General features: G+C 71.3%; 40 protein-coding genes, 1 rRNA gene and 1 pseudogene. 32 read left to right on the top strand and 10 right to left on the bottom strand.

The annotated features are described in order from the left end of the window. The first annotated feature begins 6 nt into the window (after positions 1-6). Positions 7-123: ribosomal RNA gene (gene rrf / locus E1288_RS37210) — 5S ribosomal RNA — on the top strand. Between the two features lie 202 nt (positions 124-325). Here the strand turns inward: rrf and E1288_RS49300 are convergent. Beyond that, entirely contained in the window at positions 326-1,837 is a 1,512-nt protein-coding gene (locus E1288_RS49300; protein ID WP_235884077.1) for a hypothetical protein, read from the bottom strand. Between the two features lie 39 nt (positions 1,838-1,876). Between E1288_RS49300 and E1288_RS37205 the strand changes: the two genes are divergently transcribed. The 16 genes from E1288_RS37205 (at position 1,877) to E1288_RS37130 (ending at position 17,212) form a co-directional block, all read left to right on the top strand. Next, entirely contained in the window at positions 1,877-2,611 is a 735-nt protein-coding gene (locus E1288_RS37205) for a hypothetical protein (RefSeq protein ID WP_235884076.1), read from the top strand. Continuing rightward, the gene (locus E1288_RS37200; protein WP_132493378.1) at positions 2,608-3,618 is read left to right on the top strand and encodes an HAD-IIA family hydrolase; all 1,011 of its coding nucleotides are present in this window, start codon (positions 2,608-2,610) and stop codon (positions 3,616-3,618) included. Before E1288_RS37205 ends, E1288_RS37200 begins: the two co-directional genes overlap by 4 nt. Before the next feature lie 96 nt (positions 3,619-3,714). Further along, positions 3,715-3,945: a hypothetical protein gene (locus E1288_RS37195; protein ID WP_207954763.1), complete on the top strand. Its 231-nt coding sequence runs from the start codon at positions 3,715-3,717 to the stop codon at positions 3,943-3,945. Positions 3,946-3,950: 5 nt separating this feature from the next. Beyond that, a complete protein-coding gene (locus E1288_RS37190; RefSeq protein ID WP_132493377.1) occupies positions 3,951-4,790 on the top strand; it encodes a TlyA family RNA methyltransferase in 840 nt (279 codons plus the stop codon). Between the two features lie 206 nt (positions 4,791-4,996). After that, on the top strand, positions 4,997-5,893 hold the full coding sequence (locus E1288_RS37185) for an NAD kinase (protein ID WP_132493376.1): 897 nt from the start codon (positions 4,997-4,999) through the stop codon (positions 5,891-5,893). 108 nt (positions 5,894-6,001) lie between these two features. Beyond that, positions 6,002-7,813 (top strand): DNA repair protein RecN, encoded by a 1,812-nt coding sequence (recN, locus tag E1288_RS37180; protein ID WP_132493382.1) that lies wholly within the window; start codon positions 6,002-6,004, stop codon positions 7,811-7,813. A 67-nt stretch (positions 7,814-7,880) separates the two neighbouring features. Beyond that, positions 7,881-9,065 carry a putative cytokinetic ring protein SteA gene (gene steA, locus E1288_RS37175; RefSeq protein ID WP_132493375.1) on the top strand — a complete coding sequence of 395 codons (1,185 nt, stop codon included), beginning with the start codon at positions 7,881-7,883 and terminating at the stop codon, positions 9,063-9,065. Next, on the top strand, positions 9,062-10,000 hold the full coding sequence (locus E1288_RS37170) for a copper transporter (RefSeq protein ID WP_132493374.1): 939 nt from the start codon (positions 9,062-9,064) through the stop codon (positions 9,998-10,000). Before steA ends, E1288_RS37170 begins: the two co-directional genes overlap by 4 nt. 232 nt (positions 10,001-10,232) lie before the next feature. Continuing rightward, the gene (locus E1288_RS37165) at positions 10,233-11,936 is read left to right on the top strand and encodes a CTP synthase (protein WP_408014299.1); all 1,704 of its coding nucleotides are present in this window, start codon (positions 10,233-10,235) and stop codon (positions 11,934-11,936) included. Positions 11,937-11,961: 25 nt separating this feature from the next. After that, entirely contained in the window at positions 11,962-12,609 is a 648-nt protein-coding gene (locus tag E1288_RS37160; RefSeq protein ID WP_132493372.1) for an NUDIX domain-containing protein, read from the top strand. Beyond that, positions 12,573-13,553 carry a site-specific tyrosine recombinase XerD gene (locus E1288_RS37155; RefSeq protein WP_408014298.1) on the top strand — a complete coding sequence of 327 codons (981 nt, stop codon included), beginning with the start codon at positions 12,573-12,575 and terminating at the stop codon, positions 13,551-13,553. Before E1288_RS37160 ends, E1288_RS37155 begins: the two co-directional genes overlap by 37 nt. Positions 13,554-13,716: 163 nt before the next feature. Further along, the gene (locus E1288_RS37150) at positions 13,717-14,658 is read left to right on the top strand and encodes a ParA family protein (protein ID WP_093277037.1); all 942 of its coding nucleotides are present in this window, start codon (positions 13,717-13,719) and stop codon (positions 14,656-14,658) included. Then, positions 14,655-14,993: a hypothetical protein gene (locus E1288_RS37145; RefSeq protein ID WP_132493370.1), complete on the top strand. Its 339-nt coding sequence runs from the start codon at positions 14,655-14,657 to the stop codon at positions 14,991-14,993. Before E1288_RS37150 ends, E1288_RS37145 begins: the two co-directional genes overlap by 4 nt. Continuing rightward, positions 14,990-15,841: a segregation and condensation protein A gene (locus E1288_RS37140; RefSeq protein ID WP_132493369.1), complete on the top strand. Its 852-nt coding sequence runs from the start codon at positions 14,990-14,992 to the stop codon at positions 15,839-15,841. The genes E1288_RS37145 and E1288_RS37140 overlap by 4 nt, the downstream gene beginning before the upstream one ends. Next, the gene (scpB, locus tag E1288_RS37135) at positions 15,838-16,458 is read left to right on the top strand and encodes an SMC-Scp complex subunit ScpB (protein ID WP_235884075.1); all 621 of its coding nucleotides are present in this window, start codon (positions 15,838-15,840) and stop codon (positions 16,456-16,458) included. The genes E1288_RS37140 and scpB overlap by 4 nt, the downstream gene beginning before the upstream one ends. Next, positions 16,448-17,212, top strand: coding sequence for a pseudouridine synthase (locus tag E1288_RS37130; protein WP_132493368.1), 765 nt, complete (start codon positions 16,448-16,450; stop codon positions 17,210-17,212). Before scpB ends, E1288_RS37130 begins: the two co-directional genes overlap by 11 nt. A gap of 140 nt (positions 17,213-17,352) precedes the next feature. Here the strand turns inward: E1288_RS37130 and E1288_RS37125 are convergent, their stop codons facing one another. Both E1288_RS37125 and E1288_RS37120 read right to left on the bottom strand, forming a co-directional pair. Next, a complete protein-coding gene (locus tag E1288_RS37125) occupies positions 17,353-18,528 on the bottom strand; it encodes a cation:proton antiporter (protein WP_132493367.1) in 1,176 nt (391 codons plus the stop codon). 120 nt (positions 18,529-18,648) lie between these two features. Next, a complete protein-coding gene (locus E1288_RS37120; protein ID WP_132493366.1) occupies positions 18,649-19,131 on the bottom strand; it encodes a cation:proton antiporter regulatory subunit in 483 nt (160 codons plus the stop codon). 146 nt (positions 19,132-19,277) lie between these two features. Between E1288_RS37120 and cmk the strand changes: the two genes are divergently transcribed. From cmk to E1288_RS37090, 6 genes are all read left to right on the top strand, one after another. Next, on the top strand, positions 19,278-20,009 hold the full coding sequence (gene cmk, locus E1288_RS37115; RefSeq protein ID WP_132493365.1) for a (d)CMP kinase: 732 nt from the start codon (positions 19,278-19,280) through the stop codon (positions 20,007-20,009). Next, positions 20,006-20,680, top strand: a complete 675-nt coding sequence (locus tag E1288_RS37110; RefSeq protein ID WP_132493364.1) for a lysophospholipid acyltransferase family protein — start codon at positions 20,006-20,008, stop codon at positions 20,678-20,680. Before cmk ends, E1288_RS37110 begins: the two co-directional genes overlap by 4 nt. Beyond that, a complete protein-coding gene (gene der, locus E1288_RS37105; protein WP_132493363.1) occupies positions 20,677-22,107 on the top strand; it encodes a ribosome biogenesis GTPase Der in 1,431 nt (476 codons plus the stop codon). Before E1288_RS37110 ends, der begins: the two co-directional genes overlap by 4 nt. Positions 22,108-22,196: 89 nt before the next feature. Beyond that, positions 22,197-22,868: a response regulator gene (locus E1288_RS37100; protein ID WP_132493381.1), complete on the top strand. Its 672-nt coding sequence runs from the start codon at positions 22,197-22,199 to the stop codon at positions 22,866-22,868. Further along, the gene (locus tag E1288_RS37095) at positions 22,865-23,953 is read left to right on the top strand and encodes a sensor histidine kinase (RefSeq protein WP_132493362.1); all 1,089 of its coding nucleotides are present in this window, start codon (positions 22,865-22,867) and stop codon (positions 23,951-23,953) included. Before E1288_RS37100 ends, E1288_RS37095 begins: the two co-directional genes overlap by 4 nt. Positions 23,954-24,008: 55 nt before the next feature. After that, positions 24,009-24,842: an aldo/keto reductase gene (locus E1288_RS37090; RefSeq protein WP_132493361.1), complete on the top strand. Its 834-nt coding sequence runs from the start codon at positions 24,009-24,011 to the stop codon at positions 24,840-24,842. Here the strand turns inward: E1288_RS37090 and E1288_RS37085 are convergent. Further along, entirely contained in the window at positions 24,839-26,902 is a 2,064-nt protein-coding gene (locus E1288_RS37085) for a S9 family peptidase (RefSeq protein WP_132493360.1), read from the bottom strand. The two genes, E1288_RS37090 and E1288_RS37085, sit on opposite strands and share 4 nt — an antisense overlap. 199 nt (positions 26,903-27,101) lie before the next feature. On the opposite strand from E1288_RS37085, the gene E1288_RS37080 reads away from it, so the two are divergent. The 3 genes and pseudogenes from E1288_RS37080 to E1288_RS50575 form a co-directional block, all read left to right on the top strand. Beyond that, the gene (locus tag E1288_RS37080) at positions 27,102-28,085 is read left to right on the top strand and encodes a glycosyltransferase family 2 protein (RefSeq protein ID WP_132493359.1); all 984 of its coding nucleotides are present in this window, start codon (positions 27,102-27,104) and stop codon (positions 28,083-28,085) included. Next, positions 28,085-30,568 (top strand): GtrA family protein, encoded by a 2,484-nt coding sequence (locus tag E1288_RS37075; RefSeq protein ID WP_132493358.1) that lies wholly within the window; start codon positions 28,085-28,087, stop codon positions 30,566-30,568. The genes E1288_RS37080 and E1288_RS37075 overlap by 1 nt, the downstream gene beginning before the upstream one ends. Next, positions 30,565-31,224: pseudogene (locus E1288_RS50575) on the top strand (PIG-L family deacetylase); the annotation flags it as partial. The gene E1288_RS37075 and the pseudogene E1288_RS50575, both read left to right, overlap by 4 nt. A gap of 291 nt (positions 31,225-31,515) precedes the next feature. On the opposite strand, the gene E1288_RS37065 reads toward E1288_RS50575, so the two are convergent. The 3 genes from E1288_RS37065 to E1288_RS37055 form a co-directional block, all read right to left on the bottom strand. After that, the gene (locus E1288_RS37065) at positions 31,516-32,247 is read right to left on the bottom strand and encodes a hypothetical protein (protein ID WP_132493357.1); all 732 of its coding nucleotides are present in this window, start codon (positions 32,245-32,247) and stop codon (positions 31,516-31,518) included. A 45-nt stretch (positions 32,248-32,292) separates the two neighbouring features. Continuing rightward, positions 32,293-33,657 (bottom strand): MFS transporter, encoded by a 1,365-nt coding sequence (locus E1288_RS37060; RefSeq protein ID WP_165968458.1) that lies wholly within the window; start codon positions 33,655-33,657, stop codon positions 32,293-32,295. Between the two features lie 154 nt (positions 33,658-33,811). Next, positions 33,812-34,600: a DeoR/GlpR family DNA-binding transcription regulator gene (locus E1288_RS37055; RefSeq protein WP_093277007.1), complete on the bottom strand. Its 789-nt coding sequence runs from the start codon at positions 34,598-34,600 to the stop codon at positions 33,812-33,814. A gap of 132 nt (positions 34,601-34,732) precedes the next feature. On the opposite strand from E1288_RS37055, the gene E1288_RS37050 reads away from it, so the two are divergent. Genes E1288_RS37050 through E1288_RS37025 form a run of 6 tightly spaced genes read left to right on the top strand, consistent with a single transcriptional unit; the run spans position 34,733 to position 40,934 of the window. Beyond that, positions 34,733-35,431, top strand: coding sequence for an HAD family hydrolase (locus E1288_RS37050; RefSeq protein ID WP_132493356.1), 699 nt, complete (start codon positions 34,733-34,735; stop codon positions 35,429-35,431). Between the two features lie 48 nt (positions 35,432-35,479). Further along, a complete protein-coding gene (locus tag E1288_RS37045; RefSeq protein ID WP_132493355.1) occupies positions 35,480-36,538 on the top strand; it encodes a 2-hydroxyacid dehydrogenase in 1,059 nt (352 codons plus the stop codon). Beyond that, complete coding sequence (locus E1288_RS37040; RefSeq protein ID WP_132493354.1) at positions 36,535-37,998, top strand: FGGY-family carbohydrate kinase; 1,464 nt, start codon at positions 36,535-36,537, stop codon at positions 37,996-37,998. The genes E1288_RS37045 and E1288_RS37040 overlap by 4 nt, the downstream gene beginning before the upstream one ends. Before the next feature lie 30 nt (positions 37,999-38,028). Beyond that, complete coding sequence (locus tag E1288_RS37035; protein WP_132493353.1) at positions 38,029-39,792, top strand: dihydroxyacetone kinase family protein; 1,764 nt, start codon at positions 38,029-38,031, stop codon at positions 39,790-39,792. Further along, positions 39,789-40,280, top strand: a complete 492-nt coding sequence (locus E1288_RS37030; protein WP_132493352.1) for a ribose-5-phosphate isomerase — start codon at positions 39,789-39,791, stop codon at positions 40,278-40,280. Before E1288_RS37035 ends, E1288_RS37030 begins: the two co-directional genes overlap by 4 nt. Before the next feature lie 12 nt (positions 40,281-40,292). Further along, the gene (locus E1288_RS37025; protein WP_132493351.1) at positions 40,293-40,934 is read left to right on the top strand and encodes a class II aldolase/adducin family protein; all 642 of its coding nucleotides are present in this window, start codon (positions 40,293-40,295) and stop codon (positions 40,932-40,934) included. Between the two features lie 49 nt (positions 40,935-40,983). Here the strand turns inward: E1288_RS37025 and E1288_RS37020 are convergent, their stop codons facing one another. Genes E1288_RS37020 through E1288_RS37010 form a run of 3 tightly spaced genes read right to left on the bottom strand, consistent with a single transcriptional unit; the run spans position 40,984 to position 43,972 of the window. Continuing rightward, on the bottom strand, positions 40,984-41,907 hold the full coding sequence (locus tag E1288_RS37020) for an RNA polymerase sigma-70 factor (protein ID WP_132493350.1): 924 nt from the start codon (positions 41,905-41,907) through the stop codon (positions 40,984-40,986). A gap of 29 nt (positions 41,908-41,936) precedes the next feature. Beyond that, a complete protein-coding gene (locus tag E1288_RS37015; protein ID WP_132493349.1) occupies positions 41,937-42,410 on the bottom strand; it encodes a carboxymuconolactone decarboxylase family protein in 474 nt (157 codons plus the stop codon). Between the two features lie 20 nt (positions 42,411-42,430). After that, complete coding sequence (locus tag E1288_RS37010; protein WP_235884074.1) at positions 42,431-43,972, bottom strand: HNH endonuclease signature motif containing protein; 1,542 nt, start codon at positions 43,970-43,972, stop codon at positions 42,431-42,433. Between the last annotated feature and the right edge of the window lie 234 nt (positions 43,973-44,206).

Raw genomic sequence — 44,206 nt, 5'->3', positions numbered from 1 at the left:
GGGGTTGTCGGTGGCGATGGCGGGGAGGGTCCGCCCGGTCCCATTCCGAACCCGGTAGCTAAGCTCCCCAGCGCTGATGGTACTGCACTCGATAGGGTGTGGGAGAGTAAGACACCGCCGACACATTATTTAAAGGGGCCGACCGGACCCGTCCTTGGGGACGGATCTCCGGTCGGCCCCTTCTTTTTGTCCGGGAGCCGTTGCTGCGCGCTGTTCGGGCGCCGCACGGTTCACACGAGTTGCCCCCGCTCACATCAGGGGTGCCACCCGCCGAGACCCGCCATCAGGTGGGACTACCCTGGTGGGAACTTCAGTATTTTCTGCTTCAGGAGGTTCGGTGTCCGGTTCCGACGACAGGAGCGGCGGTCCTCGCCGTGGGGCCGGTGCCGGCCGAGGCGGCCAGGGTGGCCGCGGAAACTTCGATCGGCGCGGTTCCCAAGGCGGTCCCCGCCGGGACCGCGACGGTGGCGGCCCGCGCCGCTTCGGCGACCGCGACAACCGCGGCTACCGCAATGATCGTGACGACCGGAACCGGGATGACCGGGGCGGCCGCGACAACTTCAGCGGCGGCCGCGACCGATTCCGCGGTCAGGGCGGGCGCCCAGGCGGTTCCCGCGACGATCGCGGTGGCTTCCGCCGCGACTCCGACAACCGTGACAACCGCTTCCGCCGCGACGACAGGCGTGACGACCGCGGTGGCTTCCGTCGTGACGACCGCGACGACCGGCCGCGCCGCTTCAACGAGCAGAACGGCCGAGACCGCGGCTTCGACCGCCGCGACGACCGCCCGCGTCGCGATGACCGCGGCGGTTTCCGCCGTGATGACCGTCGCGACGACAGGGGCGGTTTCCGGCGGGACGACCGCCGCGACGACCGAGGTCGCGATGACCGCGGCGGTTTCCGCCGTGATGACAAGCGTGATGACCGCGGCGGCTTCCGCCGTGACGATCGTCCGCGTCGTGATGACTTCCGCCGCGACGACCGGGGCCGCGACGACAGGGGACGCGACTTCCGGCGCGATGACCGCCGGGACGACCGCGGACAGGATGACCGCGGCCGCCGTGACTTCCGGCGGGACGATCGTCCGCGTCGCGACAACTTCCGCCGCGACGACCGAGGTCGCGATGACCGTGGCGGCTTCCGCCGCGACGACCGGGGCCGCGACGACCGCCCACGCCGTGACGACCGTGGAGGGTTCCGCAAGGATGACCGCGGTGGGTTCCGCAAGGATGACCGCCGTGACGATCGGGGCGGTTTCCGCCGCGACGATCGTCGCGACGACCGCGGCGGTGGCTTCCGTCGTGACGACCGGCCGGGGAAGCCCCGCTTCGACGACCGCCGCCGTGACGATCGGCCGCGTGATGACCGCCCGCGTGATGACCGCCCGCGTGACGACCGGCCCCGTGACGACCGGCCGCGCCGTGACGACCGGCCGCGCCGTGACGACCGTCGTGATGACCGCCGGCGGGACGACCGGCCGCGCCCGCAGGGCGACCGGTTCGACCGCGACCGCGGCGGACGCCCGGACCGGGACCGTCGTGGTGGGGACCACCGCGGCGGAGACCGCCGGAGCGGGCCGCGCGACGGTGGCCGCCAGGACCGGGGTGGCTTCCGGCACGACTCGCCGCGGGCTGAGTCGCGGGGCGAGGCCGCCGTCGAGTCGGCGCCGAGGCCGGAGGAGCCCCAGCTGCCCGAGGGTCTGGCGCCCGGTGATCTCGACATCGAGATCCGCCGCGAGCTGCTGACGCTGCCCAAGGGCCTGGCCGACAACGTCGCGCTGCACCTGATCGCCGCCGGCCAGCTGATCGACTCGGAGCCGGAGCGCGCCCTGGAGCACGCGCGGTATGCGCGTCAGCGGGCACCGCGCATTCCTTCGGTGCGCGAGGCCAACGGCCTCGCCGCCTACCTGACGGGCGAGTGGAACGAGGCGCTTTCGGAGCTGCGCGCCGCCCGGCGGATGGCCGGCGGTCCCGGGCACCTGGCGATCATGGCCGACTGCGAGCGCGCGATGGGGCGGCCGGAGCGCGCTGTGGAGCTCAGCCGCAGCGAGGAGGCCACCCAGCTCGACCAGGAGGACTCGGTCGAGCTGCGCATCGTCGCCGCGGGTGCGCGCCGGGACCTCGGTGAGATCGAAGCCTCGGTGGTCAGCCTGCAGATCGCGGAGCTGGACCCGAAGCTCCAGGAGCCGTGGAGCGCGCGCCTGTTCTACGCCTACGCCGACAACCTGGCGGCGGCCGGACGGGAGCGGGAAGCCTTCACCTGGTTCGTGCACGCGGCCAACGCCGACGACGAGGACGAGACCGACGCCCCCGACCGCCTCGAGGAACTCGCCGAGAAGCTGGGCGGCCCGGACGTGGTCGAGGAGCTCGTCACCGAGGCAGAGGCGGCCGAGATCGGCGACGACGATGACCTCGACGACGCTGCCGAGGTCGATGACGACCTCGACGAGCTCGACGAGGAGCTCGAAGAAGACGAAGAGGCCGATTCCGAAGCGGCCGTCGATGACGAGGCCGCCGCCGACGAAGCGGCGGATGACAAGGCTGCGGATGACAAGGCGGCCGAGCAGGACGCCGATGCCGGCAACGCAGGAGGGGGCGCGCGAGCGCAGTGAGCGGCACGCTTCTCGACGGCCATGATGTCGTGCTGTTCGACCTCGACGGCACGGTGTTCCGCGGCGGTGAACTCGTCCCCGGTGCGCTGGAGGCGATCCAGGAGGTGCACCGCCGCGGCGTCCCGGTCCGCTACGTGACCAACAACGCGTCCAAGCCGGACCAGGCCGTGGCCGACCACCTCGTCGGCCTCGGCCTGGATGCGGACCGGACCGAGGTGAGCACCAGCGCCCAGGCCGGTGCCGCGATGCTGGCCGAGAAGCTGCCGCCGGGGTCGAAGGTGCTGGTCGTCGGTTCGCCGGCGCTGGTGTCCGAGGTGGACAAGGCGGGGCTGGTGCCGGTCCGCGAGTTCACCGACGAGCCGGTCGCGGTCGTGCAGGGGCTGTACACCGAGATCGGTTACCGCGACCTCACCGAGGCGTGCCTGGCGATCCGCGCCGGCGCGCTGTGGGTCTCCTGCAACGGCGACCGCACGCTGCCGACCGAGCGCGGCCTGGCGCCCGGAAACGGTGCGCTCGTCGCGCTCGTGCAGGCGGCCACCGATCAGGAGCCGCTGGTGGCGGGCAAGCCCGAGCGGCCGCTGCTGGACCGGGCCGTCGCTTCCGCCGGGGCCGAGAAGCCGCTGATGGTCGGCGACCGGCTCGACACCGATATCGCGGGCGCGGTCAACGCCGCGATGCCGGTCTTGATGGTGCTGACCGGCGTCAGCACGGCGCGGGAGCTGCTGGAAGCCACCGCCGACATGCGGCCCGGCTACGTCGGCGCGGATCTCCGCGCCCTGAACCAGTCGGCCGACGAGGTCGCGATCGGCGCGCAGCCCGCGTGGCAGGTCCGCGTCGGCGGCGACTCGCTGGAACTGGCCGCGCAGGCCGGGGAGCAGCCGGGCGATGCGATTTCGGCGCTCCGCGCGCTCTGCGCCGCGTGGTGGGCGGCGTCGTCGGGGCCGGTCGCCGTGCGCGGAGCCGACGAGCGCGCGCAGGATGCGTTGAAGGAACTGGGTTTGGCCTGACCGGCGCATGTCGCGGCGGCGTCGTCGGAGCGTTCCGCTAGCGTGGACGCGTCGCCGCTACAGCCATCGCGGCGTGATCGATGGGAGCAGGAGCGGATGACCTCTCCGTGGCAGCAGGCGCCGAATCCCGCGATGCTGGCGCGCCCGGCCGACGACGGTCAGCCGGCGGTCGACGCCATCGCGGCGGCGGTGGCCCGTCTCGACGAGGTGCGGGAACTGCCGGTCGCCGAGCACGTCGAACGGTTCGAGGCGGTGCACGCCGCGCTCACCGATGCGCTGTCGAAGGCGGACAACCTCCTCTCCGGAACGAGTGCACACAGGAGCTGACGGTAGTGCCACGCAAGGCGCGGTTGGATGCCGAACTGGTTCGTCGCGGGCTTGCCCGATCCCGTGAACACGCCGCGGAACTGGTCACCGCCGGGCGGGTGAGCGTGCGCGGCATGGTGGCCCGCAAGGCCGCGACCGCGGTCGAGATCGATGCCCCGGTGTTGGTCGCCGAGGACTTCGACGACCCGGGCTGGGCGTCGCGCGGCGCGTACAAGCTGGTGGGGGCGCTGGAGGCGTTCGAGCCGGCCGGGCTGACGGTCGCCGGCCGCCGCTGCCTGGACGCCGGCGCGTCCACCGGCGGGTTCACCGATGTGCTGCTGCGCCGCGAAGCGCGCGAGGTGGTGGCCGTCGACGTCGGTTACGGGCAGCTGGTCTGGAAGCTGCAGACTGATGAGCGGGTGCGGATCCACGACCGGACGAACGTGCGGTCGCTGACCCCGGAGGACATCGGCGGCCAGGTGGACCTGGTGGTGGCCGACCTGTCGTTCATCTCGCTGAAGCTGGTGCTGCCGGCGCTGACAGCCTGCGCCACGCCGGAAGCCGATCTGGTGCCGATGATCAAACCGCAGTTCGAGGTGGGCAAGCAGCGGCTAGGCTCGGGTGGCGTGGTACGCGATCCCGAGCTGCGGGCGGAAGCGGTCCTCGAGGTCGTGCGGTTCGCCGCCGATCTGGGCCTCGGCCTGCGCGGTGTCGTGGCAAGTCCGTTGCCCGGTCCGTCGGGCAACGTCGAGTACTTCGCCTGGCTGCGGCCCGGCGCGAGCACCGATGCGGATGCGGCGGAGGCGCTCGTGTTGGACGCGGTCCGGCAGGGACCCCAGACTTCAGGCAAGAGCTCGCACCGTTGACTGATTGTTTCTAGAGTGGTTTGCGTGGCGGTGCGGGTGGCGGAACCTCAGGAGCCTTCTCGCTGTGGGATCCCCGACATCATGAATGCCAATTCACCACGTCGGGGCTGTCCTCGCGAGAAGACCCCTGAGAACCCGCGGCGGTGCAAGCTGAGTCCCACACCGCAAGCGGCTCCCGCCGCTTAGAAAAGCTTTAAGGAGTGGAGTTGACCCGAGAGGTGCTGCTGGTGGTGCACACCGGCAGGCAGCACAACATGCGCACCGCGGAGAAGGTCGCCGGTCAGCTCATCGACGCGGGCCTGTGCGTGCGGGTGCTCGCGGAGGAGGCCCCGGAGCTCAGCTCCGACTGCTACCTCCGGGTGGTCGAGCCCGGCCCGGAGGCGGCCGCGGGCACGGAACTCGTCCTGGTGCTGGGCGGTGACGGGACACTCCTGCGCGCCGCGGAAATCGCGCGGCTGGCCGACGTGCCGGTCTTCGGGGTGAACCTCGGCCGGGTCGGGTTCCTGGCCGGGGCCGATTCCGACGCGCTCGACGAAGCGGTGGCCGCCGTCGTCGAGTCCCGCTACTACGTCGAGGAGCGGATGACCATCGAGGTCACCGCGAAGCTCGACGGCGAGGTCCTGGCCCGCACCTGGGCGCTGAACGAGGCGAGCGTCGAGAAGAGCAGCCGGGAGCGGATCCTGGACCTGGTCGTGGAGGTCGACGGCCACCCGGTGTCGGCGTTCGGCTGCGACGGCGTGCTGTGCTCCACCCCGACCGGTTCCACGGCGTACGCGTTCTCCGCGGGCGGCCCGGTGGTGTGGCCGGAGGTGCAGGCGCTGCTGGTAGTGCCGAGCAACGCGCACGCGCTCTTCGCCCGCCCGCTGGTGGTGTCGCAGAAGTCGTTGGTGGCGCTGGAGATCGACCAGCACGGCCACCACGCGGTGCTGTTCTGCGACGGTCAGCGGCAGTTCGACCTGCCGCCGGGCGCGCGGGTCGAGGTGGTCGCCGGGAGCACGCCGCTGCGCCTGGTGCGGCTGCACGACACGGCCTTCACCGATCGCCTGGTGCGCAAGTTCGAGCTCCCGGTCCAGGGCTGGCGCGGCCCCGCCACCGCCCGCTGAGCCGCGGCGGCGCCGCCTGCACAGCTGCAAACAGCCACAATTTCAATTCATGCGCTGATCACCCCAGCGGGGCACCACTTCTCGGGGGATGCCGATAGGGTGCTTGATGTGTTGGCGGAGATGCGCATCCAGGGACTGGGCGTCATCGACGACGCCACGCTCGCACTGCACGCCGGCCTGACCGTGGTCACCGGTGAGACCGGCGCCGGTAAGACGATGGTGGTCACCGGGCTGCACCTGCTCGGTGGTGGTCGGGCCGATGCCTCGCGCGTCCGGTCCGGTGCGCAGCGTGCCGTCGTGGAGGGCCGGTTCCAGACGACGATCGACTCGCCGGCGGCCAAGGTCGCCGCCGATGCCGGGGCCGAGCCCGACGACGACGGCAGCCTGATCGCGGTGCGGACCGTGACGGCCGACGGCCGGTCGCGAGCGCACCTCGGCGGTCGGTCGGTGCCCAACGCCGTGCTTTCCGAGCTGGCGGAGCAGGTGTTGGCCGTGCATGGCCAGAACGACCAGCTGCGGCTGCTGCGGTCCGGTGAGCAGCGCGCGGTGCTGGACCGGTTCGCCGGTGATCCCGTGCTGTACGTGCTCGCCGACTACCAGCGGGTCCGCGCGGAGTGGGCCGAAGCGGTGCGGGAGCTCACCGAGCGCACCGAACGCTCGCGGGAACTGGCCAGGGAAGCGGAGCTGCTGCGGCACGGGCTGGCCGAGATCGAGGCCGTCGCCCCGGAATCCGGTGAGGACGTCGCGCTGGTCGACGAGGCGCGGCGGCTCGCGGACGTCGACCAGCTCCGGGAGATCGCGACGGGGGCTCATCTGGCGCTCACCGGCGCGGTCGACGGCGACCCGGATGCGCCGGGCGCGATCGGCTTGATCGGCGAGGCCCGGCGGCGTCTCGGCGGCGCCGAGGACCCGGCGCTGCGGGAGCTGGAGCCGCGGGTGGCCGAGGCCGTCGCGGTGCTGGCCGACGTGGGCGGCGAGCTCGGCGGCTACCTGGACCGGCTGGACGCCGACCCGGCCCGGCTGGAGCAGGTGCTGGCCCGGCAGGCCGAGTTGAAGCAGCTGACCAAGAAGTACGCCGCGGACGTCGACGGCGTGCTGGCGTGGGCCGACGAAGCGCGCAGCCGGCTGTCCGGGATGGACACCTCCGAGGAGGCGCTGGCGGCGCTGGCCGCGCGGCGCGACGAACTCGCGGTCGAGCTCGCCGAGCACGCGGTCGCGGTTTCGGAGGCGCGGAAGGAAGCCGCGGTGGGGCTCTCCGCGGCGGTTTCCGAGGAACTCGACGGGCTGGCGATGCCGCAGGCGCGGCTGGAGGTCGTCGTCGAGCCGAAGGAAGCCGATGCCGGCGACCCGAACGCGCTGCCCGTGCAGGGCCGGACCCTGCACGCCGGCCCGGACGGGGTCGACGAGGTCGAGCTGCAGCTGATCGCGCACTCCGGTGCGCCCGCGCTGCCGATCCACAAGGGCGCCTCGGGCGGTGAGCTGTCCCGGGTGATGCTGGCGCTGGAGGTCGTGCTCGCCGACGCGGACACGGTGCCGACGCTGGTCTTCGACGAGGTCGACGCCGGTGTCGGCGGACGGGCCGCGGTGGAGATCGGGCGGCGGCTGGCCCGCCTGGCCCGGACGCACCAGGTCGTGGTCGTCACCCACCTGCCGCAGGTCGCCGCCTACGCCGACCGCCACCTGGTGGTGGACAAGGGCGCCGCGGACGGCGGGCTGACCCGCAGCGACGTGCGGGTCGTCGCCGACGAGCGGCGGGTCGTCGAGCTGGCGCGGATGCTGGCCGGGATGGATTCCACGGAGACCGGCCGGGCCCACGCGGAGGAGCTCCTGGACACCGCGACGGCCTACAAGCTGGCGCAGGCCCGCTTCCGGCGGCGCGGCAAGGCGGCTCCCAAGAAGCGGGAACGCAGCGGCAACTAGGCCGTTCGGCCCAACGGCATCGGCGTGGCGTACCAACAACAGGTGATCGATTTGTCACCATCGGTGCATGAAACTCAGCGGTCTGCTTGCCCGTCAGCAGGAAAGCCTGCCCGGTGTGGTCGGGATCGCCAGGGTGGAGCGGCGCCCGGGTGATGTGCTGCGCCGGGTCCGGTCCGGCGACATCGCGGTGATCGACCACGCGGACCTGGACCGGCGCACGGCCGAAGCGCTGGTCTCGGCCGGGGTGATCGGGGTGGTCAACGCCGCCCCGTCGATCTCCGGGCGCTACCCGAACCTCGGGCCGGAGGTGCTGCTGTCGGCAGGCATCGCGCTGGTCGACGGCGTCGGCCCCGAGGTCGTGCACCGGATCAAGGACGGCGCGAAGATCCGGCTGCACGAGGGCGGCGTGTTCGTCGGGGAGCGGGAGGTCGGGCGCGGGACCTCGCAGGACGCCAACTCCGTCGCCGATCTGCTCATCGAGGCGAAGGCCGGGATGTCGACGCAGCTGGAGGCGTTCTCGGCGAACACCATCGAGTTCCTGCGCAAGGAGCGGACGCTGATCCTCGACGGCATCGGCGTGCCCGAGCTCGGCATCTCGATGGAGGGGCGCCAGGTGCTCGTGGTGGCGCCGGGCTACGGCCACGCCGACGACCTGCAGCGGCTGAAGAAGTACATCCGCGAGTACCGGCCGGTGCTGATCGGGGTGGAGGGCGGCGCCGAGACGCTGCGCAAGGCCGGGTACAAGCCGGACGTCATCGTCGGCGACCCGGACACCATCGCCACCGCCACCCTCAAGTGCGGCGCGGAGCTCGTGATCCCGGCGCATCTCGACGGGCACGCGCCCGGCCTGGAGCGCATACAGGATCTGGGGATCGGCGCGGTGACGTTCCCGGCGTCCGGGAACCCGGAGGACCTGGCGCTGCTGCTCGCCGACGCGCACAAGGCGAGCCTGGTGATCACGGTCGGGTTCCACGCGACGCTGGGCGAATTCCTCGACCGCGGGCGTTCCGGCTCGAACCCGTCGACGTTCCTCACCCGGCTCCGGTTGGGCAGCAAGGTCATCGACGGGGCCGCGGTGGCGACGCTGCAGCGCAGCCGGACGCCGGTCGGCGCGATCGTGCTGCTGGTCCTCGCGGTGCTGCTGGTGGCCGCCGTGGCGCTGGTGGTCTCCGGGCTGGGCACCGCGTTCGTGGGGCTGGTCGCCGACACCGCCGAGTCCGTCTTCGCTTATCTCAAGGGGCTTTTCTCGTGATCTCGTTGCGGTACCACATCGTGTCGATCGCCGCGGTCTTCCTGGCGCTGGCCGTGGGCGTCCTCGTCGGATCCACGTCCCTCAGCGGCCGGCTGCTGGCGGGAGTCGGCGACGAGCAGCGGTCCCTGCAGGCGCAGGTCGACGACCTCAACGCCGAGCGGACGACGCTCAAGACGCAGGTCGCGGCCGCGGACACGTTCGGCTCCGCGGTCGGGCCGATGGCCGTGCAGGGCCAGCTGGCGCAGCGCAGCGTCGTGCTGATCACCTCCGACAACACCGACGACCAGCAGCGCGACGCGGTCGGGCAGCTGCTGCGCGCGGCGGGTGCGGAAGTCACCGGCGAGGTGCGGCTGGGCAAGTCGTTCGCCGACCCGGGCCGGGCGGACCAGTTGCGGCGCGTGGTCACCGAGCTGCTGCCCGCCGGGGTGCAGCTGCCCACGGCGGCGGATCCCGGCACCATGGCCGGCGGCCTGATCGGGCCGCTGGCCCTGCTGAACCCGCAGAGCGGGCAGCCGCAGACCGGCGACCAGGAGCGGGCGGCGGCGTTCGCGGGCCTGGCCGACGGCGGCTTCGCGACCGCCTCGCCGGGCCTGCGGCCCGCGCAGCTCGCCGTGGTGCTCACCGGCGGCCGGATCGAGAGCGACCGAGCGGGCGACAAGGCCGCGACGCTGGCTCGCTTCGCGGCGCAGCTCGACCGCGCGGGCCAGGGCGCGGTGCTCGCCGGTGGCGCGGGCTCGGCGGACGGGACCGGGCCGGTCGGCGTCGTGCGCGCGGATCCGGCGCTGGCGTCGTCGTTGTCCACGGTGGACAACCTGGACAGCGCCTCGGGGCGGGTGGCGGTCGTGCTGGCGTTGCGGGAGCAGGCCGAGCGGCAGGCCGGGCACTACGGCGTCGCGAGCAGCGCGCAGGGTCCGGTGCCGGAGACCCGCGGCTAGTGTTGATGCTCACCGCGGCGGCCCATCGCGGCGGATGCGGGCGGTGACCGGCTGGTAGGCCGCCGGATGGCGGTTGACCTGGCCGGTCGCCCCGACGCCGTGCGGCGGGTCTCGGTGCACGGCCCCGGTGGTCGTGCGTTAGGCTGGAATTCCGTGGGAGCGACGGATCCAGCCGTCCTGCCAGTGCAGAAATCCAGCCAGGCGACGGCTTGACCACGGGGAGCTTTTGTTGGTGCCGCAAGCACGCACGATCAAGCACGTTTTCGTCACGGGGGGCGTGGCCTCCTCGTTGGGTAAGGGGCTCACGGCATCCAGCCTGGGCGAACTGCTGACCTCCCGCGGCCTGCGGGTGACCATGCAGAAGCTCGACCCGTACCTGAACGTCGATCCGGGAACGATGAACCCGTTCCAGCATGGTGAGGTGTTCGTGACCGAGGACGGCGCCGAGACCGACCTCGACATCGGGCACTACGAGCGGTTCCTGGACCGCGACCTGACCCGCAACGCCAACGTGACGACCGGCCAGGTGTACTCGACGGTCATCGCCAAGGAGCGCCGCGGCGAGTACCTGGGCGACACGGTGCAGGTGATCCCGCACATCACCGACCAGATCAAGGCCCGGATCCGGGCGATGGCCGAGCCGGACGAGGACGGCCGCACGCCGGACGTGGTGATCACCGAGGTCGGCGGCACGGTCGGCGACATCGAGTCGCTGCCGTTCCTGGAGGCCTGCCGGCAGGTTCGACACGACGTCGGCCGGGACAACTGCTTCTTCCTGCACGTGTCGCTGGTGCCGTTCCTGGCGCCCTCGGGCGAGCTGAAGACCAAGCCGACGCAGCACTCGGTGGCGGCGCTGCGCAACATCGGCATCCAGCCCGACGCGCTGGTGTGCCGGGCGGACCGGGACCTGCCTGAGGACCTCAAGCGCAAGATCGCGCTGATGTGCGACGTGGACTCGGACGGCGTGGTGGCCTGCCCGGACGCGCCGTCGATCTACGACATCCCGCGGGTGCTGCACGGCGAGGGCCTGGACGCCTACCTGGTGCGGCGGCTCGGGCTGCCGTTCCGCGACGTCGACTGGTCGGTGTGGGGTGACCTGCTGGACCGGGTGCACAACCCGTCGGAGCGGGTGCGGATCGCGCTGGTCGGCAAGTACGTCGACCTGCCCGACGCCTACCTGTCGGTCACCGAGGCGCTGCGCGCCGGTGGGTTCGCGCACCGGGCGAAGGTGGAGATCTCCTGGGTCGGCTCGGACACCTGCGAGACCGACGCGGGCGCGGCGCAGGCGCTGTCCGGGATGGACGGCGTGCTGATCCCGGGTGGCTTCGGCGTGCGCGGCATCGAGGGCAAGCTCGGCGCGATCCGCTACGCGCGGACCAACGGCATCCCGCTGCTGGGGCTGTGCCTGGGCCTGCAGTGCATGGTGATCGAGGCGGCGCGTTCGCTGGCAGGTCTGGAGCGGGCCAACTCCACGGAGTTCGAGGAGCCCGCCAAGCACCCGGTGATCAGCACGATGGCCGACCAGCACGACGTGATCTCCGGTGACCGGGACATGGGCGGCACCATGCGGCTCGGTTCGTACCCGGCGAAGCTGCAGGAGGGCTCGATCGTCGCCGAGGCGTACGGCTCCACCGAGGTCGCCGAGCGCCACCGGCACCGCTACGAGGTGAACAACTCCTACCGGGACCGGTTGGGCAAGGCGGGCGTGGTGTTCTCGGGCACCTCGCCGGACGACCGGCTGGTGGAGTTCGTCGAGCTGCCGCGCGAGGTGCACCCGTTCTTCGTGGGCACCCAGGCGCACCCGGAGCTCAAGAGCCGTCCCACCCGTCCGCACCCGCTGTTCGCGGCGTTCGTTAAGGCGGCCCTGGACTACCGCGCCGCAGAACGGCTGCCGGTGGAGCTGGAGCCCGTCCAGGAGCCGGCGCCCAGTGCGTGATCTTAGTTCGCTCTAAAGTGGCGGCGTGGACACGACGGAGCAAGGTGTCGCGCGCACCGACGGCGAGCACGAATTCACCACCCTGGCCAGCGAGGACGTGTACGTGGGGAAGATCCTCGCGTTGCGGGCCGATGAGGTCGGGATGCCCGGCGGCGGGCACGCGCGTCGCGAGGTCGTCGAGCACCTCGGGGCGGTCGCGGTGGTGGCGGTGGACGAGCACGACCAGGTCGTGCTGATCCACCAGTACCGGTACCCGCTCGGCCGGCGGCTCTGGGAGCTGCCGGCCGGGCTGCTGGACGTGGCGGGCGAGGAGCCGGTGCGCACGGCGCAGCGGGAGCTCGCCGAGGAGGCGGGGCTCGCGGCGCGGGACTGGTCGGTGCTGGTCGACGTCGCCACCTCGCCGGGCTTCACCGACGAGTGCATCCGAGTGTTCCTGGCCACCGGACTGTCCGATGTGGATCGTCCGGCGGCGGTCGGGGACGAGGAGGCGGACCTGGTGATCCGGCGTTTCCCGCTGGCCGATGCGGTGCGGATGGCGCTGGCCGGGGAGATCGTCAACGGTCCCGGCGTGGCCGGGCTGCTCGCCGCCCAGGCGGTCCGCGACGGCCGGGGGCGGCCGCGCCCGGTGGACGCCGAATGGCCGGACCGGCCCCAGCGCTTCGCCGCCCGGTGAGGGGTTTCGAGGAGCTGCCGCCGGACCTGCGCGGGGCGATCACCGGATACCTCGACCACCTCGCCGTCGAGCGCGGCACCGCCCGCAGCACCCTCGACTCCTACGCCAGGGATCTGCGCCGGTACGCCGAATTCCTGGTCGGGGAGGGGATTTCCGGGCTCGCCGAGGTGCGCTCGGAGCACCTGTCCGGATTCCTGGCCGAACTGCGGGAAGGCACCGAGCAGCGGCCCGCGCTCGCACCTTCGTCCTCGGCGCGGGCCCTGGTCGCCGCCCGCGGCCTGCACCGGTTCGCGCATGCCGAAGGGCAGCTGGCGGTCGACGTCGCGCGCGAGGTCGCGCCGCCGAGCCTGCCCAAGCGGCTGCCGAAGGCCCTGCCCATCGACGACGTCGGGAAGCTGCTCGACCACGCCGGTGGCGATGACGCCCGGGGCATGCGGGACCGGGCGCTGCTGGAGTTGCTGTACTCGACGGGAGCGCGGATCTCCGAAGCGGTCGGGCTGGACCTCGACGACATCGACGGCACCAACCGCACGGTCCTGCTGGACGGCAAGGGCGGCCGCCAGCGGCTGGTGCCCATCGGCCGCCCGGCGCTGGCGGCGCTGGACGCGTACCTGGTGCGCGCCCGGCCCGGCCTGGCGGCGCGCGGGCGCGGAACCGCCGCGGTGTTCCTCAATTCGCGCGGGACCCGGCTTTCCCGGCAAAGCGCGTGGAACGCGTTGAAGATCGCCGCGCAGCGCGCCGGCATCGGCGGCTCGGTTTCGCCGCACGTGCTGCGGCACTCCTTCGCCACGCACCTCGTGGAGGGCGGTGCCGACGTCCGCGTGGTGCAGGAACTGCTGGGCCACGCCTCTGTCACGACGACGCAGGTCTACACCCTGATCACGGTCAACACGCTGCGGGAGGTCTACGCGACGGCCCATCCGCGCGCACACGCTTCGGAGTGAGTTGGTGACGCTGCGAATGCGGGCCGGCGGCGCAGGGGGTAGACGTTGATCACACGGAGATCACAGGGAACTTCCGATACGTCGGCGAGGCGCGTTGCCGCTGGTAACGAATGCCACTTAGGCTGCGTTTGATCGCCACCGGCACCAAAGGAGTCAGATCGCCATGTCGCTACCGCAGCCCGCCGCCGAAGGGCGGCCCCGGGGCGCGGTCGACCTGAGCATCGCCCCGGAGACGACGGGTCGTGCGGAAGACGTCGGCCTGGCGCCGAATCCGCGCGGTCTCGGTCCGACTGGCCGGCCACGTCGGCACATCCCGGAGCCGCCGCTGCTGGACCGGCACGGTCCCGCGTCGGTGCTCGCGATGTGCAACCAGAAGGGCGGCGTCGGGAAGACCACGTCGACGATCAACCTCGGCGCAGCGCTGGCGGAGTACGGGCGCCGGGTGCTGCTGGTGGATTTCGATCCGCAGGGCGCGCTCTCGGTCGGCCTCGGGGTCCAGCCGCACCAGCTCGATCAGACCATCTACAACGTGATCATGGAGCGCCCGGTCTCCGTCCAGGACGTGGTGCGGCAGACCAGCGTCGAGGGCATGGACCTGCTGCCCAGCAACATCGACCTCTCCGCGGCCGAGGTGCAGCTGGTCGCCGAGGTGGGCCGGGAGCAGACCCTGCACCGGGTGCTGCAGCCGGCGCTGGGGGAGTACGACTACGTGCTGGTGGACTGCCAGCCGTCGCTGGGCCTGCTGACGGTGAACGCGTTGGCGGCGGCGGACGGCGTGATAATCCCGTTGGAGTGCGAGTTCTTCAGCCTGCGCGGCGTGGCGCTGCTGATCGACACCATCGAGAAGGTCCGGGAGCGGCTGAACCCGAAGCTGGAGATCAGCGGCATCCTGGCGACCATGTTCGACCCGCGCACGCTGCACTCCCGCGAGGTGATGGCGCGCGTCGTGGAGGCGTTCGGCGACATCGTCTTCGACGCCGTGATCAACCGGACGGTGCGGTTCCCGGAGACCACCGTGGCCGGCGAGCCGATCACCCGCTGGGCGCCCCGCTCGGCCGGCGCGCAGGCGTACCGGGAGCTGGCGCGCGAGGTGATCGCCCGATGACGCGGCGGGTCGCCCTGCCCGGCGCGGCCGAACTCTTCCGTACTACTGTTCCTCGGACGGATCAGGCGGAGCAGCCGGAGCCGGAGCCGGCGCAGCCCGCAGCTGGGCGGTCCGGTACGGGTCGGCGCAAGCACGATTCGAAGATCACCGTGTACGTGTCCGACGAGGAGTTGCTGGGCTTGGAGCAGGCGCGGCTGGCATTGCGGGCCGACCACGGCATCGCCGTGGACCGGGGCCGGGTGGTGCGGGAGGCGGTTGCGGTGGTGCTCGCCGACCTCGACCGCAACGGCGCGGACTCGGTGCTGGTCCGGCGCCTCCAGGAGCCCGGCGAGTGACAGACCCCGCGGTACCGGAGGAACGGTCCAGCGAGGACTCCGGCGCGAGCGGCCGGTTCACGGTGCGGCTGGAGAACTTCGAAGGCCCCTTCGACCTGCTGCTGCAGCTGATCTCGCAGCACCAGCTGGACGTCACCGAGGTGGCGCTGCACAAGGTCACCGACGAGTTCATCGCCTACACCAAGGCGCTCGGCGAGCAGTGGGACCTGGACGAGACCACCGAGTTCCTGGTGATCGCCGCGACCCTGCTGGACCTGAAGGCGGCGCGGCTGCTGCCCTCCGCGGAGGTGGAGGACGAGGCCGACCTGGCGCTGCTGGAGGCCCGCGACCTGCTCTTCGCCCGGCTGCTGCAGTACCGCGCCTACAAGCAGGTCGCCGCGTTGTTCGGCGAGCTGGAGGCCGGGGCGCTACGGCGCTACCCGCGCTCGGTGTCGGTCGAGGAGCGGTTCGCGAACCTGCTGCCGGAGGTGCAGATCGGGGTCTCGCCGCAGCGGTTCGCCGAGATCGCGGCCGCGGTGTTCCGGCCGAAGCCGCCGCCGACCGTTTCGCTGGACCACATCCACCAGCACGGCGTTTCGGTGCGCGAGCACGCGGCGCTGCTGCGGGTGCGGCTGGCGGAGAAGGGCAGCGCGACGTTCGGGGAGCTCGTGTCGGACTGCGGGCACACCGTCGAGGTGGTGGCCCGGTTCCTGGCCCTGCTGGAGCTCTACCGGGAGAAGGTCTTGCAGTTCGAGCAGGAGAGCCCGCTGGGCGAGCTGCTCGTGCGCTGGGTGGGCGGCAGCGTGGCGGAGGCTCAGGTCGAAGCCGATGCGCAGCGCGCCAACCAGGAGGAAGAGGAGTACGGGTGACGGCAGCGAACGACGAGAGCCCCGAGGCGCGCGCGGCGGAGTCCGAGGCGGTGGAGACGGCGGGCGTGCCGGACCTGACCTCCGACAGCGCGCTCGATGCCGCGTTGGAGGCGCTGCTGCTCGTGGTGGACGTGCCGGCGGGCGAGGAGCTGCTGGCCGACACGCTGGAGCAGCCGGTGGCCCGGATCCGGGTTGCGCTGCGGCGGCTCTCCGACGGTTACGCCGACGCCGAGCGGGGCATTGACCTGCGGCGAATCGGGGACGGTTGGCGGTTCTACACGCGGGATGCGTACGCGCCGTACGTGGAGCGGTACCTCCTGGACGGGCAGCGCTCGAAGCTGACGCGCGCCGCGCTGGAGACGCTCGCGGTGATCTCCTACCGGCAGCCCGTGACGCGTTCGCGGGTCGCGGCAGTACGGGGTGTGAACGTCGATGGCGTCATCCGTACCCTGGTGGGGCGCGGCCTTATCGAAGAGGCCGGAACCGACCCGGAGACGGGCGGCATCCTGTACTGCACGACCGAGCTGTTCCTGGAGCGGCTGGGGCTGTCGTCGCTGAAGGATTTGCCACCGCTCGCCCCCTTGTTGCCCGAAGTGGATTCGATTGATGACGTCTGAGCACCGTTCCCCGTCCAGCAAAGCCGATTCCGAAGGCGTGCGGCTGCAGAAAGTGTTGTCCCAGGCCGGGGTGGCGTCGCGGCGCGCGGCCGAGGAGATGATCGTCGAGGGTCGGATCGAGGTCGACGGCGAGCTCGTCACCGAGCTGGGGCGGCGCGTCGACCCGGCGACCGCGGTGATCCACGTGGACGGCAACCGGGTGATGGTCAACGACGACCTGACGCACCTGCTGCTGAACAAGCCGACCGGCATCCTGTGCACCATGTCGGACGACAAGGGGCGCCCGTGCATCGGTGACTACCTGCGGGAACGCCAGGGCAAGCTGTTCCACGTGGGCCGGCTGGACCAGGACACCGAGGGCCTGCTGCTGATCACCAACGACGGGGAGCTGGCGAACCGGCTGATGCACCCGAAGTACAAGGTGCGCAAGACCTACCTGGCCGAGGTGCTCGGGTCGGTCCCGAAGGACCTGGGGCAGCGGCTGCGCGACGGCGTGGAGCTGGAGGACGGTCTGGTGAAGGTGGACCGGTTCAAGCTGGTCGACACGAACCAGAACCGGTCCCTGGTGGAGATCGTGCTGCACGAGGGCCGGAACCGGATCGTGCGGCGGCTGCTCAAGCACGTCGGCCTCCCGGTGCAGCGCCTGGTGCGGACGCGGATCGGCGACGTGCGGCTGACCAGCGAGCGCCCTGGCGCGATCCGGCCGCTGAACCGGCAGGAGATCGGCTCGCTGTACCGGGCCGTCGGCCTCTGACGTTCCTCGGACCCTGTCTCGCGTCGGCGGGACCGGGTCCGATGTGTCTACAGTGTTAATGATTTCAGTGTTGAGTGAAATTTAACGTCCGGAAGAGAGCCTTCGGCCGATCCGCTCGGGAGCAGCCGAAGGCTCTTCGTTCAGGCCTTCTTGACCTGGCGGGGGAGGAAGAGCCGGGCCACCGGCTCGACGACCCGGGCCGCCACCGGGCCGAGGATCGCCATCAGCAGCACGTAGGCCGTGGCCAGCGCCGCGAGCTCGCCGGGCACCGCGCCGGAGGCGACCGCCAGGCCGGCGATGACGATGGAGAACTCGCCGCGGGCGACCAGCGCAGCACCGGCCCGCAAGCGGCCCATCTTGCCCACGCCCTGCATCCGGGCGGCGAACCAGCCGGTGATCACCTTCGTCGCCACGGTCGCCACCGCCAGCAGCAGCGCGATCGGCAGCACCGGCGGGATCTGGCTGGGGTCGGTGTTCAGGCCGAACACGACGAAGAACAGCGCGGCGAACAGGTCGCGGAGCGGCTCCAGCATCCGGGTCGCGTTCGCCGCCGTGGACCCGGAGATCGCGATGCCCAGCAGGAACGAGCCGACCGCCGCCGAGACCTGCAGCTCCGAGGCGATGCCCGCGACCAGCAGCGCCGAACCCAGCAGGCGGAGCAGGAAGACCTCCGGATCGGGGCTGTCGATCAGGGCCGAGACGTACTTGCCGAACTTCAGCGCGACGACCAGCACCAGGGTGATCACGACCAGCGACACCCCGACCGCGGTGAGGCCGCCGAGGAAGCTGACGCCGGCCAGCACGGCGGTCAGGATCGGCAGGTAGACGGCCATCGCCAGGTCTTCGAAGACCAGGATCGACAGGATCACCGGCGTTTCCCGGTTGCCGAGCCTGCCCAGGTCACCGAGCACCTTCGCGACGATGCCGGAGGAGGAGATGTAGGTGACACCGGCCATGGTGAGCGCGCCGAGCGGGCCCCAGCCCAGCAGCAGCGCCACCAGCGCGCCGGGCACCGCGTTCAGCACGATGTCGACGATGCCGGCCAGCCAGGAGCGGCGTAAGCCGGTGACGAGTTCACCCGCGGAGTACTCCAGGCCCAGCAGCAACAGCAGCAGGACCACGCCGATCTCGGATGCCAGGTGGGTGAACGGCTCGATGCCGTGCAGCGGGACGAGGCCGCCTGTGCCGAAGGCCAGCCCACCAAGCAGGTAGAGCGGGATCGGTGACACCCCGATTTTCCATGCGAGTCTCCCGAGGATGCCCAGACCGAAGAAAACCGCACCCAGCTCTATTAGGGAGATCGCCGTGTCGTGCACCGTGTTTCCTCTCGCGTGTTCCCTGCGTATGGAGTTGTTAGGGGTTCGGCACGCGTTGGACCGCCGTTGGTGACGCGTGTCCCGGTCCGGTGGCCGGGAAAGTGTGCGGAGCGGGCTGGATCAGCCCTTTTCCAGGATTTCGCTGGCTGCGCGCAGCCCCTTCGAGGTGCCCACGACGACCACCAGGTCGCCGGCGGCGAACACGAAGTCCGGTCGCGGCGAGGGATGCACTGTGCCGTCGCGGACGACGGCGACGATCGACACCGAGGTGCGGGTGCGCATCTCGGTGTCGCCGAGGGTCCGGCCGTCGTACGGGGAGCCCTGGGCGACGGACAGCTGCCAGGTGGTGATCCCGGCGACCTCGCTCTGCTGCTCGTTGAGCTGCGCGACCAGTTGCGGGGCGCCCAGCAGGTTGGCCAGCGTGCTGGTCTCGGTGGTGGTCAGCGCGACCGAAGCGGCCACCTTGTCCGGGTCCTCGTGGTCGGAGACGATCAGCTCGAACCGGCCGTCGCGGTAGGTGATCACGCCGATGCGGTGGCCGGAGCGGGTGGTGAAGTCCTGCTGCGTGCCGAGCCCCGGCAAGGGGGTCACTGTTACGTCCACGCCCGAGACTGTATTAGGAGATCTTTCGCATTTGTCCCGCGGTCCGGATGGATCTGGACGCGATTGGGATGCGCGCGGGCGGACCAGGCAGAATGGACGGTTGGTCCGGCCGGTGCCGGGCCGATCGGTTCCGGCTCGGGAAGGACATGCACGTGGCACACGCCAGGCTCCGCGGTGTGGTGGCGCTCGACGGCCCTTCGGGCACCGGCAAGTCGACGGTGTCCCGGAAGTTGGCGTCCGCGTTGGGGGCGACCTACCTCGACACCGGCGCGATGTACCGGGCCGCGACGCTGGCCGTGCTGCGCGCGGAGGTCGAGCCGTCGGATTCGGCCGAGGTGGCGCGTGTGGTGCGGGCGGCGGCGCTGATCGTGGGCACCGACCCCGAGCGGCCGTCGGTGTCCCTGGACGGCGCGGACGTGGGGCAGGAGATCCGCGGCCCGGAGGTGACCGGCGCGGTGTCGGCGGTGTCGGCGGTCGCCGAGGTTCGCGAGCAGCTGGTCGCCCAGCAGCGGCGGCTGATCGGCGAGGCGTTGGAGTCGCCGGGCGGCATGGTCGTGGAGGGCCGGGACATCGGCACCGTGGTGGTACCGGATGCGGGCCTGAAGGTCTACCTGACGGCTTCCGCGCACGCCCGCGCGCAGCGCCGCACGGCGCAGGACGTGTCCGAGGGACGCGCTGGCGACCTGGACCGCACGCACGCCGACGTGCAGCGCCGGGACGCGCTGGATTCCGGGCGGAAGGTGGCGCCGCTGCGGAAGGCCGATGACGCGGTGGAGCTGGACACCACGGATCTGGGCGTGGTGGAGGTGCTCGAGCAGCTGCACAAGCACGTGGAGAGCCGCGGCCTGCTGGCCGGGGCGGAGCGGACGACACCATGAGCGACGAGACCCTGCCCGAGGGCGCGACCGGCGGCTTGCACCGGTTCGGCCAGTGGATTTCGCGGCGGATCGTGCGGTTGCCGTACCGGGTGCGGATCCATGGTGCGGAGCGGATTCCGCGCACCGGGCCGGTGGTGCTGGTGGCCAACCACAGTTCGATGGTGGACGGGCCGCTGCTGTTCGGAATGATCCCGCGCAACGCGGTGTTCCTGATCAAGCAGGAGATGTTCCGCGGGCCGCTGGGCTGGTTCCTGCGCCGCATCGGGCAGATCGGGGTGCGCCGCGGCGAACCCGACCGCACGCCGCTGCTGGCGGCGGTGCGGGTGCTGCGTGCCGGCGGGTTGGTCGGGGTGTTCCCGGAGGGCACCCGCGGCGACGGCGACGTGGCGAACGCGCAGCACGGGGCGGCGTGGTTGGCGCGGGCGTCGGAGGCGCAGGTCCTGCCGGTGGCCTGCCGGGGCACGCGTCGTCCGGAGGGCGCGGGCCGTAGGCTGCTACCCAGGATCGACGTGTTGTTCGGGGAGCCGATCACGCTGCCGGCGGGCAAGGGCCGCACCGGGCTGGTCGTGGCGACCGAGGCGGTGCGCACCGAACTGGTCGAGCTGATCGCCGAGTTGGATCGGCTGGTCGCGGACCAGGACAAAGACTATTCGAGAGGGAAACGAGCGTGACCGACGAGTCGGTGGAAGGCCTGGACGGCACGTGGTCCGACGAGGCCGAGTGGGCTGAGTTCGACGAGGTCGAAGCGCCCGAGGGCGAGGCGGCGCCGAAGCCGCAGCCGGTGCTGGCCGTGGTCGGCCGCCCGAACGTGGGCAAGTCGACGCTGGTGAACCGGCTGCTGGGCCGCCGGGAAGCCGTCGTGCAGGACGTCCCGGGCGTGACCCGGGACCGGGTGGCCTACGACGCGCTGTGGAACGGGCGCCGCTTCACGCTGGTCGACACCGGTGGGTGGGAGCCGGACGCCAAGGGCCTGCAGGCGTCGGTGGCGGCGCAGGCGGAGCTGGCCATGCACACCGCGGACGCGGTGCTGCTGGTGGTGGATGCCCGGGTCGGCGCGACCGAGACGGAAGAGGCCGTGGCCAGGGTGCTGCGCCGGTCCAAGCGGCCGGTGCTGCTGGCCGCGAACAAGGTCGACGACCAGCGCGGCGTCTCCGACGTGCATTCGCTGTGGTCGCTGGGGCTGGGCGAGCCGAGGCCGGTCAGCGCGCTGCACGGGAGCGGTTCCGGTGACCTGCTGGACGCCGTGCTGGACGCGTTCCCGGAGACGCCGCGCGAGATCTTCGGCGCGACGGGCGGGCCGCGGCGGGTCGCGTTGGTCGGCAAGCCGAACGTGGGCAAGTCGAGCCTGCTCAACAAGCTGACCGGGGAAGAGCGGTCGGTGGTGCACGACGTCGCGGGCACCACCGTGGACCCGGTGGACTCGCTGGTGGAGCTCGATGGCGAGGTGTGGCGGTTCGTCGACACGGCGGGGCTGCGCAAGCGCGTGAAGACCGCCAGCGGCACCGAGTACTACGCGTCGCTGCGCACCAAGGCGGCCATCGAGGCGGCCGAGGTGGCGATCATGCTCATCGATGCTTCGGAGCCGTTGAGCGAGCAGGACCTGCGGGTGCTCACCATGGTCGTGGAGGCCGGGCGGGCGCTGGTGATCGCCTACAACAAGTGGGACCTGGTCGACGAGGACCGCCGCCACCAGCTGGAGAAGGAGATCGACCGCGAGCTGGTGCGGGTGCGGTGGGCCGAGCGGGTCAACGTGTCGGCCAAGACCGGCCGGGCGGTGGCGAAGCTGGCGCCGACGCTGCGCACCGCGCTGGAGTCGTGGGACACGCGGATCCCGACCGGCCGGTTGAACGGCTGGCTTTCGGATCTGGTCGCGGCCAACCCGCCGCCGGTGCGCGGCGGTCGGCAGCCCAAGATCCTGTTCGCCACGCAGGCGCAGTCGCGGCCGCCGACGATCGTGCTGTTCACCACCGGGTTCCTGGAGGCCGGGTACCGGCGGTTCCTGGAGCGCAAGTTCCGCGAGACGTTCGGGTTCGTGGGCAGTCCGGTGCGGATCTCGGTGCGGGTGCGGGAGCGCAAGCCCAAGGGTGGTCGTCGTTGATCACCGTGCGCTCGGGTGGCGTGCGCGCTGCGTTGACGCTGTCCCGATAATCTGCTGGCGGCGCTCGGAACAGGGGAGGTGACCGAGTGGTGCGGGCTGAGGACGGCGGGGGGCCGATCCGCGTTGTGCTGGCCGATGACGAGGCCATGCTGCGGCGTGGCCTGCGGGTGTTGTTGGAGGCCGACGGCACGATCCGGGTGGTCGCCGAGGCGGGCAACGGTGATGAGCTGCTGGCGGCGGTGCGCGCGCACCGGGTGGACGTCGCGCTGATCGATGTTCAGATGCCCGGCAAGGACGGGTTGACGGCGTTGCGGACGTTGACGGCGTTGGCGGATGCGCCGGTGGCGGCGGTGTTGACGACTTTCGACCTGGACGACTACGTGGCCGATGCCCTGCGGTTCGGGGCGCGCGGGTTCCTGCTCAAGGACGCCGAGCCGGCGATGCTGGTTCGGGCGGTGCACGACCTGGCGGCGGGCGGGGCGGTGCTGGATCCGCGGATCACGGCGCGGCTGTTGCCGAGGTTCCGCAGCGCGACCGACAACGTGCACGAGATGCAGCTGGTGCGGGGGTTGTCCGGGCGGGAGCGGCAGGTGCTCCAGCTGTTGGCCGATGGCCGGTCGAACGCCGACATCGGGGTTCGGCTCGGGCTGACCGAGGCGACGGTGAAGAGCTACGTGTCGACGGTGTTGAGCAAGCTAGGTGCGCAGAACCGGGTGCAGGCAGCGTTGATCGCGCAGCGGGTGGCGGGCGACTTCCGGTGAGTTCGGGGCGCTGGCTGCGGCTGGGGGCCGAGGCTTTGGCCGTCGGGATTCCGGCGGCTGCGGTGCTGGCCGCGCCGGATCCGTTCGGGTACGCGGTGGTGTCCGGGTTGGTGGCCGCCGCGTTGTTGCCGTTGCGGCTGTGGTTGCCGTGGGTCTCGGTGTTGTTGTGCATGCCCGCGTTGGCCGGTGGCTTGGGTTGGCCGGCGACGGTTGTGGCTCTGTACGCGTTGGGGCGTGCACGGCCGCGGGTGTCGACGCTGGTCGCGGGGGTTCTGCTGGCTGCGGTGGTCGCGGTGACCCCGGTGCTGATCACGCAGTCGCTCGGGGCGGGTTCGATCGTCCTGACCTTTGCTTTCGTGCTGGCGGCCGCTGGTGCGCCGACCGCGTTGGGGATGTTGGTGTCGCTGCGGCAGCAGCTGGCCGACAGCCTGCGGCGGCTGGAGGCGGCTACTGCGGCGGAGCTGCGGGCGAAGGATGAGACGGCGCGAGCTGAGGAGCGGGCCCGGATCGCGCGGGAGATCCACGACGCGGTCGGGCATCACGTCACCCTGATCGCGGTGGAGTCGGCCGCGTTGGCGTCGACTACCGGTGATCCCGCCGCGCAGGAGACCGCGGGCCGGTTGCGCGGGTTGGCGAAGCAGGCACTGGACGAGATGCGCGCGACGCTGGGGCTGGGCACGGCGGGGCAGCAGGTCGGGTTGGACAAGATCCCGGACCTGGTGGGGCGGACGCGCGCCGCCGGTGTGGACGTGGAGCTGTCTTCCCAGCTCAGCGAGCCGCACGGGGTGCCGGCGGCGGTGGAGCGGGCCGCGTACCGGGTGGTTCAGGAGGCGCTGACGAATGCGTCCAAGCACGCGCCGGGCGCCGGGATCAAGGTGAGCCTGTTGTGCCGCGGGGGTTCGTTGCACATCGCCGTCAGCAACGGTGCTCCTGATCGTGCGCTACCGGCCGTCGAGGCCGGTAGCAGCGGGTCCGGGCTGGCGGGTTTGTCGGAGCGGGTGCAGATGGCGGGTGGGCGGCTGGACGCCGGGCCGTCCGCGGACGGCGGCTTCGAGCTGGTGGCCGTGCTGCCGCAGCAGCGCTGATCCGTATTCTTGGCCGCACGCCCGGCTTTGATCCACCACCTGGAACGGAGTGTGCATGCGAGGCCTACGACTGCCCGGCGGGCAGGAGCTGCCGGTGCTGGGGCAGGGCACCTGGGGCATGGGCGAGCGGCGCGCGCAGCGCGCGGCGGAGGTGGCTGCGCTGCGGCACGGCCTGGACCTCGGCCTGGGGCTGATCGACACCGCCGAGATGTACGGCAGCGGCGGCGCCGAGGAGGTCGTCGGTGCCGCGATCGCGGGGCGCCGCGACGAGGTTTTCCTGGTCAGCAAGGTGTATCCGCACAACGCGGGGCGTCGCGACGCCGTCGCCGCGTGCGAGCGCAGCCTGCGGCGGCTGGGCACCGATCACCTGGATCTGTACCTGCTGCACTGGCGCGGCAGCACGCCGTTGGCGGAGACGTTGGACGCGTTCGAGCAGCTGCGTGCCGACGGCAAGGTCCGGCATTTCGGGGTGAGCAATTTCGGTCCCGGGGACATGTCGGAGCTGTTCGAGAGCGAACTGGGCCGGCGGTCCGCCACGAACCAGGTGCTCTACAACCTCACCCGGCGCGGCATCGAGCTCGACTTGCTGCCGTGGTGCCGGGAGCAGGGGTTGCCGGTGATGGCGTACTCGCCGATCGAGCAGGGGCGGCTGCTGGGCGAGCCGGCGTTGCGGCGGGTCGCCGAGCGGCATTCGGTGACTCCGGCGCAGGTCGCGATCGCCTGGGTGCTGGCGCAGGACGGCGTGTGCGCGATCCCGAAGGCGGCCACCGTGGCGCACGTGGAGCAGAACCGGGCGGCGCTGGACATCGAGTTGTCGGCGGCCGATCTCGCCGAGCTCGACGCGGGCTTCCCAGCGCCGCCGCATCCGGTTCCGCTGGAAATCCTCTAGCGCGCCAGCGATCTGCGCAGGAAGTCCACCTGGAGCAGCAGCAGGTTCTCGCTGGTGGTCTCATCGGTGGGCATGTGGCTGACGCCCGCCAGCGGTAGCACGTTGTGCGGGCGGGCCGACGCGGTCAACGCGGCCGAGAGCCGGAGTGCGTGGGCCAGGATGACGTTGTCGTCCACGGTGCCGTGCACGATCAGCATCGGGCGTTCGAGGTTGCCCGCGTCGGCCAGCAGCGAGTTCTCCACGTACGCCTTGGGAACCTCGTTGGGGTCGCCCAGGTAGCGCTCGGTGTAGTGGGTGTCGTACAGCCGCCAGTCGACGACTCCGGCACCCACCACGGCGGCGTGGAAGACGTCCGGGCGGCGCAGCACGGCCAGCGCGGCGAGGTAGCCGCCGAAGGACCAGCCGCGGATGGCGACCCGGTCGAGGTCGAGCTCGGGGTGCTGCGCGGCGGCCGCGTGCAGGGCGTCGACCTGGTCCTGCAGGGTCGGGCCGGCGAGGTCGCCGGCGATCGCGCGGTCCCAGTCGGGGCCGCGGCCGGCCATGCCGCGGCCGTCGGTGACCAGCACCGCGAAGCCCTGGTCGGCGAACCACTGCGAGGTCAGGTAGCCCTGGCGGCGGGCGAGCACGCGCTGCGCGTGCGGGCCGCCGTAGGGGTCGAGCAGGACCGGCAGGGGGCCGTCGGCCGGGTCGTAGCCGGTGGGCAGCAGCAGGGCGCTGCACAGCTCGCGGTCGCCGAGCCGGAGGAGCGTGACGTTGAGGTCGACGGCGGGGTCTTCGGCCAGGTTCTCGATCTCGGCGATCTCGCGCCCGTCGAGGTGCACCCGCACCCGGGTGCGAGGTTCGTCCATTGTGGACGTGGCGACGACGAGCACGTCGCCGCAACGAGTTCCGGTGTGGACGCCGGGCTGCTCGGTGATCCGCTCGGCGCCGTCGGCGGTGACGCGGTAGAGGTGCACCTGGGTCGGGTCCTGCTCCGAGGCGGAGATCAGGACATCGTCGTCGCCGACGTCGAGGATGCCCCGCACCTGCAGGGGCGCGGCGGTCCACGGCTGGTCGCCGACCACCAGGCGGTACGCGCCGTCGCCCGCGCTGATGCGCACCAGCCGGCCGTCCGGGGTCCAGGCAGGCCAGCCGGGCTTGATGTCCACCCAGTGCGGGTCGGTGTCGCGGTGCACCTCGGTGGTTTGCCCGGTGGCCTGGTCGACGGCCAGCACGAGCTGGGTGCGCTGGTCGCGGGTCTGCACCGCGATCAGCGGGGCACCGTGCCCGGACCAGTGCGCGGTGACGAGGTACGGGAAGGCCTGGCGGTCCCATTTGACGTCCACCCGGTTGCCGTCGAGGTCGAGGACGGCCAGCGACACGTCGGCGTTGGCGGTGCCGGCCGCCGGGTAGCGCATGGCGCTCGGCTCGCTCAGCGGGGCGGACGGGTCGCCGAGGTACAGGTGCTGGACCGGGGATTCGTCGACGCGGGCCGCCAGCAGCCGCGAACCGTCGGGCGACCACCAGTAGCCGCGGTGGCGGTCCATCTCCTCGGCGGCGATGAACTCCGCGGCGCCCCAGGTGATGTCGGCGCCGTCGGGTTCGGCCAGCGCGCGGTCGCCGGAACCGTCCACATCGATCACCCGCAGCTGGCCGCCGGAGAGGTAGGCGATGCGGCGCCCGTCGCGGTCGGGCCGGGGATCGGCGACCGGCTGGCGGGCGGGCAGCTCGCGGGCGTCGCCGGTCGCGACGTCGACGACGAACAGCCGGCCGGAGATGGTGAAGGCGGCCAGGTTCCCGTCGCCATCGGTGGCGTAGCCGGTGATGCCCAGGGCGCGTTCGCGCGCTCGTTCGCGGCGGGCCTGCTCTTCGGGCGAGACCTCGTCGGCCACCCGCAGCGCGGCCGGGTCGGCGAGCATCCGCTCCCGGCCGGTTCTGGTGTCCAGCGCCCAGAGGGCGTTGCTGCGTTCGGTGCCGCCTGCGGATCGCAGGAAGAGCACGGTGGCACCGGCGGTGAAGTTCCGCGGCGCGCCGAGGGTGAAGCCCTGGGTGCGGGCGCTGCGGCGGGGAAACGAGGCCATGCGGCCAGCCTGCCATTTCCGGCGCGTGATTGCGCGATCGGGTGGCCATGTGGCGAAAAGCCGCCCCGGGCGGATTATTCGCCGGTGTGTCGGGAGGGGGTGCCGCGCGCCCCGGACCCTACGGTCGGCGCCGATTCGTTTGGCCCACAGCGGCTTCCCGGTTCCTGCGGGAGTCGATCGACCTGGGATGAGACCTGCCATGTACCTCTCGATGGTGGTGCCGTGCTTCAACGAGGAGCACGGCCTGCAACGGTTGCACGACGCGCTGGTCGCGGCGCTGTCCGGGCGCGTCCGGGATTACGAGGTGATCCTGGTCGACGACGGCAGCACCGACCGGACGCTGCGCGAAGCGCGCCGGCTGGCGGCGCTGAACCCGCGCTTCCGCTACGTGTCGCTGAGCCGCAACTTCGGGAAGGAAGCGGCGATGCTGTGCGGTTTGCGGCATGCGCGGGGCGGCCGGGTGGCGCTGCTGGACGCCGATCTGCAGCATCCGCCGAGGCTGCTGCGGCGGATGCTGGCGCTGCTGGACTCCGGCTACGACCAGGTCGTCGCCCGCCGCGGCCGCGACGGCGAGAGCCGCGTCCGGTCGGCACTGTCCAAGATGTACTACTGGGCGTGCCGACGGCTCGTGGACGTGCGATTGCAGGACGGCGTTGGGGATTTCCGGGTGCTGTCGCGGCGGGCCGTGGACGCGGTGTTGTCGTTGCCGGAGTACCACCGGTTCTCCAAGGGGTTGTTCGCCTGGATCGGTTTCGACACGGCGTACGTGTCGTTCCGGAACGTGCCGCGGGGCGGTGGCGGTTCGAGGTGGACCTTCGGCGCGCTGGTGAACTACGGCATCGACGGGCTGACCTCGTTCAACAGCAGGCCGCTTCGGCTGTCGATCTACCTGGGCGTGCTGGTGGCGCTGCTGGCCGGCGGTTACGTGCTCTTCGTCGTGGTGAACACCATTGTGGACGGTGTGCACGTGCCCGGTTACGCGACGTTGCTCGCCGGTGTGCTGGGGTTGGGCGGGTTGCAGCTGCTGTTCCTCGGGGTGCTCGGGGAGTACCTGGGCAAGAGCTACTTCGAGGCCAAGCGGCGGCCGCACTACCTCGTCAAGGAGTCGAGCCCGGAATTCCACCCGCAGGCGCGTGCGCACCGGTTGCGCCCGGCCGCCGATCTGGCGTTGCAGGGGGAGTGATGTGGCGCGTGGCAAGCAGATCGGAGTTCGCGCGGTTCGCGCTCGTCGGCGGCGTGAACACGGCCGTGCACTGCACCGCCTACCTGGCGTTGTTGCTGCTGGTTCCGTACCTGGTGGCGCACCTGGTCGCGACGGCGGTGGCGACGCTGTGCTCGTACCTGCTCAACTGCCGGTTCACCTTCGGGGTGGTGCCGAACCGGCGGAGCCTGCTGCTGTTCCCGCTGTCCAACCTGACCGTGATCGGGTTGAGCACGGCCGTCGTCGTGGTTTTGGTGGGGGTGTTCGGCGTCGATTCGAGGTTCGCCCCGGTCGCGGCGGGCCTGGTCGTGGTGCCCGTGACGTTCCTGCTGAGCAGGGCGGCGCTCACCGGCCGACCGCGTCGCCGCGAACGGCGCGTCGACTGGCGGGGCGCGGTCGGTGTCGGGGCGGCCGTCGCGGTGCTGGGCCAGGTCCCGGTGCTGGTGAACCCGTCGTTCTACTTCTGGGACGACAGCGCGGCGCAGTTCCTCCCGATGTGGCACCGGCTGGGCGAGCGGCTGATCGCCGGGGACTGGCCGCTGGGGCTGGACGTCGATTCGTGGATGGGCGGGAACCTGGCCGCCGAGGCGCTGTTCGGGATCTGGAATCCGGTGCACCTGCTGGATTTCCTGCTGGTGGTGTGGATCGGCGATCTCGCGGTCGGCGCGGCGGTGGTGAAGACGCAGTTCCTCGTCACGCTCGGCGTCGGAACGTTCCTGCTCTGCCGCGGTTACGGGGCGACGCGCGGGATCGCGTCGGTGCTCGCGGTGGCGCTGCCGGTGTCCGGGTTCGTGCTGTACTTCCAGGCCGCGACCTGGGCGGGCGGGCTCATGGGCTTCGCGTGGCTGCCGTGGGCGTGGTGGGCGTTGCGGCGGCGGAGGCCTGCTTTCGGGGCGTGGCTGCTGTGCTACCTGTGCGTCTCCGCCGGTGATCCCTACGGTGTGCTGGCGCTGGGCGTGATCTTCGCCGGGCTGCTGGCCGAAACCGGCTGCGACCGGCCGCGCGTCCGGCGGTTGGTGCTGGTGGGGGTGGCGGTCGCCGCGAGCCTGCCGCTGGTGTTCTTCCCGGTGCTGGCGGCATCGGCGGTGGGGTGGCGATCCGGGCACGAGCTGTTCAACATCGGCCGGCTGGTGCCGGGCATCGGTGATCTGCTGACCGCGAGCATGCCCTCGTTCGTGCCGCAGATCCTGTCCTTCGGCACCTTCCGGATGTCGGTACCCGCCACCTACTTCGCGTGGTTCGCCGTCCCGCTGCTGGCCTGGCTGGACTGGCGGTCCGCCGGAGCGCTGTGGCGCCGCTGCCGGTGCGCGGTGGTGGTGGCGGGCTGCTACTTCCTGCTGTGCCTGGGGCCGTCCAACGTGTGGCTGTTCCGGTGGCCGCTGCGGCACGTTGCGGTGCTGCACCTGGCGTTGGCGGTGTTGCTCGCCGTGGCGCTGTCGCGGGGTTTGCGCACCGACCACTTCAAGGTGCGGATGGCGTGTTCCGCGGGATCTGTCCTGCTGGGCGGCTATCTCGCGTTCGCGGCGTGGCCCGCGCTGGCACCGAAGCACCTCGTGTCGCTGGGCGTGATCGTCCTGCTGCTCGCCGTCTTGGTGCACCGCAAGCGGTTGGTCGCCGCGGTGCTGCACCTCGGCACGGTCTGCGCGCTTGCGCTGCAAATGGCCTGGTTCCCGGCCAACCGGGATGTCGCCGTCTACAACTTCCCGACCTCCGTCGCCGAACTCCGGTCACGCTCCGCGGAATTCCGCGGCGGCACGCTGGTGCAGATCGCCGACCGAGACCTGATCCCGCCCGACGACGTCGCTTCCCGGAGCGCGTGGCGGCACCTGCTGTTCGGCAACATGCACGCGGCTGCCGGGGTCGCGAGCCTTGTGTCCTACACCGGAATCGGCCACGACGCGCTGCACCGCCGGCTCTGCCTGAGCTACTACGGGGCCACCTGCCCGCAGGCCTACGACCGGTTGTGGGGCGGGCTGGCCGACCGGCTCAAGGCGACCCACGTCGTGGTGCAGCGCCGCCTCCGCGAGGTGACCGAAGCGCCGGCGGGCTGGCGGATCGCCCGGCGGAACAGCGATGTCGTTGTGCTGGAACGAGAATCGGCCCTGCCTTGGCCGCGCGGGCGGTTGAGCGCCAGCCGCGGCGTGGAGGTCCTCGACGACCTGCGGCACGGGCAGCGCAGCGAGACCGTGCGGTTCGGTCGCACCGGTGACCGGGCGGAGCTGGTCTTCGCGCGCTTGGCTTGGCCCGGGTATGAGGCCACAGTGGACGGACGACGCGTGCCGGTCGAGGGCACCGAAGCGGGTTTGCTCGTCGTGCGCCTGCCGCCCGGCCTGCCCGGCGGCACGCTCGCGCTGTCCTGGAGTCCACCCGGATTCGCCCTGCACCTCCTGCTGGCGTGCGCGGGAGCGCTGCTCGCGATGGTGCTGACCGTCGTCCCGCTGAGCGCGAGGAGGCAACCGCGATGAGAGGACTTGCCGTCGCGATCGCGGTGCTGCTGATCGCCCTGCTCGTCGATCCCGCCGCTGCCGCGCAGGCGCGTTCCCACCTGCAGGTCGTGGCGCACCCCGACGACGACATCCTGTTCATGAACCCGGACCTGGCCATCTCGATCCGCTCCGGCGCGACCGTGACGACGGTGTTCCTGACGGCGGGGGAGAGCGACGTGCGGCCCGCCGCGCGGTACGCCGCGCAGCGGCAGGCCGGGGCTCGGGCGGCGTTCGCGGCGATGGCCGGAGTTCCCGACACCTGGGACCATGCCGGGCTGGCGCTGCCCGGCGGCCGTCAGGCCGAGGTGCAGACCTTGCGCGATCGGCCTCGGGTGCGGCTGGTGTTCCTGAACCTGCCCGACGACAACGATCCGCACGCCACGGGAGGAAAGCACGCGCTGACCCGGCTCTGGCACGACTCGACGGCCGGGGTAGAGACGCTGCGGCCGGAGGGTTCGGTGCTGGCGGGAACCAGCGTCCACGACCGCGCCTCGGTGCTCGATGCGCTGGCCCGGCTCCACCGGCGGTTCGGTCCCGGGATCGTGCGGACTCACGACCCCGAGCCGGACGTCCGATATCAGCCGCAATGGGGAGTCCACCACGATCACCCGGATCACGTGATGACCGCGCGATTCGCCGAGCTAGCGATGCGATCCGCCGGTTCGGCGCACCTGGTCCACTACCGCGACTACAACATCGCGGATGCGCCGCCGAACCTGCCCGTGGAGATCGTCGACGACAAGCGCGCGATCTTCGCGCGCTACGCGGAGCACGACGCCGAGGTGAGCATGGCGGAGCCCTATGCGACGTGGCTGCGAAGCATGCGGCATCGCTGGCCCTGGAGCGCGAACTGGGCCACGACCGGCCGGGACGGCGGGCTCTCGTACGCCTACGTCCGAGGTGGAATTCTCTTCGAAGGCAACGAATCAGGGGAGTCCGCTGTGGACACTTCGGGGTTCGTGCCGCGCGAGGGGTCGGTGGGGTTCGCTGATCCGGGCACGCTCGTGATCCAGGACCGCACTGGCAAGATCCTGCTCCGCAACGGGACGAACCGCTGGCTGGACCTCGGCGCCCCGTCGGCCGGGCCACCGGCGGCCGTCACGACACCGGAGGGCAGGACGCTGGTCGCGGTCCGCAACGCGCGCGGCGGCGTGAGCACGCGGTTCGCCGATCAGCCGGCCTGGACCGACCTCGGCGGCACCGGCGTCGTCGACACCGTTTCGGTGCTGCTGACCGGAACCGGGGAGGTGCACGTCTTCGCCACCGCGCGAGCCGGGCTGCTGCACTGGCGGCTCGACGGCTCCGGCGGCCGGCTCGTCGCGCCGCCGGAAGCGCACCGCGCGGCCGGATCCGTTGCCGTCGCGCGAGGCCGCCAGTCGTTCGCGGCGTTCCGAGAGGTCGCGACCGGGCGGCTGGTCGTGCTCGGCGAACACGCGGGATGGTCGCCGGTCGCCTCGATCGACGCCGCCGCCACGTCCGATCCCGCGCTCGCCGTGCTGGACGGAGACATCCCGATCGTCGCGGCCCGCGACGCCGAAGGCCGGATCGCGGTGCTCGGCACCACCACGACCGTCCTCCCCGGCCGGATCGCCGGACCGTTCGCGTTCACACCGGGCGGTCGTCACCTGGTCGCGCTCGGCGACGACGGCCGAATGCACGTGAGCCCGCGTCCTCGGGACGCGGGCTCACGACGACGGCGGACCTTACGCGGAGGACCGGGCCGTCGCGACGTGCTGCGCAGCTCGCTGCGCCAGCTTCTGCTCACCGGGGTCGCAGCCGTCCTTGACCTTCAGGCTCAGGAACGCCACCAGGATGTAGAGCACGCTGAACGCGATGGCCACCCCGCCGCCGCCGACCAGCGGGAACAGGATCGTGACCACGACCGGGCCGACGAACGCCGCGCCACCGGCGCCGAAGTTCAGGATCGCCAGGGCCGAACCCTTGTCCTTGGGCGAGACCATCGACGGCATCAGCGCCGACAGCGGGACGAACCCGGCCAGCAGGATGCCGTAGACGACGCCGAAGGTGGCGGTCACCGCGAAGCTCTGGGTGGACACGGCGGTGAAGTACCACAACGGGGTCGCGATGGCGCAGCCCACGCAGCCGAACCAGGTGATCGTGCGGCGCCAGCCGAAGCGGTCGCCGAACACGCCGAAGAACAGGTTCGCGGCGATGTTCGCGCCGTAGCTGATCGACGCGAGCGTGGCCAGCTGCGGAGCGGTGAGGAAGCCACCGCCCGGCGTGGCCGGGCCGAGCACGAACGGGAACATCGCGAAGAAGCCGTACTGCGGCGCGGTGTTGACGATGCGGATCAGGCCACCGGCCAGGGTGCGGCGGTCGCGCCAGAGGATGTCCACGCCCTCGCCCAGCCGCTTGAGGCTGCGCGGGTTGGCGACCGTCTCGTCGGCGATCGGCTTGAGACCGTGCTCCTCGCGGACCGCGAAGCTACCGATGAGCACACCGATCAGGACCACCACCAGCGACAGCACCAGCGTGCCGTGCTGGCTCAGACCGAACACACCGATGGAGACCGCGGCGACCGCCGCGCCCAGGGTCGGCAGACCACCGGTGAAGGCGAACCAGAACCACCCGGCGACTGAACCGCGCATCTTGGTGGGGCTGGCGATCTGCGCCCACACCAGGAACGCGAACGCGAACAGCGGGTAGGCGAAGCCGCGGATGCCGTAGGTGGCGACGATGAACGTCGGGTTCTGCGAGGGCAGCGCCACGAACAGGAACAGGGCCTCGAACACGACCCACCAGGCGCCACCGAGCCACATGACCCGGCGCGGGCCCCAGATGGAGGAGAGCGTCCCGGAGAACCACGCGGCGATCATGGCCGCGACGCCGTAGAGGGTGACCGTGGCGAACGCCGCGGTAGCGCCGGGCAGTCCGCCGCCCTCGGGTTGCTGCAGGTAGTCCGACAGGAAGGTGGTCTCCACGCCGTCGCCGATCATGAAGATCAGCACGGCGATGAAGCCCCAGAAGAGCTGCCTGGGGATACCGATGCGGTCGAGTCTGCTGGCCGGCCGCAACGACTCGGCATCCGCAGAGGTCTGTTGGGACATCACTGTCTCCAAGGATCGGAACTTCCCGGTGGTGCGCGGCTAGGACGCGCCCCCGGTCAACGGGTGCTGGCTATCATGCACCTTGTTCAGTTTAACGCGCAAGACGTTAATTCATTTGCAATCTTTGTGAAGATCAACAGCGTCGCTGGTCCGCTCATTCCACCGGCGACAGCCGGACGTCGGTCTCCTCGCGCATCTCCTCGACCAGCGCCGCGTCCAGTTCGCCCGCCAGCAGCACGTGGTCGAAGGCGCGCACCGGCGCGAACTGGTGCAGCGCCGAGCGGGCCACCTTGCTGGCGTCCATCATCAGCACCTTGGTCGTCGCGCTGGCCAGCATCGCCCGCTTGACCAGCACGATCTCCTGCTCCTGGTGGTAGGTCAGCCGCGCGTTCATCGCCGAGGTGGACAGGAACACGATGTCCACGGAGAAGGTGCTGATCATCTCCTGGCAGGGCAGGCCCAGGTAGGAGTCGTGGGTGCGGGAGTACTCGCCGCCCAGACCGATCAGCCGGATGTCCGGCACGTCGCGCAGCGCCTCCTGGACCTGGCGGTAGTTGCTGACCACGGTCAGCGGGCCGACCTCGGGCAGCAGCCTGGCCAGCGCGAGCGCGGTGGTCGAGTCGTCCAGCATCACCGACATGCCGGGCGTGATGAACTGCAGCGCGTCCTTGGCCAGCGCTTCCTTCTCGACGGTGTGGGTGTGCAGCCGGAAGTCCGAGCTGCTCTCGAACACCGTGGACGGCTGGGCGGAGACGCCGCCGTGGTACTTGCGCAGCAGGCCCCGGGTGACCAGGTCGTCGAGGTCGCGGTGCACCGTCATCAGGCTGACGCCGGTCAGCTCGGACAGCTCCGCGGCGCTGGCGAACCCCTGCCCGACCACGTGGTCGATGATCTTCTGCTGCCGCAGGAGCCGGGCGGACTGCTTCTTCGGTGCGGACGACATGCGGCCATCTTGCCCCGTGGTGCGGAGAACGTGTCGCCGGACATCGCGGACTCGCAGAAGTATCACTCTGAGGGTGACACTTAACGTCAATCATGTTAATTTGACGGTGTCAGTGTTTGGCGGGAGGTAAAGATGACCCAGCCCGAAGGGCCGAACGGCACCCACCGCGCGGTCGTGTTCGACATGGACGGCGTCCTGGTCGAGAGCGAGCACCTGTGGGAGCGGATGTGGGCGAAGTTCGCCGCCGCTCGCGGCAAGACCTGGACGGTGGAGCAGACCCGGCAGGTCCAGGGCATGAGCGCCCCCGAGTGGTCGGCCTTCCTGGCCGACTTCAGCGCGGCCCCCGAGTCCGCGGTGGAGACCGAGCGCATCGTCGTCGACGACATGATCGCCGCGCTCGACGGCGGTGAGATCGAGCTGCTGACCGGCGCCGAGAAGATGGTCACCGAGGTCGCCGCACGCGCCCCGATCGCGCTCGCCTCGTCCGCGCCGCGCCGGCTCATCGACGCGGTCCTGGACCGCCACGGCCTGATCAAGCACTTCACGGCGACGGTCTCCAGCGCCGAGGTGCCCAAGGGCAAGCCCAGCCCCGACGTGTACCTCTCCGCCGCGGAGAAGCTCGGCCAGGACTCGCGACACTGCCTGGCGGTCGAGGACTCCAGCAACGGGTTGCGCGCCGCGGCCGCAGCGGGGATGACTGTGGTGGCCATTCCCAACTCCGACTACCCGCCGGCCGAAGACGCCCTGGCCGGGGCCAGCTACATCGCCACCGACCTGGACGACGTCCGGGCGCGCCTGGTGAGCGCACTGCCCGAACCGGTCGGCAGCTGACGACCGCGGCAGCCGAGCTCACCGAAAGCAAGAGACAAAGGAGTCCTCATGACCAGCGTTCTGGCCGCAGGTGACCACTTCGTCGCTCCCGAGGTGTTCGTCGACGCCCTGCGCAACAGCGCCGGCGCGCACGACCTGCAGTTCAGCACCCTGAAGCTGCCGTGGCCCATCGAGCCGTTCGGCCCGGTCGGCAACGTCCACGAGGCCAGCGGCACCGAGCAGCAGCTGCTCGACGCGCTCGGCGGCGTGGAGATCGTCGCCACCCAGATGGCGCCGTTCACCGCGGACGTGCTGGCCAACAGCCCGCAGCTGAAGTTCGTCGGCGTCTGCCGCGGCGGCCCGGTGAACGTGGACCTGCAGGCCGCCACCGACAACGGCGTGATCGTCAGCTACGCGCCCGGCCGCAACGCCGCCGCGGCCGCCGAGTTCGCGGTCGGCCTGACCCTCGCCGCGCTGCGCCGCATCCCCGGCTCCGACGCCGAGCTCAAGGCGGGCAACTGGCGCGGTGACTACTACGCCTACGAGAACGCCGGCATCGAGCTGGAAGGCTCCACCGTCGGCCTCGTCGGCTACGGCGCGATCGGCAAGATCGTGGCCCGGGTGCTGAAGGCCTTCGGCGCGCACGTGCTGGTGTCCGACCCGTTCGTCAAGGTCGAGGACGCAGCCAACGACGGCGTCGAGCTCGTCGAGCTGGAGGCGCTGCTGCGGCGCAGCTCCGTGGTCAGCCTGCACGCGCGGCTCACCCCGGAGACCAAGAACCTGCTCAACGCCGACAACCTCAAGCTGCTGCCGGAAGGCGCGGTGCTGATCAACTCCGCGCGCGGCGGGCTGCTCGACTACGAGCCGCTGCCGGAGCTGCTGAAGTCCGGCCGCCTCGGCGCCCTGGCGGTGGACGTCTACGACATCGAACCGCCGCCGCGCGACTGGCCGCTGTTCGACGCGCCGAACGTCATCACCACGCCGCACCTGGCCGGGGCGACCCGCCAGACCGCGCACCGCGCCGCCGAGATCGTCGCCGGCGAGGTGGCCAGCTTCCTGGGCGGAGAGCGGCCGCGCTTCGTCGCCAACCCGGACGTGCTGGCCAAGTTCGAAGGCCTGCGGCCATGATCGTCGGGGTCGACGTCGGCACGTCGGTGACCAAGGCGTCGCTGCTCAACCGCGACGGCACGGCGCTGGTCACGCACAGCAAGCGCAGCACGCTGCACCGGCAGTCCGGCGGCCGGGTCGAGCAGGACCTCGAAGAGGTCATCGGCTCGGTCGTCCAGGTGGTGCGCGAGGTGGCCGCCGCGGCCGAGCAGGTCGGCGAGCCGATCGAGGCGCTGGCCATCACCGGCCAGGGCGACGGGCTGTGGCTGCGCGATCATCAGGGGCAGCAGGTCGGCCCGGCCATCTCGTGGCTGGATGCCCGCGCCGCGGACGTGCTGGACCGCTGGGAATCCTCCGGCGTGCAGCGGAAGGTGTACGGGCTGACCGGGTCGGGAATGTTCCCCGGCTCGGCCGGTCCGCTGCTGGCGCACCTGGCCGAACACGCCCCGGAGCGGCTGGAGCGCGCCGCGGTCGCCGGCTACTGCGTGGACGCGATCGTGCAGCGCTTCACCGGCGAGATCACGGTGGACGCCTCCGACGCGTCGTTGCCGTTCCTGGACGTGCCGAACCGCAGCTACTCGCAGGAAGCGCTGCAGGCCTGCGGCATCGAGGAGCACCGGCGGCTGCTGGCCGAACCGGCCCCGCCGAACAAGCTGTTCGCGCTGGACGGCAAGAGCGCCAAGGACCTGGGGCTGCCCGCCGGGCTGCCGGTGTCGGCGGGCCCGTTCGACCTGCCCGCCTGCGCGTTCGGCTCCGGCGTCAGCAACGTCGGCGACGGCAGCCTGGTGATCGGCACGACGCTGGGCTGCCAGGTGCTGCGCGACGAGGTCGTCATCGACCCGGACGGCGAGGTCGCGGGCATGTGGCTGGCGACGCCGCTGCCGGACCGGTACCTGCGGGTGATGCCCGCGATGGTCGGCACCGCCAACCTGGACTGGGTGCTGAGCATGGTCGGCGCCGGCGTGGACCAGCTGGAAACGTTGCTGGGCAACAGCAAACCCGGTGCCGGCGGCGTGTCGGCGCTGTCGTTCCTGTCCAGCTCCGGCGAACGCGCCCCGTTCGTCGAGCCGCACGCCCGCGGCCAGTTCACCGGGCTGTCGCTGGAAACCACGCAGTCCGACCTGGTGCGCGCGATGTGCGAGGCGGTGGCCTACGCGGCGCGGCACAACCTGGAGACCGCGGGCCTGACCGGCGAGGTCTCGGCGTGCGGTGGCGGCGCGCGATCGGCGGCGTGGAGCCAGATCTTCGCCGACGTGCTGGGCCGGCCGTTGCACGTGCCCTACGAGGAAGGTGTCGGCGCGCGCGGCGCGGCGATGACCGCGTGGGACTCGCTGGGCGAGCCGGTGGACCGGGCCAAGTGGGCCGCGGCGCGGCGCACCGTGGTGCCGCACCCGAACGCCGTGCAGTTCTACGAGCGCGGCTACCGCGAGTACCTGGAATCGATCGACCGCGCCCGCCCGCTGTGGGGCGCGACCTCCTGACCTGCAAGACATGGCGCTGAGGAGCAGCAGATGACGCGCTTGTACGACGATCCCGCGTCGTTCACCGAGGACATGGTGACCGGTTTCGTGGCGGCGCACCCCGATTACGTCCGGCAGGTGCCGGGCGGTGTGGTGCGGGCGAAACGCGCGCGGCAGGGCAAGGTCGCCGTGGTCACCGGCGGCGGCTCCGGGCACTACCCGGCGTTCTGCGGGGTGGTCGGCCCGGGCTTCGCCGACGGCTCGGTCATCGGCAACATCTTCACCTCGCCGTCGGCCGACGACGCCTACTCGGTGGGCCGAGCGGTCGACCGCGGTGCCGGGGTGGTGTTCTCGTTCGGCAACTACGCCGGCGACAACATGAACTTCGGGCTGGCGGTGGAACGCCTGGAACGCGACGGGATCCGCGCGCACAACGTGGTGGTGACCGACGACGTGGCCAGCGCCCCGGCGGCGGAGCAGACCAAGCGCCGCGGCGTGGTCGGCGACTTCGTGGTGTTCAAGGTCGCCTCGGCGGCTGCCGAGGAGGGCTACTCCTTCGACGAGGTGGTGCGGGTCGCCGAGCACGCGAACGCGCGCACCCGCAGCCTCGGCGTGGCCTTCGACGGCTGCACGCTGCCGGGCCAGGACCAGCCGCTGTTCGAGGTGCCCGAGGGCCGGATGGGGCTCGGGCTCGGCATCCACGGCGAGCCCGGCGTTTCCGAGCGCGACCTGCCTTCGGCGTCGGAGCTGGCGAAGATCCTCGTCGACGGCCTGCTCGCGGAGGCACCGAAGACCGGTGCGGCGAAGCCGCGGGTGACGGCGATCCTCAACGGGCTCGGCGCCACCAAGTACGAGGAACTGTTCGTGGTGTGGGGCACCGTGTCCCGGCTGCTGGCCGAGGCGGGCGTGGAGGTCGTCGCGCCTGAGGTGGGCGAGCTGGTGACCAGCCTGGACATGGCCGGTTGCTCGCTGACCCTGACCTGGCTGGACCCGGAGCTGGAGCGGCTGTGGCAGGCGCCGGCCGACACCCCCGCCTACCGCAAGGGGAACGTCGTCCTCGCCGAAGCAGAAGAGTCCGATGTGGACGAAGAGCTGCCGGCGGCACCGGAGAAGGTGACGGTGGTGGCTCCGCCGGAGGGCCAGGCGACGGCGGCGGTCGTGGTGAAGGCCCTGCACGAGGTGGCGGATCTGCTGCACGACAAGGAAGAAGAGTTCGGCCGCCTCGACGCGATCGCAGGCGACGGCGACCACGGCCGCGGCATGACGCGCGGCAGCGCGGCAGCGGTAGCGGCCGCGGACGAGGCCGTGGCGCAGGGCGTCGGCCCGGCCGCGGTGCTGGTCGCGGCGGGCGACGCGTGGGCGGCGAAGGCCGGTGGCACGTCGGGCGTGCTGTGGGGCGCGGCGCTGCGGTCGTTCGGCGACCTGCTGCCGGATCACCGCGCGGCCATGGCCAACGACCTGACCGCGGGCGCCTCGGCGGCTCTCGCGGCAGTGCAGCGCCTGGGCCGGGCGGAGCTCGGCGACAAGACGCTGGTCGACGCGCTGGTGCCGTTCGTGGACGAGCTGCGCGCAGCCGTCGAAGCGGGTGCGACCGGCACCGAGGCCTGGCAGCAGGCCGCGAAGGCGGCGACGAAGGCCGCCGAGAGCACCGCGGAGCTTCGGCCCCGCACCGGGCGCGCGAGGCCGCTGGCCGAGCGCAGCGTAGGAACCCCGGACCCGGGCGCTACGTCGCTGGCGCTCGCGCTCACCCGGATCGGGACGGTACTCGCCGGCGGTGCTGGGCTCGCCGGGAACGGGAAGGATGGCGAGAAGTGACTGAGCAGGCGCCGCTGCGCATCGTGGTCGGCTCCGACGACGCGGGGCTGCAGTACAAGGAAGCGCTGAAGAAGGACCTGGAGAACGATCCCCGGGTGGCCGGCGTGGTGGACGTGGGCGTCGGCTCGGACGAGCACACCGCGTATCCGCACGTGGCGGTCAACGCGGCACGGCTGGTCGCCGAGGGCGAAGCGGACCGGGCGCTGCTGGTGTGCGGCACCGGCCTCGGCGTGGCGATCAGCGCGAACAAGGTGCCGGGCATCCGGGCCGTCACCGCGCACGACAGCTACTCGGTGGAGCGGTCGGTGCTCAGCAACAATGCCCAGGTGCTGTGCTTCGGTCAGCGCGTGGTCGGCTTGGAGCTGGCCCGGAAGCTGGCGTCGGAGTGGCTGGAGCACCGGTTCGACGAGTCTTCGCCGTCGGCGGAGAAGGTCGCCGCGATCAAGGGCTACGAGTCGGCGTCGGAATCTTCCGGCGCCACCTGCTGAACGAGGGATGAAGTGAGCAGTTCGCGATTGGCCGAGCAACGGCGCGAGGTCATCGAGATCGCCCGGCGGATGACGTCGGACCGGCTGGTGGTCGGCACGTCCGGGAACGTGTCGGTCCGCAGCGGCGATCTGGTGGCGGTGACACCGTCCGGCGTCGACTACGACAGGTTGACGGTGGCAGACATCCCGCTGGTAGACCTCACCGGCGAGGTGGTGGAGGGCGACCTCAAGCCGACGTCGGAACTGCCGATGCACCTCACCGCCTACCAGCGGCACGACGCCGGGGCAGTGGTGCACACGCATTCGCTGAACGCGACGGCGTTGTCGTTGCTGCGCAACGACGTGCCGGCGGTGCACTACCAGCTCGCGGACTTCGGCGGCACCGTGCAGGTGGCGGAGTACGCCACCTTCGGCAGCGACCAGCTGGCGGAGACGATGTCCAAGGCGCTGGAAGGACGCGCCGGGTGCATCCTCCGGAACCACGGAACGATCACCATCGGGGCAAGCCTGTCGCAGGCCTACAACCGGGCGCGGCAGCTGGAGTGGCTGTGCGAACTCTGGCTGACCGCGAGCCGAGCGGGCGAACCGAGCCTGCTCAGCGACGCGGAACTCGCGCGCTGCGCGGAACTGTTCGCAGGCTACGGCCAGAAATAGCACGGAGCTCGATGTCGCGGGCCGCGCACCGGCGCGTCCCGCGACATCGTCATTTCCGGCCCCGACGGACCTGCTTCACCTCGCGGTCGACGGCCCAGGCGTCGCCGACCGGCCCGATGTGGCCGAGCTCGTCGGGATTGATCACGCCCCGAATGGCCTGGATCTGCCCGTCGAGCACATCGAGGACCATGGTGTACAGGATCTTGCCGTCCCGGTCGCGGAAGATGGCGCCGGGCTGGCCGTTGACCTCGCGCGGCTCGAACATCACGTCGACCCGGATCAGCCAAGGGAAGAAGGTGCCCAGCACCCGGGCCACGTTCTCGGCGCCGACGACGCTCCGGGCCAGCTGCGGGGCCTTCCCGCCGCCGTCCCCGACCAAATGCACGTCGGCAGCAAGCAGGCTCTGCAGCGCGCCCACATCGCCGTCCTTCAACGCGTCGAAGAACCGCGTCGCCAACTCCTGCCGCTCCTGCCGATCGGCTGCGAACCGTGGCCGCCCGGCCTCCATATGACGTCGCGCCCGCACCAGCAGCTGCCGGCATGCCGGCTCCGAGCGCCCCACCGCCGCAGCGATGTCGTCGAACCCGAAGGCGAACACGTCACGGAGCACGAACACCGCCCGCTCCAGCGGGCTGAGCCGCTCCAACAGCAGCAGCGCCGCCATCGACACCGAGTCGGCCAGCTCCGCCGCCCGGCCCGGATCCTGGTAAGGATCGCTGAGCAACGGCTCGGGAAACCACGGGCCGACGTACTCCTCGCGCCGCACCCGCGCGGAACGCAGCACGTCGATCGCTATCCGCGTCACCGTGGTGGACAGGAAGGCCTTGGTCGACGTGGGCAGGGTCGAGGAGCCGTCGAAGCGCAGCCACGTCTCCTGCACCGCGTCCTCGGCCTCACCGACACTGCTCAGAATCCGATAGGCGATCGAGAACAGCAGCGGCCGCAGCTCTTCGAACTCCTCGACCTTGCTCACGCCGACTCTCCTCCCGTTGACGCTGACGTTCAGTGGAACTGCCCGGGTACGTAGTCGCCGGCCGGTTGCTGGGTGATGATGTTCAGCCGGTTCACCATGTTCATGAAGGAAACCATGATCACCAGGGCGGTGAGCTGCTCCTCGTCGTAGTGCTCGGCGGCGCGCGCCCACACGTCGTCGCTGACGCCGGTGGCCGCATCCGCGACCCGGGTGCCCTCCTCCGCCAGCTCCAGAGCGGCACGCTCGGCCTCGGTGAAGACCGTGGCCTCCCGCCACGCCGCGACCAGGTTCAGCCGCACCGAGGTCTCACCGGCAACGGCGGCATCCTTCGTGTGCATGTCGATGCAGGCGGCGCAGCCGTTGATCTGGCTCACGCGCAGCGCCACCAGCTCCTTCGTCGCGGCGGGCAGCGGAGCTTCCTTGAGAGCCTTGCCCGCCGACATGATGTACTTGCTGGCCTTGGCGGCGGTCGTGCTGGCGAGGTAGTTCAGTCGCGCGTCCATGGTGTGCTCCTCCGTGGTCGTCAGTGGCTACACCTCCCGAGACGAGGTGACTCGACTCCCTGTGACATCGCCGAATGTGACCTGCGTCTCCTCGTTTTTGGCACGTGCACTTCCGAGGCCCAGGCCCGTCCAGCCGACACCTGGTTCCGCGCTGCACATGGAGCGGCCGCAGGCCGAATAACTCCGACAAACGGGCAGCTCCATATCCGGGCGTCATGATTCGCCCGCCGGGCCCCGTGGTGGGGGATGAGTTCCCGGAGGTGTTCGCGGTGCCGGGCGGGCAGTGCTGTGCCGCCTGGTCTGGGTGTTCGTCTGGGGTCCACTGTGGGCGGTGGGATGAATTCGGGTCGCCCGTCGTGCATGGTGATGTCCCAGCGCTGGTTGTGGAGTGTGCGGTGGTGGTGTGCGCAGAGCATGACCATGTTGTTGAGGTCTGTGGCACCGCCGTCGACCCAGTGCTCGACGTGGTGCGCTTCCGGAGTCCCTGGCGGGCGGTCGCACCCGGGGAAGGCGCACACGCCATCACGCCGAAGCAACGCGGCTCGAATGTGAGTGGGCGCGGTGCGTTTCGTCCTGCCGACGTCCAGTGGGAGGCTGTCGCCGTCGAGGACGATGGGCAGGATTTCGGCGTCGCAGGCGATACGGCGTGCGTTGTGGGCGGTGATGGCGCGTTCGGTGTTCAGCGTGCCGGGCATGCCGTCCTCGCCGATGACCTCCAAGCCCCGCTTGAGGTCGTCGAAGTCGATGGCGATGGTCATCTGCGGTCGTTGCCCGCCGGTACGAGGCATCCCGTCGTGGTCCAGCGCCAAATCCAGCAATGCCGCGAACCCATCGGCGTTGCGCTGCCCCGCAGTGCGGGGATCTTTCTCTCCATCGATCTCGGGCCGGGGCGCGGCCAGTGGTTGCATGAGCGCGGCGAACTTCGCCCCGGTCTCGCGGTCCAGCTTCGCCTTGATGACGGTCATGCCATCCCGGGTGGTGCCGTAGTGGAGCTCGCGTTCTTCGTGCTGGGCTTCCTCGTCGCGGTAGGCGCCGTCCTGATCCAGGAGGTAGCGGATGCGTTCGGCGAGTTTCTCCAGTTCTCTCGGCGACATTGTCCGCGCATACCCGGCAAGGGTTGATTCGACGTCGGTGGCCTGGTGGCAGCGGGCGTAGTCGGGCAAACGGCGGATGCCGTTGACGATGACGCGCGCGTGGTCCAGTCCGATCGCGCCCTCGGCCAGGGCGGCGGCGGTGTCGGGGAGGTCGGGAGGCATCGTCTCGCCGTACAGGCTCCGCCAGTCTTCAACATTGCGGGCGACTGTTACGCGGGTTTTCGCGTCGCGCGGGTCGATGTTGAGCAGTCCCTGCAGCCAGACCTGGAGCGATCGGGCGGTGGTTTCGGTGTGGATGGCTCGGTGGTCGGCTTCGGCGATGTATTGCAGCTGTTCCCACATCAGCACCCGCATCTCGGTTTCTAGCTCTTGGATACGGGCCGCGAGTTCAGCATCGGTGCATGACACCGCTGACTGTGCGGGCATGGCCTGCACAGTCGTGTCGTGGGTGTTCAGTAGCGGTGTCATGCCTCAATTGTCCCGCACTCGAACACGCGTTCGCACTGTTTTTATGGTCGCTTGATCAGGTGAAACACCCCGCCGAAGGCGAAAACTGAGTCGTGCCAGGGGAAAGGGGGGGTGTCAGGTGGGTTGTGTACAAGATCCGATAGTTGATGGAGTACGCAGATGACCACGACTGATCCGCAGCAGCAGGAAGGGAATCCGTTCGGGGCGGCCGGGCAGCCGCGGTCGGCTCGGGAC

The organism is Saccharopolyspora elongata (assembly GCF_004348985.1).
Lineage (GTDB): Bacteria > Actinomycetota > Actinomycetes > Mycobacteriales > Pseudonocardiaceae > Saccharopolyspora > Saccharopolyspora elongata.
Note: the sequence above shows the minus strand (reverse complement) of the source record. Positions and strands in the feature narration are given on the sequence as shown.

Excerpts from the sequence above, each read along its gene's own strand:
- E1288_RS37195 (WP_207954763.1), top strand. The coding sequence starts at position 3,715 with ATGACCTCTCCGTGGCAGCAGGCGCCGAATCCCGCGATGCTGGCGCGC.
- steA (WP_132493375.1), top strand. The coding sequence starts at position 7,881 with ATGAAACTCAGCGGTCTGCTTGCCCGTCAGCAGGAAAGCCTGCCCGGT.
- E1288_RS37155 (WP_408014298.1), top strand. The coding sequence starts at position 12,573 with ATGGCCGGACCGGCCCCAGCGCTTCGCCGCCCGGTGAGGGGTTTCGAG.
- E1288_RS37150 (WP_093277037.1), top strand. The coding sequence starts at position 13,717 with ATGTCGCTACCGCAGCCCGCCGCCGAAGGGCGGCCCCGGGGCGCGGTC.
- E1288_RS37145 (WP_132493370.1), top strand. The coding sequence starts at position 14,655 with ATGACGCGGCGGGTCGCCCTGCCCGGCGCGGCCGAACTCTTCCGTACT.
- E1288_RS37130 (WP_132493368.1), top strand. The coding sequence starts at position 16,448 with ATGACGTCTGAGCACCGTTCCCCGTCCAGCAAAGCCGATTCCGAAGGC.
- cmk (WP_132493365.1), top strand. The coding sequence starts at position 19,278 with ATGCACGTGGCACACGCCAGGCTCCGCGGTGTGGTGGCGCTCGACGGC.
- E1288_RS37110 (WP_132493364.1), top strand. The coding sequence starts at position 20,006 with ATGAGCGACGAGACCCTGCCCGAGGGCGCGACCGGCGGCTTGCACCGG.
- E1288_RS37090 (WP_132493361.1), top strand. The coding sequence starts at position 24,009 with ATGCGAGGCCTACGACTGCCCGGCGGGCAGGAGCTGCCGGTGCTGGGG.
- E1288_RS37085 (WP_132493360.1), bottom strand. The coding sequence starts at position 26,902 with ATGGCCTCGTTTCCCCGCCGCAGCGCCCGCACCCAGGGCTTCACCCTC.
- E1288_RS37080 (WP_132493359.1), top strand. The coding sequence starts at position 27,102 with ATGTACCTCTCGATGGTGGTGCCGTGCTTCAACGAGGAGCACGGCCTG.
- E1288_RS37075 (WP_132493358.1), top strand. The coding sequence starts at position 28,085 with ATGTGGCGCGTGGCAAGCAGATCGGAGTTCGCGCGGTTCGCGCTCGTC.
- E1288_RS37060 (WP_165968458.1), bottom strand. The coding sequence starts at position 33,657 with ATGTCCCAACAGACCTCTGCGGATGCCGAGTCGTTGCGGCCGGCCAGC.
- E1288_RS37055 (WP_093277007.1), bottom strand. The coding sequence starts at position 34,600 with ATGTCGTCCGCACCGAAGAAGCAGTCCGCCCGGCTCCTGCGGCAGCAG.
- E1288_RS37050 (WP_132493356.1), top strand. The coding sequence starts at position 34,733 with ATGACCCAGCCCGAAGGGCCGAACGGCACCCACCGCGCGGTCGTGTTC.
- E1288_RS37045 (WP_132493355.1), top strand. The coding sequence starts at position 35,480 with ATGACCAGCGTTCTGGCCGCAGGTGACCACTTCGTCGCTCCCGAGGTG.
- E1288_RS37040 (WP_132493354.1), top strand. The coding sequence starts at position 36,535 with ATGATCGTCGGGGTCGACGTCGGCACGTCGGTGACCAAGGCGTCGCTG.
- E1288_RS37035 (WP_132493353.1), top strand. The coding sequence starts at position 38,029 with ATGACGCGCTTGTACGACGATCCCGCGTCGTTCACCGAGGACATGGTG.
- E1288_RS37015 (WP_132493349.1), bottom strand. The coding sequence starts at position 42,410 with ATGGACGCGCGACTGAACTACCTCGCCAGCACGACCGCCGCCAAGGCC.
- E1288_RS37010 (WP_235884074.1), bottom strand. The coding sequence starts at position 43,972 with ATGACACCGCTACTGAACACCCACGACACGACTGTGCAGGCCATGCCC.